This is a genomic window from Corynebacterium sp. KPL2830, from assembly GCF_040225635.1.
Classification (GTDB): Bacteria; Actinomycetota; Actinomycetes; order Mycobacteriales; family Mycobacteriaceae; genus Corynebacterium.
The window spans coordinates 57,672-113,738 of sequence record NZ_JBEHFR010000003.1; the positions used below are offsets into that span (position 1 = coordinate 57,672).

General features: G+C 60.3%; 57 protein-coding genes (2 of these 57 running past the window's edge). 42 read left to right on the forward strand and 15 right to left on the reverse strand.

Translation table 11 applies throughout. The features are described from left to right. The 3 genes from ileS to ABRP87_RS01900 all read left to right on the forward strand — a co-directional run. Positions 1–1,175, forward strand: the final stretch of a protein-coding gene (gene ileS / locus ABRP87_RS01890; RefSeq protein ID WP_349867381.1) for an isoleucine--tRNA ligase. It extends 1,990 nt beyond the left edge of the window; the window shows 1,175 of its 3,165 coding nt (coding positions 1,991–3,165); its start codon lies off the left edge, out of view; it ends in the stop codon at positions 1,173–1,175. Positions 1,176–1,343: 168 nt separating this feature from the next. After that, complete coding sequence (locus ABRP87_RS01895) at positions 1,344–2,954, forward strand: xylulokinase (protein ID WP_349867384.1); 1,611 nt, start codon at positions 1,344–1,346, stop codon at positions 2,952–2,954. Between the two features lie 22 nt (positions 2,955–2,976). After that, complete coding sequence (locus ABRP87_RS01900; protein WP_349867386.1) at positions 2,977–3,690, forward strand: L-ribulose-5-phosphate 4-epimerase; 714 nt, start codon at positions 2,977–2,979, stop codon at positions 3,688–3,690. Between the two features lie 16 nt (positions 3,691–3,706). On the opposite strand, the gene ABRP87_RS01905 is transcribed toward ABRP87_RS01900, so the two are convergent. Further along, on the reverse strand, positions 3,707–4,711 hold the full coding sequence (locus ABRP87_RS01905) for an alcohol dehydrogenase catalytic domain-containing protein (protein WP_349867388.1): 1,005 nt from the start codon (positions 4,709–4,711) through the stop codon (positions 3,707–3,709). 450 nt (positions 4,712–5,161) lie between these two features. Between ABRP87_RS01905 and ABRP87_RS01910 the strand changes: the two genes are divergently transcribed. The 3 genes from ABRP87_RS01910 (at position 5,162) to ABRP87_RS01920 (ending at position 8,116) form a co-directional block, all read left to right on the forward strand. After that, entirely contained in the window at positions 5,162–5,377 is a 216-nt protein-coding gene (locus tag ABRP87_RS01910; RefSeq protein WP_349867390.1) for a hypothetical protein, read from the forward strand. A 498-nt stretch (positions 5,378–5,875) separates the two neighbouring features. Further along, a complete protein-coding gene (locus ABRP87_RS01915) occupies positions 5,876–6,052 on the forward strand; it encodes a hypothetical protein (RefSeq protein WP_349867392.1) in 177 nt (58 codons plus the stop codon). A 699-nt stretch (positions 6,053–6,751) separates the two neighbouring features. Further along, complete coding sequence (locus tag ABRP87_RS01920) at positions 6,752–8,116, forward strand: hypothetical protein (protein ID WP_349867394.1); 1,365 nt, start codon at positions 6,752–6,754, stop codon at positions 8,114–8,116. 139 nt (positions 8,117–8,255) lie between these two features. Here the strand turns inward: ABRP87_RS01920 and ABRP87_RS01925 are convergent, their stop codons facing one another. Both ABRP87_RS01925 and ABRP87_RS01930 read right to left on the reverse strand, forming a co-directional pair. Next, on the reverse strand, positions 8,256–9,488 hold the full coding sequence (locus ABRP87_RS01925; RefSeq protein ID WP_349867396.1) for an MFS transporter: 1,233 nt from the start codon (positions 9,486–9,488) through the stop codon (positions 8,256–8,258). Beyond that, on the reverse strand, positions 9,485–10,129 hold the full coding sequence (locus ABRP87_RS01930) for a GntR family transcriptional regulator (RefSeq protein WP_349867398.1): 645 nt from the start codon (positions 10,127–10,129) through the stop codon (positions 9,485–9,487). The genes ABRP87_RS01925 and ABRP87_RS01930 overlap by 4 nt, the downstream gene beginning before the upstream one ends. Before the next feature lie 79 nt (positions 10,130–10,208). Between ABRP87_RS01930 and ABRP87_RS01935 the strand changes: the two genes are divergently transcribed. Beyond that, positions 10,209–11,594 carry a DNA polymerase IV gene (locus ABRP87_RS01935; protein ID WP_349867399.1) on the forward strand — a complete coding sequence of 462 codons (1,386 nt, stop codon included), beginning with the start codon at positions 10,209–10,211 and terminating at the stop codon, positions 11,592–11,594. On the opposite strand, the gene ABRP87_RS01940 is transcribed toward ABRP87_RS01935, so the two are convergent. Beyond that, complete coding sequence (locus tag ABRP87_RS01940) at positions 11,591–12,505, reverse strand: asparaginase (protein ID WP_349867400.1); 915 nt, start codon at positions 12,503–12,505, stop codon at positions 11,591–11,593. The two genes, ABRP87_RS01935 and ABRP87_RS01940, sit on opposite strands and share 4 nt — an antisense overlap. A gap of 107 nt (positions 12,506–12,612) precedes the next feature. On the opposite strand from ABRP87_RS01940, the gene ABRP87_RS01945 reads away from it, so the two are divergent. Next, on the forward strand, positions 12,613–13,248 hold the full coding sequence (locus ABRP87_RS01945; protein WP_349862724.1) for a WKL family lipoprotein: 636 nt from the start codon (positions 12,613–12,615) through the stop codon (positions 13,246–13,248). 6 nt (positions 13,249–13,254) lie between these two features. On the opposite strand, the gene ABRP87_RS01950 is transcribed toward ABRP87_RS01945, so the two are convergent. Further along, positions 13,255–14,199 carry a hypothetical protein gene (locus tag ABRP87_RS01950; RefSeq protein ID WP_349867401.1) on the reverse strand — a complete coding sequence of 315 codons (945 nt, stop codon included), beginning with the start codon at positions 14,197–14,199 and terminating at the stop codon, positions 13,255–13,257. A gap of 32 nt (positions 14,200–14,231) precedes the next feature. Here ABRP87_RS01950 and lspA point away from each other — a divergent pair, with 32 nt between their 5' ends. The 4 genes from lspA (at position 14,232) to ABRP87_RS01970 (ending at position 17,271) form a co-directional block, all read left to right on the forward strand. Then, positions 14,232–14,732 (forward strand): signal peptidase II, encoded by a 501-nt coding sequence (gene lspA / locus ABRP87_RS01955; protein ID WP_023023023.1) that lies wholly within the window; start codon positions 14,232–14,234, stop codon positions 14,730–14,732. Next, on the forward strand, positions 14,725–15,651 hold the full coding sequence (locus ABRP87_RS01960; RefSeq protein WP_349862730.1) for an RluA family pseudouridine synthase: 927 nt from the start codon (positions 14,725–14,727) through the stop codon (positions 15,649–15,651). Before lspA ends, ABRP87_RS01960 begins: the two co-directional genes overlap by 8 nt. After that, the gene (locus ABRP87_RS01965) at positions 15,648–16,187 is read left to right on the forward strand and encodes a hypothetical protein (RefSeq protein WP_349867402.1); all 540 of its coding nucleotides are present in this window, start codon (positions 15,648–15,650) and stop codon (positions 16,185–16,187) included. Before ABRP87_RS01960 ends, ABRP87_RS01965 begins: the two co-directional genes overlap by 4 nt. 61 nt (positions 16,188–16,248) lie before the next feature. Beyond that, positions 16,249–17,271 carry an HNH endonuclease signature motif containing protein gene (locus ABRP87_RS01970; protein WP_349867404.1) on the forward strand — a complete coding sequence of 341 codons (1,023 nt, stop codon included), beginning with the start codon at positions 16,249–16,251 and terminating at the stop codon, positions 17,269–17,271. Between the two features lie 306 nt (positions 17,272–17,577). Here ABRP87_RS01970 and rarD read toward each other — a convergent pair whose 3' ends face one another. Continuing rightward, positions 17,578–18,453: an EamA family transporter RarD gene (gene rarD / locus ABRP87_RS01975; protein ID WP_349867406.1), complete on the reverse strand. Its 876-nt coding sequence runs from the start codon at positions 18,451–18,453 to the stop codon at positions 17,578–17,580. Between the two features lie 45 nt (positions 18,454–18,498). Between rarD and dnaE the strand changes: the two genes are divergently transcribed. Beyond that, positions 18,499–22,071: a DNA polymerase III subunit alpha gene (dnaE, locus tag ABRP87_RS01980; RefSeq protein WP_284784508.1), complete on the forward strand. Its 3,573-nt coding sequence runs from the start codon at positions 18,499–18,501 to the stop codon at positions 22,069–22,071. Positions 22,072–22,348: 277 nt separating this feature from the next. Here dnaE and ABRP87_RS01985 read toward each other — a convergent pair whose 3' ends face one another. Next, on the reverse strand, positions 22,349–24,217 hold the full coding sequence (locus ABRP87_RS01985) for a choice-of-anchor I family protein (RefSeq protein WP_349867408.1): 1,869 nt from the start codon (positions 24,215–24,217) through the stop codon (positions 22,349–22,351). Between the two features lie 120 nt (positions 24,218–24,337). Between ABRP87_RS01985 and ilvA the strand changes: the two genes are divergently transcribed. Genes ilvA through ABRP87_RS02005 form a run of 4 tightly spaced genes read left to right on the forward strand, consistent with a single transcriptional unit; the run spans position 24,338 to position 26,875 of the window. Then, the gene (gene ilvA, locus ABRP87_RS01990) at positions 24,338–25,606 is read left to right on the forward strand and encodes a threonine ammonia-lyase IlvA (protein ID WP_023023009.1); all 1,269 of its coding nucleotides are present in this window, start codon (positions 24,338–24,340) and stop codon (positions 25,604–25,606) included. After that, positions 25,606–26,250, forward strand: a complete 645-nt coding sequence (locus ABRP87_RS01995) for a YigZ family protein (protein ID WP_349867410.1) — start codon at positions 25,606–25,608, stop codon at positions 26,248–26,250. The genes ilvA and ABRP87_RS01995 overlap by 1 nt, the downstream gene beginning before the upstream one ends. Then, positions 26,247–26,486, forward strand: a complete 240-nt coding sequence (locus ABRP87_RS02000) for a hypothetical protein (protein ID WP_349867411.1) — start codon at positions 26,247–26,249, stop codon at positions 26,484–26,486. The genes ABRP87_RS01995 and ABRP87_RS02000 overlap by 4 nt, the downstream gene beginning before the upstream one ends. After that, positions 26,486–26,875, forward strand: coding sequence for an RNA-binding S4 domain-containing protein (locus ABRP87_RS02005; protein ID WP_005283779.1), 390 nt, complete (start codon positions 26,486–26,488; stop codon positions 26,873–26,875). The genes ABRP87_RS02000 and ABRP87_RS02005 overlap by 1 nt, the downstream gene beginning before the upstream one ends. Here the strand turns inward: ABRP87_RS02005 and ABRP87_RS02010 are convergent. The 4 genes from ABRP87_RS02010 to ABRP87_RS02025 form a co-directional block, all read right to left on the reverse strand. Then, positions 26,872–27,870: a GTP pyrophosphokinase gene (locus ABRP87_RS02010; RefSeq protein ID WP_349867413.1), complete on the reverse strand. Its 999-nt coding sequence runs from the start codon at positions 27,868–27,870 to the stop codon at positions 26,872–26,874. The genes ABRP87_RS02005 and ABRP87_RS02010 overlap by 4 nt on opposite strands. Before the next feature lie 10 nt (positions 27,871–27,880). After that, a complete protein-coding gene (locus tag ABRP87_RS02015; protein WP_349862743.1) occupies positions 27,881–28,498 on the reverse strand; it encodes a hypothetical protein in 618 nt (205 codons plus the stop codon). A 72-nt stretch (positions 28,499–28,570) separates the two neighbouring features. Continuing rightward, positions 28,571–29,944: an exonuclease domain-containing protein gene (locus ABRP87_RS02020; protein WP_349867414.1), complete on the reverse strand. Its 1,374-nt coding sequence runs from the start codon at positions 29,942–29,944 to the stop codon at positions 28,571–28,573. 101 nt (positions 29,945–30,045) lie between these two features. Further along, positions 30,046–30,579, reverse strand: a complete 534-nt coding sequence (locus ABRP87_RS02025) for a TetR family transcriptional regulator (protein ID WP_349852696.1) — start codon at positions 30,577–30,579, stop codon at positions 30,046–30,048. Between the two features lie 161 nt (positions 30,580–30,740). Between ABRP87_RS02025 and ABRP87_RS02030 the strand changes: the two genes are divergently transcribed. Further along, positions 30,741–31,511, forward strand: coding sequence for a hypothetical protein (locus tag ABRP87_RS02030; protein WP_349867416.1), 771 nt, complete (start codon positions 30,741–30,743; stop codon positions 31,509–31,511). 118 nt (positions 31,512–31,629) lie between these two features. Further along, positions 31,630–32,049, forward strand: a complete 420-nt coding sequence (locus ABRP87_RS02035; protein WP_349852698.1) for a hypothetical protein — start codon at positions 31,630–31,632, stop codon at positions 32,047–32,049. Here ABRP87_RS02035 and ABRP87_RS02040 read toward each other — a convergent pair. After that, complete coding sequence (locus tag ABRP87_RS02040; protein WP_349852699.1) at positions 32,036–32,935, reverse strand: YbjN domain-containing protein; 900 nt, start codon at positions 32,933–32,935, stop codon at positions 32,036–32,038. The two genes, ABRP87_RS02035 and ABRP87_RS02040, sit on opposite strands and share 14 nt — an antisense overlap. A 138-nt stretch (positions 32,936–33,073) precedes the next feature. On the opposite strand from ABRP87_RS02040, the gene hisD reads away from it, so the two are divergent. From hisD to pyk, 14 genes are all read left to right on the forward strand, one after another. Further along, positions 33,074–34,384 (forward strand): histidinol dehydrogenase, encoded by a 1,311-nt coding sequence (gene hisD, locus ABRP87_RS02045; protein WP_349867417.1) that lies wholly within the window; start codon positions 33,074–33,076, stop codon positions 34,382–34,384. Next, a complete protein-coding gene (locus ABRP87_RS02050) occupies positions 34,385–35,497 on the forward strand; it encodes a histidinol-phosphate transaminase (protein ID WP_349867419.1) in 1,113 nt (370 codons plus the stop codon). Positions 35,498–35,500: 3 nt separating this feature from the next. Next, positions 35,501–36,103 carry an imidazoleglycerol-phosphate dehydratase HisB gene (gene hisB / locus ABRP87_RS02055; protein ID WP_349862756.1) on the forward strand — a complete coding sequence of 201 codons (603 nt, stop codon included), beginning with the start codon at positions 35,501–35,503 and terminating at the stop codon, positions 36,101–36,103. A 12-nt stretch (positions 36,104–36,115) separates the two neighbouring features. Then, a complete protein-coding gene (locus ABRP87_RS02060) occupies positions 36,116–36,274 on the forward strand; it encodes a CG2302 family histidine operon protein (RefSeq protein ID WP_496111633.1) in 159 nt (52 codons plus the stop codon). Further along, a complete protein-coding gene (locus tag ABRP87_RS02065; protein ID WP_349867421.1) occupies positions 36,271–37,521 on the forward strand; it encodes an MFS transporter in 1,251 nt (416 codons plus the stop codon). The genes ABRP87_RS02060 and ABRP87_RS02065 overlap by 4 nt, the downstream gene beginning before the upstream one ends. Positions 37,522–37,524: 3 nt before the next feature. Then, positions 37,525–38,157: an imidazole glycerol phosphate synthase subunit HisH gene (gene hisH / locus ABRP87_RS02070; protein WP_349867423.1), complete on the forward strand. Its 633-nt coding sequence runs from the start codon at positions 37,525–37,527 to the stop codon at positions 38,155–38,157. A gap of 13 nt (positions 38,158–38,170) precedes the next feature. After that, positions 38,171–38,959, forward strand: coding sequence for a bifunctional 1-(5-phosphoribosyl)-5-((5-phosphoribosylamino)methylideneamino)imidazole-4-carboxamide isomerase/phosphoribosylanthranilate isomerase PriA (priA, locus tag ABRP87_RS02075; protein WP_349867426.1), 789 nt, complete (start codon positions 38,171–38,173; stop codon positions 38,957–38,959). A 3-nt stretch (positions 38,960–38,962) separates the two neighbouring features. Continuing rightward, entirely contained in the window at positions 38,963–39,733 is a 771-nt protein-coding gene (locus tag ABRP87_RS02080) for an inositol monophosphatase family protein (RefSeq protein WP_349867428.1), read from the forward strand. Between the two features lie 36 nt (positions 39,734–39,769). Beyond that, the gene (gene hisF, locus ABRP87_RS02085; RefSeq protein WP_349867431.1) at positions 39,770–40,540 is read left to right on the forward strand and encodes an imidazole glycerol phosphate synthase subunit HisF; all 771 of its coding nucleotides are present in this window, start codon (positions 39,770–39,772) and stop codon (positions 40,538–40,540) included. Further along, positions 40,537–40,899, forward strand: a complete 363-nt coding sequence (hisI, locus tag ABRP87_RS02090) for a phosphoribosyl-AMP cyclohydrolase (RefSeq protein ID WP_023022973.1) — start codon at positions 40,537–40,539, stop codon at positions 40,897–40,899. The genes hisF and hisI overlap by 4 nt, the downstream gene beginning before the upstream one ends. After that, positions 40,899–41,534 (forward strand): TIGR02234 family membrane protein, encoded by a 636-nt coding sequence (locus ABRP87_RS02095; protein WP_349867432.1) that lies wholly within the window; start codon positions 40,899–40,901, stop codon positions 41,532–41,534. The genes hisI and ABRP87_RS02095 overlap by 1 nt, the downstream gene beginning before the upstream one ends. 86 nt (positions 41,535–41,620) lie before the next feature. Continuing rightward, positions 41,621–42,451, forward strand: a complete 831-nt coding sequence (locus tag ABRP87_RS02100; RefSeq protein WP_023022969.1) for an indole-3-glycerol phosphate synthase TrpC — start codon at positions 41,621–41,623, stop codon at positions 42,449–42,451. Between the two features lie 52 nt (positions 42,452–42,503). Then, entirely contained in the window at positions 42,504–43,487 is a 984-nt protein-coding gene (lgt, locus tag ABRP87_RS02105) for a prolipoprotein diacylglyceryl transferase (protein WP_023022967.1), read from the forward strand. A gap of 121 nt (positions 43,488–43,608) precedes the next feature. Next, positions 43,609–45,027, forward strand: a complete 1,419-nt coding sequence (gene pyk / locus ABRP87_RS02110; protein ID WP_198010487.1) for a pyruvate kinase — start codon at positions 43,609–43,611, stop codon at positions 45,025–45,027. Positions 45,028–45,107: 80 nt separating this feature from the next. Here the strand turns inward: pyk and ABRP87_RS02115 are convergent, their stop codons facing one another. After that, positions 45,108–46,310 (reverse strand): amidohydrolase, encoded by a 1,203-nt coding sequence (locus tag ABRP87_RS02115; RefSeq protein ID WP_349867434.1) that lies wholly within the window; start codon positions 46,308–46,310, stop codon positions 45,108–45,110. Positions 46,311–46,346: 36 nt separating this feature from the next. Between ABRP87_RS02115 and ABRP87_RS02120 the strand changes: the two genes are divergently transcribed. After that, a complete protein-coding gene (locus tag ABRP87_RS02120) occupies positions 46,347–46,745 on the forward strand; it encodes a hypothetical protein (RefSeq protein ID WP_239269987.1) in 399 nt (132 codons plus the stop codon). Here ABRP87_RS02120 and ABRP87_RS02125 read toward each other — a convergent pair. After that, positions 46,742–47,827, reverse strand: coding sequence for a glycerate kinase (locus ABRP87_RS02125; RefSeq protein ID WP_349862769.1), 1,086 nt, complete (start codon positions 47,825–47,827; stop codon positions 46,742–46,744). The two genes, ABRP87_RS02120 and ABRP87_RS02125, sit on opposite strands and share 4 nt — an antisense overlap. A 201-nt stretch (positions 47,828–48,028) precedes the next feature. Between ABRP87_RS02125 and gdhA the strand changes: the two genes are divergently transcribed. Beyond that, a complete protein-coding gene (gene gdhA, locus ABRP87_RS02130) occupies positions 48,029–49,375 on the forward strand; it encodes an NADP-specific glutamate dehydrogenase (RefSeq protein WP_023022958.1) in 1,347 nt (448 codons plus the stop codon). A gap of 314 nt (positions 49,376–49,689) precedes the next feature. Further along, a complete protein-coding gene (locus ABRP87_RS02135) occupies positions 49,690–50,457 on the forward strand; it encodes an SPFH domain-containing protein (RefSeq protein WP_349852713.1) in 768 nt (255 codons plus the stop codon). Between the two features lie 101 nt (positions 50,458–50,558). Here ABRP87_RS02135 and ABRP87_RS02140 read toward each other — a convergent pair whose 3' ends face one another. Beyond that, positions 50,559–51,176, reverse strand: coding sequence for a hypothetical protein (locus ABRP87_RS02140; RefSeq protein ID WP_349867436.1), 618 nt, complete (start codon positions 51,174–51,176; stop codon positions 50,559–50,561). A gap of 150 nt (positions 51,177–51,326) precedes the next feature. On the opposite strand from ABRP87_RS02140, the gene ABRP87_RS02145 reads away from it, so the two are divergent. The 6 genes in view from ABRP87_RS02145 to smc are tightly spaced (at most 57 nt apart) and all read left to right on the forward strand, a layout consistent with a single transcriptional unit that may run on beyond the window. After that, the gene (locus ABRP87_RS02145) at positions 51,327–51,875 is read left to right on the forward strand and encodes a YceD family protein (RefSeq protein ID WP_349867438.1); all 549 of its coding nucleotides are present in this window, start codon (positions 51,327–51,329) and stop codon (positions 51,873–51,875) included. Further along, positions 51,872–52,642 (forward strand): ribonuclease III, encoded by a 771-nt coding sequence (rnc, locus tag ABRP87_RS02150; protein WP_349867440.1) that lies wholly within the window; start codon positions 51,872–51,874, stop codon positions 52,640–52,642. Before ABRP87_RS02145 ends, rnc begins: the two co-directional genes overlap by 4 nt. Positions 52,643–52,645: 3 nt before the next feature. Next, positions 52,646–53,461, forward strand: coding sequence for a bifunctional DNA-formamidopyrimidine glycosylase/DNA-(apurinic or apyrimidinic site) lyase (gene mutM / locus ABRP87_RS02155; RefSeq protein WP_349867441.1), 816 nt, complete (start codon positions 52,646–52,648; stop codon positions 53,459–53,461). 53 nt (positions 53,462–53,514) lie between these two features. After that, the gene (locus ABRP87_RS02160; RefSeq protein ID WP_349867442.1) at positions 53,515–55,017 is read left to right on the forward strand and encodes an alanine/glycine:cation symporter family protein; all 1,503 of its coding nucleotides are present in this window, start codon (positions 53,515–53,517) and stop codon (positions 55,015–55,017) included. Between the two features lie 18 nt (positions 55,018–55,035). Further along, entirely contained in the window at positions 55,036–55,314 is a 279-nt protein-coding gene (locus ABRP87_RS02165) for an acylphosphatase (RefSeq protein ID WP_284609118.1), read from the forward strand. Positions 55,315–55,371: 57 nt separating this feature from the next. Then, positions 55,372–56,067, forward strand: the beginning of a protein-coding gene (gene smc, locus ABRP87_RS02170) for a chromosome segregation protein SMC (protein ID WP_349867444.1). It continues 2,835 nt past the right edge of the window; the window shows 696 of its 3,531 coding nt (coding positions 1–696); the start codon lies at positions 55,372–55,374; the stop codon falls past the right edge of the window.

The following is a 56,067-nucleotide window of genomic DNA, read 5'->3' on the forward strand; positions in this document are numbered from 1 at the left end:
ACCTTATCGTCACTGAGCAGGGTATCCGCGAGGGCGTGCGCCAGGCGCTGCTTCCCATCTGGAATGCGTATACCTTCCTGCAGCTCTACGCCGAGCAGGAAGCTAAGTTCGATACGAGCTCCACGCACGTGCTCGACCGCTACATCCTGGCCAAGACCCACGATCTTGTGGCCAACGTCGATGCCGCGCTGGCGGGGACCGATATTGCTACCGCCACCGAAGAGGTCCGCCTTTTCGCCGACGTGCTGACCAACTGGTACGTCCGCCGCTCCCGCGATCGCTTCTGGGGCGGCGAGGATGCCAACCCGGAGGCCTTCAATACCCTCTACACCGTGTTGGAGACCACCACGCGCGTGGTTGCCTCGCTGCTTCCGCACGTCGCCGAGGTCATCTACCGCGGCCTGACCGGTGAGCGCTCCGTCCACCTGGCGGACTTCCCGAAGGCCGAGGACTACCCCGCGGATGCGGACCTGGTGTCTGCCATGGACGCCACTCGCGCGGTGGCATCGGCTGCGTCCTCGGTGCGCAAGGCCAATAAGCTACGCAACCGCCTGCCGCTGCCAAAGCTCACCGTTGCCTTCGCGGGCTCGCAGAGCCTGGCGGACTTCGCGGACATCATCCGCGACGAGGTCAACGTCAAAGAGGTTGAGCTTACTGACGATGTCGATTCCGTCGGCACCTTCCAGGTGGTTTGCAACGCCAAGGTTGCCGGCCCGCGCTTGGGTAAGGATGTCCAGCGCGCCATCAAGAACCTCAAGGCGGGCAACTACGAGCGCCGCGGCGATGAGGTCGTGGTTGACTGGGACATCGTCTTGAGCCCTGAGGAATACACCGAGCGCTTGCAGGCGGCGAACCCGGACTCCACGGCCCGCATCGAGGGCCTGGATGGCCTCGTCGTCCTGGATACCGAGGTCACCGAAGAGCTCGAGGCCGAAGGCTGGGCCGCCGATGTTATCCGCGGCCTGCAGGATGCCCGCAAGAACTCCGGTTTCGACGTATCTGACCGTATCTCCGTGGTTCTTGCCGTGTCCGAAGAAAAGAAGGAGTGGGCGCAGCGTCACGCTGACACCATCGCTGGCGAGGTGCTGGCTACGGAGTTCTCCGTGGTCACCGAGCAGCTTGCCGATGCCCACGATATCCTCACCGGAGTCACCGCCACCGTAGCCAAGAACTAAGAGCACACAGGCTAAACGTTAAGCGGCCCGGCCGGATGCTATCTACAGCGTTCGACTGGGCCGCTGCTTTTATCAGGGCTACGCTGCATTTTCCTCTAAGCTCCGGAAGGATAGAAGGAATAAGCGAGTAGACTGGCGGCCGAATTCCCCGACGGGAGGAAGGTAGCCGTGACAGAGAGCGATTCTTTAACGCCCACAGAAATTGTCCGCAGCGGCCGAGGAGTACTCGGCATTGAAGTCGGCTCGACGCGTATTAAAGCGTGCCTCATCGACAGTTCCGGACGGGTCATCGCAACCGGTTCTCATCGCTGGGAAAGCGACTATGTAGATGACCACTGGAGCTACGCACTAGATGAGGTATGGGATGGTCTGCGTGCCGCCTACGCTGATCTGAACGCAGAGGTACTTGAGCTCACTGGGGAAAGGCTCACTCGGCTAGCAGCTATCGGCATATCTGGGATGATGCATGGCTATTTGGCTTTCAATAAGTCCAATGAACAGCTCGTGCCCTTCCGTACTTGGCGCGATACCTATACGGGCGAAGCCGCGAAGAAACTATCGGAACTCTTCGCCGTTAATATCCCAATGCGCTGGTCCGTCGCCCATTTCTATCAGGCATTGCTGGACGGCGAGCCACACGTTGGCGACGTTGATTTTCTGACAACCTTGTCCGGCTATATCCATTGGCAGTTAACGGGTAAGAAAGTTCTCGGCGTGGGGGATGCCTCTGGTATGTTTCCTATTGACCCTCAAACGACGTCCTACGATGAGGCGGCGCTCGCGAAATTCCGCGGAGAAATTGGGCGAGACTTCGCAGAGCTATTGCCCGAGTCCTTGTCTGCGGGCGCGGACGCGGGTGCCCTTGAGCACCCAGAACTTCTGGATCCCAGCGGAGCGCTGCAGGTCGGCGCGGTGGCATGCCCGCCTGAAGGCGATGCTGGAACGGGCATGGTGGCCACGAATACCGTCAGCATCAATACGGGCAACGTGAGCGTGGGTACCTCGATTTTTGCAATGCTTGTTCACCAAAAGCCCTTGAGTAAGTCCTATCCCGAAATTGACCCGGTGACCACGCCGACGGGTCTGCCAGTGTCGATGGTGCACTGTAATAACGGCGCGCAGGAAATTTCGGATTGGATCTCGCTGTTTAGCGATGTAGCAGTGGCGTTCGGCACCAAGAACATTGACCACATCGACGATGTATATACGGCCATTTTGACCGAGGCATTACGCGGTGAACCGGATGCCGGCGGGGTAGTGGTCTATCCCTACCGGGCCGGTGAACCGATTGCGGGTTTGATTGAAGGGCGCCCCATGGTGGCGCGGACACCCGATGCGAATTTCTCCCTTGCTAACCTGATGCGCGCCAACCTGTATAGCGTCTTTGCATCGCTGGCGCTGGGTATGCGCTTGCTGGAGCAGGAAGGTATTTCCGTGGATGTCGTCCAGGCTCATGGTGGGATTTTCCGCACGGTCGGCGTAGCGCAGCGCTTCTTGGCGGCCGCGTTGAAAACACCAGTGGCCGTGGCGCAGTCCGCTAGCGAAGGTGGTGCCTGGGGAATCGCGTTGTTGGCGAACTACATGGGCTCGGATAAAGACTTTGTGGATTACCTCAACGATGAGATCACCAGCAGCGATAATACTGGGCGCGTCCGTCAGCCCGATCCGCGCGATGTGACAGGCTTTGCTGCCTACCTCGAGCGCTTCATAGAGGGACTGCCTATGCAAGAAAGTGCAGTTTCAGCGTTGCCCACCTCCATATCTCAAGAAAAAGGCTAAGTCACCAGGGAAAGGCCCAAAAATGGTTCAGCATTTATCTGAGTATCGCTCAGAAATCCAACAAGCGGTGGCTAAGACCCGCCAGCGCGTCAGCGACCTTCACGCTGAACTGCCGCGGTGGGACCTTGTGTCGTGGACTGCGGGCAATGTCTCTGAACGCATTGTCGTCGATGCCTCCGGTACGCCGAGCACACAGGATCTTTTCGTCATCAAGCCCTCTGGCGTGCGCTACGAGGAGCTAAGCCCAGAATCGATGGTGCTCTGCGACTTAGAAGGTGTGCTTGTCGATGGCACCTATGCTCCCTCCTCGGATACCGCCGCACATGCCTATGTGTATAAACATATCCCGGAGGTCGGCGGAATCGTCCACACCCACTCGAGCTACGCCACAGCGTGGGCCGCCCGCGGGGAAGAGATCCCATGCGTACTTACGATGATGGCCGATGAATTCGGCGGGCCAGTGCCCGTTGGACCCCTTGCGATCATCGGCGATGACTCCATCGGCCGAGGCATCGTGGAGACCTTGCGGGAGTCCCGTTCACCTGCCGTGTTGATGCAAAATCATGGTCCCTTTACCGTCGGTGACGATGCTGAAAATGCCGTGAAAGCAGCCGTGATGGTTGAAGAAGTTGCGCGCACCGTCCACTTAGCCAAGGACCTCGGCGGCCCTAAGCCCATCCCGCAGGACATTATCGATAGTCTCAATGACCGCTATCAGAATGAATACGGGCAATAAGGTTTCCGGTTGATATTTATTTATCCGTAATGAATATCTTGATGTGCTCTGGGCTCTTCATAGCCTCGAGCGCTTCTTCGTAGCGGTCAACTGGGAAAGTACCGGTGACTAGGCCATCGAGCTTGTCATAAAGATGAGCCATCCGCTCGGCCGCAGCGGGGTACATATTAGCCAGGGACTGGGCACCGATGAGCGAGATTTCCTTTTCGAATAGGTCGAGCGGGCGGAAATCTATCGTGGCATCCGGAGAAGGCACACCCATCTGGATTAAGCGGCCGCGCTTGCCGAGGATACGGATGGCATCAGCAATAGCACCTGCATTGCCGGATGCATCCAAAGTGAGGTCATAGGAATCCCGATCCAAATCCGCAGCTGAGTCCGCTGCTTGGACGGCGCCCAGTTTCACAGCTTGTGCGCGCCGGGCAGGGTTGGGCTCAACAACAGAGACGCTTGCTGCGCCCTCATCCAATGCGACGACGAGCGCCACCAAGCCGATGGAACCGGCGCCGAAAATGACCATATCCTGATCTTTCCAATCAGGCGCGAGGTCTAATGCGTGTAAAACACAAGATAGCGGTTCGGTCAGCGGTGCAACATGGTGAGGAATTTCTGTGCAGAGATTGTAGACGAATTTGGCCGGCATGGCGATGAATTCCGCACAGGAACCATCCTGCATAATGCCGGCGGGTGAGATGTGCTCGCACAGATTCGTTGCGTTTTGCTTGCACCAAGTGCACTCGCCACACGTCACGTTGGGGTTAGCGCCAACGTAGTCACCGACGGAAAAATTGGTGACCTCTGCGCCGACCTCCGTGATGTAGCCCGCCATTTCGTGCCCAAGAATGAGTGGGTAGTTGCCGATGACATAGTCACCTCTTACTAAGTGCAGGTCAGTGCCACAGATACCGGTGCCCACCGGTTCGATGATTACCTCGTTGGCTTTTGCGTGGGGAACAGGGACGTCTTGGATTTCAATATCGCCGTGACCAGTGGTAACAACGGCGCGCATGGTATCGGTCATGGGGTATGGCTCCTCTCCGGCGCAGATCGGGGTACGCCGGTACCTGGAATTATCCAGTTGTAGGAGAAAGAACTTAGTTTCGAGGCGTGCTATCTACGCTGTTAAGCGTATCACTTGAACTTGAAGATTTAGGACAAATAAAACGTTTAAGATAGTGATAACTGCATCATAAAATGACTGGCTAAGCCTCACTTCCTCATAGTGAGCCAGGCGAGCGAAGTCTCATCATGCGTAATGCCCAAAAAGTGCGAGGAACATACACTGTAAAGGGTTTTATCATTCAAATGATTTATGTGTGACCTGATTTGCAGGTTGAAAACGCTAAGAGCACGATAAGTATCGTGCTCTATCGCTTTCTGTGGATTGTTCTTTCTCTCTATTGGCACTGATAGTGAAGACGCATTACTGCGCTTATAACCTGAAGTCCTCACTAACGCTTTAAAGGTTTGTATGAAACTCAATAAGCGTATTGTCGCTTCTGCAGCTCTGTCTGAATCTCTCATTGCTCCGGCCGTCGCTCTAGTCGCTGGAGCTGCTGACGGCGGAGCTACCTTTCAAAACTGTGAAACAGGCACTGTTGATCGATCCGAACTCAGGAATGCGGGCGGATTTGCAGTAGTTGAATACCTACAAAAGCACTGCGGCATGCCCCCAGGTGAGATCTAAAAGTTGAGCCCTCAAAGAGCTGAAGGAAGTAGCTTAAGGGCCAAATTATGACGAGTGTAACCCGACTTTCTCTGAGTTGGAATTTGAAGGTATCGAAAAACCAATCTCGCGCCTCCTTCTCCAATTCTTGGCGGATCTGGACACGCCAGATAAGCAGGTAGGCATCGTGCTGCAGGATAATGGGGGCCTTATTGCAGCCGCAAGGGTCTCCTGCGGAGGTTTCGGGTGATGTGAACGGCATCACGGCTGGTGACAAGAAGATCACCGGCAAAGTAGGCCTAAATCCAGGCCAGAAAGTTGAAAGCGCTGCAAATTTCTAGGTAAGGACCCAGTGAAGACTATTGTAGGACCGTTGCAAGGTGATGAGACGCAGGACATCCCATTTCAGATTGGCGTTTCAGAAGGCGTTAACTAAAGACCAGTGATGAGCTATTCGTCATCGCAGTGCCAAACTTTTCAGTCTTCAAGACTGGGAAAGGAAACGGCAAAGTCGTTGTTGTGAAGGCCACCGGTTGGGCCCAAGAACAAAATCCTGACAATGCCAAGGACTCTAATGCGCCTGAGGTGTCGCCGCAGCCTGAGTCCCCAAGACAGCTGACCGAAACTGAGGGTAATGAGCCTTCGGATGAGTCGTCTGAGGTTGAGCAGTCCGAGTCTGCGGGTAAGCCGACCTAGGAACCGAAGCCAGGAGACACTCCGGGCAACGGCACTGGCGACAAACTGACAAAGCCGTCGGTTACGAGCAACCATGGTGCTTCTGATGGCGTAGAAAGCGGCTCTAAATCTGGCAGGGTTTTTGGCGTAATTGATGGCCTTGGTGGCTTGGTTGCTCTGGTTGTAGGTGCTGCCCACTGAATGAACCAGAATCATGATGTTGCTCACTTGCTGCAGCCACTCCGTGACTTTTTGGCACCGCTCAACATCAAGTTCTACTCGCGCCCGGTAGTACGGAATTGTGCGGCAGAAATTTCCATTGCTTTTCGGTGTAGAGACGGAAACCGCAGCCCTCCTTTCGGAGGTACTCCGGTTCCTCTTGGTTAAGAGGGGTAGAGGAGTGGGCTTTGGTTGTTTTGCTTCAGTCTCGTGCTACCTCATGTATCCCGTGACCGCCTCCCTATTGAGCGGGGCTCGCTACTGGTAATCGTTTCGCTGCACTACAGGTGCAGCTATTAAGTGATCTCGCACACTCTTTGGCGGAGGTACTATTGGATAGAAAACCAATATGGTTTACTAATCCTGCGTTTAAAAACGTAAATAGCACGATAAAAGTCGTGCAATCCGACTGACTACGGGGTTCGCTTGTGCCTTCGAATTATTGAAAGCGCGACTTTGTAAATAGAACCCGTAGCTTGTAGTTCCCCTTGGAAGGTTCGTATGAAACTCAATAAGCGTGTTCTCGCTTCTGCAGCTATCTCTGCATCTCTCGTGGCTACCGCAGTTACCCCAGTTGCTTTGGCTACTGGTGAGCATCTTAACTGTGCACAGAACTTCCGAGCCGGCGTCGATTTTGATGCTGGCATCAATGCCAACGTTGCGGAGCATCTGCAGCGTAACTGCAAGTTGAGTGTGGGTCAGATCACTGAGCTAAGTGTTGACGAAATGACGCAGACAGCTAGGGAACTCTTGGGGAAAGACAACACGCCTCTTTATACTGAAGAAGAGTTGAAGCGTTTGTCACATTCTGAGGTTGTCAGGGAAGCGCGGATCAATGGCATTTCTTCCGACGATGATGGCAAGGGTCCTGCTGAAGGCGGACAGCAGTCAGAGGCTCCTCTAATGGTGAATGATGTCAAAGCAGGGGACAGGGAAATCACTGGCTCGGTGATTTTGCTCCCAGGTCAAAAGAAGACAGTTCAAGTTACTTTCCCAAACTTCAGGGCATTAACTACGGACCTACATCTTAAGGAAAACTCTGCTGAGGAGGGTGGAGCCTCTAATGGTAAAACTGTCACCTTTAAATTCGACGTTCCTGAAGGGATTAACCTAAAGGCAGGTGAAACACTACTCTTTAGTTCGCTATATGATTCCTTGGCTCCGGACGATAGTAAGAGCAAAGCCATGCCAGTAGTTGTAAAACCTGCGGATGTGGCCGAGGAGGAGGGCCCAGATTCTGGGGACTCTGAAGGCGAATTCCCGTTCGCTGTTTCCGCGGAAGTAAATGACATCAAGGCAGGAGATAAAAAGGTTACCGGTAAGGTTCGTTTGTACCCAGGCCAAGAGGTGGAAATTGAGGCTTATTTCCCCGGCGGAAGGATTCAGACAACCGTCGTGAAGCTGGAGAAAAAGTCTGCACAGAAGGGCCAAGTTCCTGAAGGTGAGTTTGTCCCGTTTGATATCGATGTACCTGCAGACGTCAAGTTAATGGCAGGTGACAAGGTATCCGTTTCTCCGATCCCTCATGTCACGGATCCGAAAACCGGTGAAAGCAACAGCGTGGAGCTCATCGTGAAGGCTGCTGATAAGGGCAGCGAGTCGCAACCCGACCAGACCCCTGGTAACGGTAATGGCAAGGGCAAAGAGGGAGGCAACGGTTCCACAAAGCCGGCACAGCCATCGGTTCCGGGTGCTGAAGGTACCCCTGGTGCTGGTGAAGGCAGCTCTAAGTTTGGCAAGGTCTTTGAAGTAATTCCTGGTTTGGGTGCTTTGGTTGAAGGTGTTGCCAAGTTCTTCAACAAGAACTCAGGCCTCGCTCGCCTCTTGCAACCACTGCGTAACTTCTTTTCACTGTTCAAGTTCTAATCTCGATTGAATTTGCGGATGTGCGGATTAGTGCGGGCTTGATGCGCGGACTAGGCTACCGGCAGTGACTGAACCGGAGCCCTCCATGAGGAGGTGCTCCGGTTTCTGTGTTGTCTGGCCAAATTTTGGGGGACTTGGCCTAGCGCACTGGGCCGGGCAGGTGGGCGCGCCAGCCGTGCATCACGTTGATGAGGCAGCACATGGCGAGTAGGGAGCCGATGAGGAATAGCGCCGTGAAGCCAATGTAGGGGGCTAGGGCGCTGAAGGCCATGGGAATGAAGAAGCCGGTATAGGACACGGAATAGAACACGGCGGTAAGGCCGGCGAGGTCATCTTTTCCGGCGATGCGCTGGACCTCGGAAAGGCCGGCGACAAGTGCTAGGCCGTAGCCAGCTCCCATGACGGCGGCGCTGGTGATACCGAGCGGGAGGGAAAGCGTGCGCGCGGCGATGGCGCCGAAGATGGTGCCGGCGGTAATGACGGCCATGGCAACGGCGGAGGCGCGGGCGGAGCGGTGGGTATCAATGACTTTGCCAAACATTTGGATGCCAACGCCGCAGCCCAGCGTAATGACGGTCATGAGGCCGGAAAAGGCGATGGGGGCATCGCCGGCGGAATCGGAGAGCAGCTGCGGCAAGAGGGCATAGGCCGCACCCGCGCAGCCGAATACCCAGGGGGCTACGGGAAGGACGATGCGGGAAAAACGGCGGTGCGCGGCAGAAGGAATGTGCAGCATGTGCAGCATATCGCGGATGCTTAAATCCAGGAACGTGTCTTTGACGGTCGCGCCGCGGGGTGGTCGGGTTTCGGGGGTTTTCAATAGCCAGACCGCGGTAATAACGGTCAGCAGGATGTGCAAGACATAGGCCAGGTGGGTGGGCCACGGTCCCCATTGCGCCAGCACCGAGGCCAGGGCGGCGCCGATGAGGAAGCCCACGGTAAGGCACATCGATGCCTTCCGGGGGCCCGCGGCGGGGTCACCGCCGGAGCGGGTGATGAGCTCGGAGATCCAGGTGGAGCCGACCGCCATGACGATGCCCAGCGCCAGGCCGCACAGCACGCGGCCGGCGGCGATGATGAGGGGTTCTTCGGGCGCGATGGATAGCAGAAAGGACCCAGCCAGGGAGAGCGGTGCGGCGGGCAGCATCGTGGGGCGGCGGCCGATATAGTCCGAGAGCGGTCCAGAGATGAGCAGCGCGGGCACGATGCCGATGACGTAAGCCGCTAGGAGGCCATTGACGGTGACCTGCGAGAAGTGGGATTGCTCGCGGTACATCACGAGCAGGGGAGTAAATTCATTGCCACCCCAGGCAACGGCCACCATGCTGCCTGCAACGGGTAACCAGTCGCGATTGGCGGGGTCTTGACTCATAGTTGATCCTTCGAATTTTTCAGGTGCGGGCGGAGTGCGGAAAGGTAGGCGGGCAGGTTGGCGGTGCGGAGGGCATCGGCAAGCGTGCGGTGCTGATCGACGAACGCGCGGGCCCGCGCCACATTGCGCCCGATGGCGGTGGCGGTAAAGCGCTGCTGGCGCTCGCGCAGCTGGTAGCCAACATTGGCCAGCAGGCTATTGCCGGCGCTATCCATGATGATTTGGTGGAATTGGGCATCTAGGCGCGTGTATTCGCGGAGATCCTCGGCATCCAGGGCGGCGTCTTGGGCCGCAATGTTTTCTTGCAGGCGCTTGGCGATGCCCCCACGTTCTGCCTCGCCTAGCTCGCAGATCTTTTCGGCACTGTGGGCATCGACAAGCAGGCGTGCCTCATAGACCTCGCGGATTTCTTGGGGACTAATCGGTACTACCAGCGCGCCGCGCTTGGGGTAAAGCTGCAAAAAGCCCTCGAGCTCTAGGCGCAGGAAAGCCTCGTGGGCCGGGGTGCGGCTGACTCCTACCTCGGCCGCGAGTGCGGCCTCTGACAGCATCTGCGAGGAATCGATGGTGCCGTCGATGATCCTTTCTTTGACTAATTCATAAACCCGCTCCGCGGCAGGCTGCATGCTTGTATCGCTCATGCATACATCTTGCATACAAGTTAGTTTAAACGTCAACCTATTCCCAATTCCGGGGTTGGCGTGGCTTAGACTGGAGGGCATGCAACGTTGGGTCTTACACATCGATATGGATGCGTTTTTCGCCTCCGTCGAGCAACTGACCCGACCGACTTTGCAAGGCCGGCCGGTGCTCGTCGGTGGGGTTGGCGGCCGCGGGGTCGTCGCCGGCGCGTCCTATGAGGCGCGCGAGTACGGCGCGCACTCGGCGATGCCGATGTATCGCGCCCAGCAATTGGTGGGCCTGCGCGCGGTGGTGGTCAGCCCGCGCCGGGCGGTGTATTCGGCGGCCTCGCGCCGGGTATTTGAGATCATTTCTCAGCACGTCGAGGTCATCGAGCAGCTATCCATCGATGAGGCCTTTATGGAGCCAGAGGCGTTGGTGGGTGCGACAGCTGACGAGGTGCAACAATGGGCGGACGGCCTGCGCGCGCTCATCCGCGAGGAAACGGGCCTGCCGTGTTCCATCGGCGCGGGATCCGGCAAGCAATTTGCCAAGATCGGCTCCGGTGAAGCCAAACCCGATGGCACCTATGTCATCCCAGCGGAAAAGCAGCTGGAGATGCTCCATCCGCTCGCGGTGGGGAAGCTGTGGGGCGTCGGGCCGGTTACGGAGGCCAAGCTCAAGGGCATCGGGGTGGAGACCATCGGCGCGCTGGCCGCCATGACCCAAAAGGAGGTGGAAATCTCCATCGGCAGCGTCGTCGGATTGCAGCTGTGGCAGCTGGCGCAAGGCATCGACGATAGGGAAGTAGCCCCGCGCGCGATTTCCAAGCAGATCTCCACGGAGCATACCTATCCCAAGGACTTGCTGACGGTACCGGATGTGGATGCGGCGATTACCCGCGCGGCAGAGGGCGCGCACCGCCGCCTGCTTAAAGATGGCCGCGGGGCGCGCACCGTGACGGTAAAGCTGCGGATGGCGGATTTTCATATCGAATCGCGCTCGACCACCCTGGCCTATGCCACCGATGACCTGGAGGTATTGACCGCCGCCGCTTTCAAGCTGGCCCGCTACCCGGATGAGCTGGGCCCCATCCGCTTGGTGGGGGTGAGTTATTCTGGGCTGGAAGCCGCGCGCCAAGACGTACTGTTTCCGGAGCTCGACCGCGAAATCGTGCGGCCCGTGCTGCCGGATAGCGACTATGAAACGGGTGTGAGCGATGACTCCCCGCCACCGGCGCCGACCACCGTGGTGGTCGAAGACGATGTGGAGGATCAGTGGCACGCCACCCAAGACGTCTACCACCCGGATTTTGGCCACGGGTGGATCCAGGGCACCGGGCACGGGGTGGTCAGCGTGCGTTTTGAAACCCGTTCGACCGGGCCTGGCCGCACTAAATCCTTCGCCGCTAGCGACCCAGAGTTGGTGCCGGCCGACCCGCTCGATTCTTTAGACTGGCAGGACTGGCTGGGCAACCAAGATTAGGTTGCGCGGTAGGACTTGGGATCAGGGTTTTGTCGGAATACCTCGGCAGGATTCGTACCTGTGGCCAGCGCTGCGGCCAAAAGAATACGCGCCTGGCTGGGCCTGAAGGCTCCCGCGTTGATCGCGCCCAGGCTATGCAGGCTCGCCCCTCCGCCATCGCCACCATAGGACAACGGGGTCGCGCCGTACGGGGTGCGAGTGGAAATGACGACGGGGAGGCCGTCGCGGAGGGCATCGGCAACCGCGCGGCCCATATCCCCACTCATATTGCCCGCGCCCATGGCCTCAATGACGAGGCCGGCGGCGGAAGTGCGGGCGGCATCGACAAGCGCGCGCCCCGCGCCGGGGTAGGCAGGGATGATTTCTACCGGGTGCGGTGCCAAGGGCTGCGCCTGAAGCCGCGGTGTGGCATCCGGTATCCGCAGCGACTCAAAAGCGCGCAGGTCGAAGGTGTGCTGCTTGCGGGCCCCGCGCGCCGGGATGGTCATGCCGCCAAAGCGGATGAAGACGCCGGCCTGCCCGCTGAGGGCGAGCTCGCGCGCGTCGCGGAGATTGCGCGGGCCGTCCGGGTGCGGGTGATCGTAGGAGCGCTGCGCGCCGGTGAGCACGATGGGCGTATCGCCGGCGCAAAAAATCTCTAGCGCCATCGCCGTCTCCTCCATCGAATCGGTGCCATGGGTGATGATGACGCCGTCAATGTCTGCGCGGGCGGTCTGCTCGTTGACCACCGCGATGAGCTCGTCGAGGTCAGCGAGCGTCATAGAAGAGGAATCGAGCTGGCGAAATTCCACCACTTCGGCGTCGATATCGGCCGCGAGCTGCGCGCCGGTGACGGTGGGAACCAGGGAACCATCTTGCACCGTGGTGCAGGCAATCGTGCCGCCTGTGGCGATGAGAGCGAGGTGAGTCATGCATTCCAGGATAAAAGCAGACGCGCCGAAGCGGCAGGCGCGGACCAGAAAAGGTGGGGCAAATGTAAACTGGTGGGAGTTTATTTCCCAGACGTGAGGAGTGAGAAGTGAAATTCCGCAAATTTGGTGCCGCGTGCCTCGCATTGAGCGCGGCGGCCGCCCTGTCCGCCTGCTCTTCTGATGACGAGCAAGAAGACATCACCAAGAACAGCGAATCCAGCGAATCCGCGTCCGCCGACGGCGACTCCGCGGCCCCCGCACTGCCAACCGCCGCCGATTTGAACGCCATCCTGGCAAAGGCCACGGATCCGGAGGCATCGCAAGAAGAGAAGACCGCCACCGTGGAAGGCGGAGAATCCGCCCCAGAGATCTTTGACACCATGGCGCACTCCAAGGAAGAATCCGGTGCGGAGTTCGCGGTCGTGGATCCGGTTTTGCCCGGCTATGACCCGCAGTCCGTGCTGACCACGGTGAATTTCACCACCGCCGATGGCCAGGAGCAGACCGCGGACCAGGTGGAATTTATTTATCAGGATGGCACCTGGAAGCTGTCGAAGACCTGGGCCTGCACGCTGATTCAAAACACGGTGCCGCCTGAGCAGGTGCCGGAGATGTGCGCCGATACCGGTGCGGGCGCGCTGCCAGGAGATGGAGGCGACGCTGCCCCCGCCCAAGGCGATGCCCCCGCGGCCGGCGCAGAGCAGGCGCCTGCCGAGGCCCCCGTAGAGGCCCCCGCCGAGTAAGTCCTGTTACTCGGAAAACGCCAGCTCCGTCAGGCTTGATTGCACGACGCGCAGGTCTGAATTGGCGGTGCCGTAGGTTACCTTCGTATCGAATGACACGTCACCGCCCACGGGGAGCGGTTTCGACAGATCTACCGTGACGCTTCCCGAGGAATTGGTGGAAGAATCCAGCACGTCGAGTTCCTTATCCTCTAACTCCGTGCCCTCGGCCTGACCTTCGAAGGATAATGCGCCCAGGGTGGGGCGCTGTTCCACCTCGACGGATAGCGTGACGCGGTCACCATCGATGGACTTGACCGTATAGCGGGTCGTCTGCAAGAGCGTGGATTCTCCGGTCACGCGCGAATCCACCGTCCACGTCGCCCCGGTGCCCACTTCTTCCTCTGGGAAGACGATGGGCAGCGCGGTCAGCTTCATGATTGCCTGCTCGACGGTGCCGCGCGCCTCATCGCTCGCGTCCTGCGGGGCGGCCAAGCGCAGGGAATTCATCTGGCCATTGTCTTGGCCGCGCCAGCCAAATTGGAACCCGGACGCAGAAGAGATATCGGTATCGCCGGAGTATTCCGGATCGCCTGCGGTGGCAAACGCGTTGCGCGAGGCCGGCAATTGATCCTCGACGTCCTCGGTGGCTTTATCCACGGAAGCCGAAAGCGGCAAGGTAGTGGTCTCCTTATCCACATCGGCGGCCTGGAAATCGGCGGCGGCGGATTTATTCAGCAAGTCCTGCGAAAATCCCTCCGTGGCGCGGTAGGTTACCTCCTGCGAGGAGTCGATGTCGTGATATTCCAGCAATTTCTTCTCACCGGTTCCGGCATCTTCGACGGTCAGGCGCGGGGCATCGATAGTCAGGCCGACGGGCTGTTCCACGGCTGGGCCGGGGGTCTCATAAGAACAGGCGCTTAGCGCTACGGCGACGGCGGAAAGGGCTGTAAAAACTTTGACTCGAAACACGCTTACCAAAATACCGGACGCTCCTGATTAGAATGATGTGGGTGAGCCAAAAACGAAGGAGTCAGACAGGTCTTATCGCCGCGGTGGTCATCGCCGTGGCGGTTGTGGATCAAGCCGTAAAACAACTCATGCTGACCGTCCTGACGGAGGGTGTGCCGCACTATGTCATCGGGGACTGGTTCAGGTTTACCCTGCTCTTTAACCCGGGCGCGGCGTTTTCCATCGGCGGCGAGGGATCGACCTGGCTGTTTACCACCATTCAATTGGCGTTCGTCCTAGGCGTGGCCATCGCCGCCCCGCGCATCCACAATACGGGCCAGGCGCTGGGGCTGGCGCTCATTGCCGGTGGGGCATTGGGCAATTTTGCAGACCGCATCTTCCGCGACCCGGGCTTCTGGTTCGGGCACGTCGTGGACTATATCTCGGTCGGCTCGTTCGCAGTCTTTAATATCGCAGATGCGGCCATTACCTGCGGTGTTGTCATCTTTATCGGCGCCATGCTGCTCGCGGAACGGAGGGCGGAAAATGAATAGGCAATTGCGCAGTTTTCCCATTCCAGAAGGCTTGGAGGGCATGCGTGCCGATGCCGCGCTGGCCAAGCTCCTTGGCCTCTCGCGCTCGGCCACTGCCCAGCTCTGCGCCGAAGGCGGGGTCACCGTAGATTCGCAGGAACTGGGTAAATCCGAGCGCCTTGCTTCCGGCCAGGTGGTCTCGGTGCTGCTCCCGGAGCCGGAAAAACCCCTGCTGCCGCGCGAGGAGTTGGTAGAAGGCATGGACGTTTTATATAGCGACGCCGATATCATCTGCGTGCACAAACCCGTGGGCGTCGCCGCACACCCGAGCGTGGGCTGGGATGGTCCGACGGTCATCGGCGGGCTGCGCGCGGCGGGGTATAACGTGGCCTCGCTGGGCCCCACCGAGCGCCAGGGCATCGTCCACCGCCTGGACGTGGGCACCTCCGGGGTTATGGTCGTGGCCTCCTCCGGGCGCGCCTATTCCGCACTCAAACATGCGTTTAAGTACCGGACCGTGAAGAAGACTTATCACGCGGTGGTCCAGGGCCTGCCCGATCCGATTGAAGGCACCATCGATGCGCCCATCGGCAGGCACCCGAAGTCGGGCTGGAAATTCGCCGTGCTTGACGATGGCAAGGCCGCGGTCACCCATTACCGCCTCATCGAGGCTTTTCGCGAGGCCAGCCTCATCGAGGTGCACCTGGAAACCGGCCGCACCCACCAAATCCGCGTCCACATGTCCGCCACCGGGCATCCCTGCGTTGGCGATCCCATGTACGGTTCGAACCCGCAGCTTTCTGCCCGCCTAGGGCTTGAGCGCCAGTGGCTGCATGCGGTGCAGCTGGGCTTTACCCACCCCGGCACCGGAAAGTGGTTCGAGGCCCGCGCGCCGTATCCCGATGACCTGCAACAGGCCCTGGAGCGCCTGCAGGGATGAAGAAGTTTTATCGGCGGCGCCGCCTAGCGGCCTTGGCGCTGGTGCTGGTGGCGATTGTGGTGGCCCTGGTGCTTTTTGGCACGCTGGGCACGCAGGCATCCACGCGGGTGCAAGGCGATCAGCTGGGCCCGGACGGGGAATCCCGCGCGGAGTATATCGAGCGCGTCAATTCCATGGACATCGAACCGGATGCCGCCACGTATGCGCTGGTCACCTTCGATACCGAGCTGCCCCCTGTCGCCGTGGCCGCCGCCCTGACTGATATTCCGCGCATGGACGCCATCCTTATGGGTTCGACCGCGCCCATCGCGGTACCGGAGCCCGTCGCCGGCGAGGATCGCGCCGCGGTGATTAACCGCACCTTCGATCGCATTGGCGCCTCCTACGGCCAGCGGCCCAGCGCGGTGAGCGCCGCCGTGGTGTGGGGCACGGGCACCCAGCTTGCCGATGTCGCCTCCCTCCCCGCCGTCGCCGCCGTCGAGCCCGCGCCTGCCGATGCCGCCTGGGGCAGCTTCGCCGTGCGCCCACCCAGCTAAATTTGCCATCCTGAACGCTTCGCCGCGCGGGGTGAGGGGGTGGCGGCTTAGCATCGGGGGCATGGAACACATTCGGGCATATATTGCGGCTTTAAACTCGGCGATGGATATCCTCGCCGAGGCCGCCGATATGCCCGCCTCCGAGCTGACGGCCGCCGGCATGCCGGATGCCGCCGCCGCGTCGATAGCCCACCTCTCCCAGATCTATTTCGGGCCGACCAGCTTTACGCGCCGCCAGCGCCGAGCGGTCGAGGGGGCGCGGCGCAATGGGCATTCGCTGCCGACGCTGGAGGTCATCGAAAAGCACGCCCGCCGCGCGCCCACCCAAGCCCGGGCCTGGGCCCTGCGCGCGGAGCTTGCCCAGGTATCGGCCGATACCCAGGCGATGGACAAGCTCGCCCGCAAGAAGGTGCGCGCGCTGCGCCCGCCGCGCGAACCCAAACCCGGGGTGCGGCTGCGCCGCCGCGCCGCCGGCAAACCGTGGACGCTGACGATTACGGGCAGCTCCAGCCTCGTCGCGGAGCTGCATAACCAAGCCGGCACGCTTGCCGATGTCGCCGCCCTCTTCCATTCCGGCGCCTCCACCTCCACCGTGCGCACCAATGTGGTAATCCCGCTGGATAAGCTAAGCGCCGTTGCGCAGGGCGATAAAGACGTGACGGTCACCATGACCAACGGCGCGCAGATAAGCGGCGCCGAGCTGGCCCAGCGCGCGATGGCGGAGGAAGGCTTTATCACCCTTATCCACCCCGTGGAGGGGCCGGTGAACCTGTACCGCATGCGGCGCGGGGCAACGTGGAAGCAATTTATGATGGCCGCCGCTGAAAACCCCGTCTGTCCGGCGCGCGGGTGCCACCGCCCAGCCGATGAGTGCCAGGTGCACCACATCTATAGTTGGGCCGGCGGCGGCTGGACCAATGCCAAGAACCTCACCGTAGCGTGCCCGCACCACAACGGACGCAATGACGACGACCGCGCGGCCCGCCCCCGCAATGGCCGGTTCGAGCGCGTGCACGGCGGCGTGCGGTGGATTAAACCCTGGCAGCCGCCACCGCCGGACCTTGTTGATACTGGCCCCAGTTAACCCACGGCTTTGGGCACAAGGCCCGCCCGTCGGCCTCGACTTTTACGCGCCGTTGTCCCGCGCTGCGCACTCTTGCGCACCCCTTTCCACGCCGGACATTCCTGGGTACCGTTTTCCTGCGCGCGCAACCATTTCGCATTCCCCCTCGCCGCGAACTCCTGTGCGCTGTTTTCCTGCGCCGCGCACTCCTGCGCAGCACCCTTCTCCCGTGCCGCGCACTCTTGCGTGCCGCTTACCCGTGCCGCGCACTCTTGCGTGCAGCGCTCTAACACCCTACTCACCGTGCCGGGGACTCCTGTCGGCCGCTTACTTGCGCCGCGCACTCTTGCGCGGCGCGCTTTGGCGAACGCGAATGAGATCCGCAATGTAGATGCTGACGGCCACGCCGATGATGCCGAAGCCAATCCACCGGTGCGTGGAGAAGTGCTCTTGGGTGACAAAGAGCGCCCACAGCATCTGCATGATGGGGGTGAGGTATTGGAGCATGCCGATCGTCGACAAGCGCAGCGTCCGCGCGCCTTGGGCAAAGCACAATAGTGGCAGCGCGGTGATTAGGCCGGCGCTGATTAACAGCAGCATGTGTGGCGTGCCTTCCGCGGCGAACGTGCCGTGGCCCGCCTGCTCGATCCACACGATATAGGCGATGGCGACGGGGGAGACCACCAAAGACTCCGCAGCGACCGAGACCGCCGCCGATACCCGCACCTGCTTCTTGATGAGCCCGTAGATGCCAAACGATGCCGCCAACAGCAGCGAGATATACGGCGCTTGGCCGGTAAAGAAGGTCAGATACAGCACGGCGACTGCGGCAACGGCGACGGCGGTCGCCTGCCACGGTCGCAGCTGCTCCTTTAAGAAGATCATGCCGAGCGCCACCGATACCAGGGGGTTGATGAAATAGCCTAAAGCGGCATCGGCCACGTGATCGGTATTAATCGCCAGCACATAAGTGCCCCAGTTGACCGTGATAAATACGCCTCCGGCGGCAAGCCAGCCCCACGTGCGCTTGTCCATGCGGACCAATTCGCGCCAGCCGCCGCTGAATATTAAAAAGGCCGTGACGATAACTGCGGTCCACAACACGCGGTGGGCGAGGATTTCTAGCGGCGTGGCCGGCAGCAGGAGCGGGAAGAACGCGGGGAAAAATCCCCACATGATGTATGCGGCAAGCGTGTAGATCATCACCGCATAATATCGACATCTTGACCGCCCCGCTAAGATGACCGCATGGCCAAAAACTCCTCCTTCGTCCACCTGCATAACCATACCGAGTTCTCCATGCTGGACGGCATGGCCAAGGTCGATATGTTGGCTGATGAGGTGGTCAAGCAAAATATGCCCGCCGTGGGCATGACAGACCACGGCAATATGTATGGATCCGACGCCTTTTATAAGCGCATGACCAGTGCCGGGGTCAAACCCATCATCGGCATCGAGGCCTACATGGCCCCGGAATCGCGCTTTAATAAAAAGCGCGTGCTGTGGGGCACCCCGGACCAAAAGCGCGACGATGTCTCCGCCTCGGGCGCGTACTTGCACCAGACGATGATCGCGGAAAACGCGACCGGGCTGCGCAACCTGTTCACCTTGTCCTCGCTGGCCTCCTACGAAGGCCAGCTGGGCAAGTGGCCGCGCATGGATGCAGAGCTCATCGCCGAGCATGCCGATGGCATCATCGCCACCACCGGCTGCCCATCCGGCGATGTGCAGACCCGCCTGCGCCTCGGCCAATTCAACGAGGCCCTCGAAGCTGCGGCCATGTGGCAAGACATCTATGGCAAGGACAACTTCTTTTTGGAGTTGATGGACCATGGGCTGGACATCGAAAAGCGCACGCGCGATGGGCTGCTCGAAATCGGCCGCAAGCTGGACCTGCCGCCGCTGGTGACCAATGACTGTCACTACGTGCTGGAATCCCAGGCGCCGGCGCACGAGGCCATGCTGTGCGTGCAGACCGGTAAGACGTTCATGGACCCGGACCGCTTCAAGTTCGGCGGTACCGGCTACTACATCAAGTCCGCCGCGCAGATGCGCGATACCTGGGATGACCTGATTCCGGATGGCTGCGATAACACCCTGTGGATTGCCGAGCGCGTGCAAGACTACAGCGAGGTCTGGGAGGAACACACCCACGACCGCATGCCCATTGCCGATGTCCCCGAGGGCCACACCCCCACCTCCTGGCTGACCCACGAGGTGATGGAGGGGCTGCAGCGGCGGTTCCCCGGGCGCGATGTGCCGGAGGAGTATATCGAGCGCGCCAAGTACGAGATTTCCGTGATTGAGATGAAGGGCTACCCGTCCTACTTTCTCATCGTGGCGGAGCTTATTAAGTATGCGCGTTCTGTAGGCATCCGCGTGGGGCCCGGCCGTGGTTCTGCGGCGGGCGCGCTCGTGGCCTATGCACTGACCATTACCAATATTGATCCGCTAGAACACGACCTGCTCTTCGAGCGCTTTTTGAACCCCGAGCGCCCATCCGCGCCCGATATCGATATCGACTTCGACGATCGCCGCCGCGGCGAGATGATTACCTATGCCGCCGAGCGCTGGGGCGAGGACAAGGTTGCCCAGGTCATTACCTTCGGCACGGTGAAAACCAAGCAGGCCATCAAGGACTCCGCCAAGGTGCACTTTGGCCAGCCCGGCTTCCAGATGGCCGACCGCATCAACGGCGCGCTGCCCCCGGCGATTATGGCGAAAGACATTCCGCTGCGGGGCATTACCGACCCCGACCACGAGCGCTATTCCGAGGCCGCCGAGGTCCGCCAGATGGTGGAAACCGACCCGGATGTGAAAAAGATTTATGACACCGCGCGCGGCTTGGAGGGTGTTGTTCGCCAGGCTGGTGTGCACGCCTGTGCTGTGATTATGGCCTCCGTGCGGTTGATGGATCACATCCCGATGTGGAAGCGGCCTGCCGATGGCGCGTATATCACCGGCTGGGATTACCCCGCCTGCGAGGCCATTGGCCTGCTGAAGATGGACTTTCTGGGCCTGCGAAACCTTACCGTTATTGGCGATGCCATCGAAAACATCAAGCGCAACCGCGGCGAAGAAGTGCAGCTCGAGCAGCTGCATGCCGATGACCCCAAGGTCTCCAAGGTCTATGACCTGCTCTCGCGCGGGGATACCTTGGGCGTGTTCCAGCTGGACTCCGGCGGCATGCAGGAGCTGCTCAAGCGCATGAAGCCTACCGGCTTCAAAGACATCGTGGCCTCCTTGGCCCTGTACCGCCCCGGCCCGATGGGCGTTAACGCCCACTGGGATTATGCCGACCGCAAGAACGGGCGCAAGGAAATTACCCCGATCCACCCTGAGCTCGAGGAGCCGCTAAAGGAAATCCTGGATGAGACGTATGGTCTTATCGTCTACCAGGAGCAGATCATGCGTATCTCGCAGAAGGTTGCGAACTACACCGCCGGCGAGGCGGACGGCTTCCGTAAGGCGATGGGTAAGAAAAAGCCCGAGGTCCTGGCCCAGCAATACGATAAATTCTGGGGCGGCATGCAAGAAAATGGCTACTCCAAATCCGCCATGGATGCCCTGTGGGGGACCATCGAGCCCTTCGCGTCGTACGCGTTTAACAAGTCCCACGCTGCGGGCTACGGGTTGGTTTCGTTCTGGACGGCCTACCTCAAGGCCTACTACGCGCCGGAATACATGGCGGCGCTATTGACCTCTGTGGGCGATAAGAAGGATAAGTCTGCCATTTACCTGTCGGACTGCCGCCACTTGGGCATTAACGTCTTGCCGCCTTCGGTCAATGAGTCCGAGGAGGACTTCCAGGCTGTGGGCGAGGATATTCGCTTCGGCATGGGTGCTATCCGCAACGTGGGCTCTGAAGTGGTTGAATCCATTATTGCCTCGCGCAAGGCAAAGGGGGCGTTTACCTCCTTTAGCGATTACCTCGACAAGATCGATTTGGCAGCGTGTTCCAAGCGCGTGACCGAGGCGCTGATTAAAGCCGGTGCCTTTGATGATTTCCAGCAGCCGCGCAAGGGGCTGATGCTTATTCACGAGGACGCCGTCGATGCCGTGCAGACCACCAAAAAGGCGGCGGATAAGGGGCAATTCGACCTCTTCGCCGGGTTCGGCGGCGGCGATGATGCCTCCTCTGAAGGTGCCTTTGCCATTGATGTTCCGGACGATTCGTGGGATCGCAAGCACGAGTTGGCACTCGAGCGAGAGATGCTGGGTCTCTACGTTTCTGGCCACCCACTCGATGGTTTCGAAGAGGCCTTAGCTGCGCAGACCAATACGCCGTTGACCAAGATCCTCAACGATGAGGTACACAATGGCCAAGAACTCATCATCGGCGGCATCATCTCCGGTGTGGACCGCCGCTTTTCTAAGCGCGATGGTTCCCCGTGGGCGATTGTCACGGTAGAAGACCACAACGGCGCGCAGGTAGAGATCTTGGTGTTCAATAAGGTCTATTCGCTGGCGGCGCCGCATATTGTGGAAGACAACATCATCTTGGCACGCGTAAACGTCAAGGTGCGCGATGAGCGCCGGTCGCTGTTTTGTTCCGATATTCGCGTTCCCGAGCTGGGCCCAGGCGGTGGCGCGAGCCTGCCGCTGCGCCTGACCATGCGCACGGACCAGTGCACGATGGAAAATATCGCCCGACTCAAGCAGGTCTTGGTTAAAAACCACGGTGAGTCCGATGTCTATCTTGAGCTTGTCGAGGGCGACCAATCCACCACCATGGTCCTCGGTGAGCACCTCCGCGTGGAACGATCGGGCAACCTCATGGGAGACCTGAAGGCCACGATGGGTGCAGGTATTTTGGGATAGAAACTCTCCTGCACCTTCTATGGACACTGTTACCGCCGCTCAGAGAAAGCAATTTCGCTGCACCTGCGGTAACGGTGGGCCAATTGTGAAGACCGCTCGCGTGCAGAGGAATAATCGCGTCTGTCTCAGAAGTTGGCGTGCCGTCCACGACTCGGATTTGTGAAATCGCACAAGCTCCCGCGCGATTACCGCTGGCAATGCAGTACAAGCGGAGCAAGTAGGCGGTGGCTGAAGAGCTGATTGCTCGCCCCAATCGCCACCGCTTTAATACCGAAATCTACGGAAGTAGCTGGCGGACCGGTTCTGGAAGCATCTTATAGAACTGATCGGCTACCTGCGGCATGAAGTGCAGAACACCACTCAACATGGCGCCGAGTGCAATGATGCCAGCGATGATTCCAACGCCCTTCGCGATGCTGCTGGAGCCGTCATCAGGCAGCCATGCCCCGAGGGCATCGTCAGGAGCCTCGCCGTCTTCATCCTGGGAGCCACCGACAAGATCGGCGACAGAAAAGATCGTAGTGGTCCCGGACACCTCGTTGCCGGCGATAAGGAGGGCATCGTCAGTAGGCGAGTCTTCCTTGCCAACGAACGCCAACCCCTCTGGGCCCAAGTCGCCGGCCAAGCTGGTGGCGGCAACATTGTCCTCGTCGTAGTCCACGGCGAAATCGCGGTTGTTGGTATAGGTGACGAACTCGGCATGAGCCGGGTCGGTGACGTCGTAGACGAAGATGCCGCCCACGCGCTCCATTCCGATGAAGGCATAGGTGCGATCGCCAACTGTTCCAATCGTCAGGGCTTCCGGTTCGGGGCCTTTATTATTGGAGCGATCGTCGAAGTCGGGGTCTTCATTATCGGCATTGAAGTTGAGGCCTTCGATGTCCTTGGTGATTTCCTCAAAGTCGGAACCGGAATCGAAGACGACGTTGCCCTCGGCATCGTAAATGCTAAAGGAACGGGACCCGAAGGAATACAGGCCATCGAAGCAGCCCTTTTCCTCATTCCACCCAGAGGCATTGCTCAACTTGAGGTTGCCGGCGTATTTCTTGTCCTCGATGCCTTCTGGCAGATCGACGGAATCACAGACCTGGCCTTCTTCAACGAGCTCTTTCAGTTTGACCTCATCGGTGTAGCCGCCCCAATCGCGGGCATCGCCCTCATTGGCGGTGGCGAAGTAGGTCTGGCCGTTGGTCTGAAAGGCACCGATCGAATCCGGCATGGATAGCCCATGCACAGGGATCGTGCGCAGCTTTGCCTCGCCGTCCTTATTGGAGGGATCGATGGGGACAACGGAGTGATCCGCGATATGGGCGGGCAGCACCTTTTCTACGGTGGCGGAGGCGATATCGACCACGCCGATGGCGTTATTTTCTTGCAAGGTGACATAGGCCTTGCCATCGGCGGAAGAAATATACTCCGGCTCGAAGTCGAGCGATGGCTTATTGTGGTGGTTTTCTGGGCCGAAGACGCGAATGGACGGGTCGAGTTCTGCATCTGGGGCGTCGAAGGCGCGGAAATCGGCGGTGCGAACATCCGCAGCGGAGGGGGCCTGGACGCCGTCTGGCAGGGAGATGACGGATACGGTGCCTTCTGGATCTTTTGCGTATTCGGTGCCGTCAGCAGTGAGCTCATCGGAGGGCTCGCCCTCATTCGCGGTCAATGCATAGGCACCGTTTTTGGTGATGTGCACGTTATCTGGCAGCGCGCCGAGCGGTACGCGGCCGAGCTCGTTGCCGGAGGAGGCATCGAAAATCAAGGCTTCACCGTTTTCGGTCTTGTCTGCCTGCTGCACGGCGGCGATGGCGAGGCCATCGGGGCGCACGGCCACGGAGTTGATTTCCTTATCGCCGCCGGCGGAAACCTCAGCAACCTTGGTGGGGTTGGCGGGATCGGAGGCATCCAGGATATCCACCTTGCCCGATTGCGCATTCACCGTGAGAATGCGCTGGGAGTCGGCGTGGTAGGCCACGATTTCCGCTGCTGATTTGCCCATCACCCCAGCCTCATAGAAGCCGATGGGGCTTAGTTTTACCGCAGCATCGTCGGCGGAGCGTTCTAAAACATTATCGACGATATGCGCGTTGGCGGCCGGGGCGCAGCTGAGCGCAAGGCAGGCAGCCACGCCGATGGAGGTGCGCTTAAACATAGAGAGTCCTTTCTTGTGGAGCACTCCATTGTCTCCAAACCACGTAACAGTGACGCTAAACCGGAATGAAATCTAGGTGAATCGGTCGAGCACTAGGTAGGGCGGGTAGACTCTGCAATCATGACTGAATCGACCATCCACGCATCCGATATCCAGCAGGCACAGGCACGCATCAGCTCCGAAATCGCGCCGACGCCGCTGCAGTATTGCCCCCGGCTTTCTGCGGAAACGGGCTGTGAGGTCTATTTAAAGCGCGAGGATCTCCAGGACGTGCGCTCGTATAAGATACGCGGCGCGCTCAATAGCATCTCCAGCTTGTCGCAGGAGGAGCGGGAGCGGGGCATCGTGACGGCATCGGCAGGCAACCATGCACAAGGCGTGGCCTATGCGTGCCGCACCATGGGGATTCCGGGCAAGATTTTCGTCCCGGAGCCCACGCCCATGCAAAAGCGCGACCGCATCCACGTGCACGGCGGAGACCAAGTGGAACTCGTAGTAGTGGGTGCCAACTTTGACGAGGCCGCGGCCGCCGCGCATGCCGATGCCTCCGAGCGCCACGCCACCTTCATCGAGCCCTTCGATGCTCGCGATACCATCATCGGCCAGGGCACCGTCGCCGCGGAGGTCTTGGCACAGCTTTCGGCAAAGGGCGCCTCGGTCGATACCATCGTCGTTCCCGTCGGCGGCGGCGGGCTGATTTCTGGCATCACCTCCTATATGGCGGATATGGCACCGCACGCGAAGGTGGTGGGTGTGGAGCCGGAAGGGGCGGCATCGCTAAGAGCAGCCTTCCGCAATGGCGGGCCGGTGGCGCTAGAGAGCGTGGATCCGTTTGTCGACGGCGCGGCGGTCAAGCGCCTGGGCTCGCTGCCGTATGAGATTTTGGAGGCCAACCAATCGCGCCTGCACTGGGACACGGTCTCTGAGGGGGCGGTGTGCACGGACCTGCTCAACCTGTACCAAAATGAGGGTATTATCGCCGAGCCCGCCGGTGCGCTGTCCGTGGCCGGGCTGCAGCGGGTGCCGCTAGAGCCGGGTTCGACGGTGGTCTGCGTGATTTCTGGGGGCAATAATGACGTGTTGCGCTACGCCGAAATCATGGAGCGCTCGCTGGTGCACCGCGGCCTGAAGCACTACTTCTTGGTCAATTTCCCGCAGGAACCGGGCCAGCTGCGCCACTTCCTGTCTGAAATCCTGGGCCCCAGCGATGACATCACGCTCTTCGAGTACCTCAAGCGCAATAACCGCGAAACCGGTGCCGCGCTGGTGGGCATTCAGCTCAGCCGCGCCGAAGACCTGGCAGGGCTGAAGGAGCGGATGGCCGAGTCCAAGATTTCGGTGCAGCACCTGCAGCCAAATACCCCCGAGTACGATTTCTTGGTGGCCTAATGCGCGATTCGTATCGGCGCCCCACCGGTCAGGTGGAGCACGAAATTGAGATCAAACGCTCGCGGTTTATCACCTTGATCGGCCGGGTGACGAATGAGGAAGAAGCACGGGCGTTTATCGATGCCGCCCGCCAGCGCTTTCCCGATGCCCGCCACCATTGCTCCGCCTATGTCTACCACGTCGACGATGCGAACCCCGTGGAGCGTTCCTCCGATGATGGCGAGCCTTCCGGGACGGCCGGAAAGCCCATGCTGGATGTGGTAAAGGGCTCTGGAATGCTTGATATTTGTGCGGTGGTCGTGCGCTACTTCGGCGGTATTAAGCTGGGCGCCGGCGGCCTCGTGCATGCCTACGGCGGGGCGGTTAGCGAGGCCATGGAGAAGGTCGAGGCGGCCACCCGGGCACGCCGGGAGCTTTATACGGTGGAATGCCCGCACACCACGGCCGGGCGCCTCGAAGCGGATTTGCGCGGGCGCGGCATCGATATCACCGACACCGAATACGGCGCAGCCGTGACTTTTACGGTCGCCGTGCGCCCGGGCGGGCTCGATGAGCTCCAGGCGATGCTCGCCGCGCTTTCCCAAGGCGAAATCAGCGCGCGCGAAGCAGGTTCTGCCTGGGTTGAGGTAGGATCTGGGTCATGACTATGCAGCAGCGACCGAATAACCCCATTGCGCAGCGCAAGCAGCAGGTGCGCAAGCACTCCCGCAACGCCGTTATTTCCGTTGCCGGTGGCCTCGGCGCAGGAGTTGTTTTAGGTGTGCTTTCTGCTAATTTGGCCGCTTGGATGGTTTTGGTCCTGATCATCGCCGTGGTAGGCGGCGGATATAACTGGTTGAAGATCCGCAAAATCGTCAACGAGAACCATAATAATTATTAATGCCTACCCCGCAGCCAAGCGGCCGCCCCGTCCGCATTGATGCTTGGGTATGGGCGGTGCGCATGTTCAAAACCCGCTCCGCCGCGGCCACTGCGGTGCGCGCCGGGCACGTGAAAATCAACGGTGAAGCGGTCAAACCGGCGCAACAAGTCGTGCCAGGCGATAGGGTGCGCGTGTGGCGCAACCACCATGAGCACGATTTGGAGGTGCTGGCTACCGTCGCCAAGCGCGTGGGCGCGCCGGTGGCGCGCACCTGCTATACCGATCACGCGCCTCCGCCACCGCCCAAGGAGTTCATGCCGTCCGTGCCGGTGCGGCCCCGCGGCGCGGGCCGGCCGACGAAGAAGGAGCGCCGCGATATGGAAAAATTCCGCGGCGGGTTCCGCTAAGAGTTAGCGCGCAACGCCTTAAGGCGCGCATTCAGGCGGCGCCGGCGGCCGGCGCGGTCGCCGGATTCAGCGGTGGCCTCGATGTGCTGCTTGCCAAACTTATTGAGCAGCAGATCATCGATAAGGCGCACTTGGCCGGGCCGAAAGCGGTAGCGCATGGTGTCGTGGACGTGGGCAATGGCGTCATCGTCAAGCAGCTGCTCGAGCTGGTCCAAGGACCGGATATCGTTTGCCTCCAAGATTTCCGCGAGGAAGCGGTAGTGCTCCGAGCGCGAAAGTGGGAAGCGGTTGCCCAAAATGATGGCCAGGACGCCAGGTAAGGTTTCCGGAGTGAGCTCCACGTCCGTATCTGCCTCCGTGCGCGGGGCCTTGAGCGCGGCGATTTCATCGAATTGCTGATCTGCTAGCTCGATCAGGCCGGCGGCCAGCGTAAACAGGCGGTCCACCTCAGGCGAGGGCGGCGTAGGTCCCTGCTTATAGCGGATATCGTGCTCGAATTCCGCCCACGCGTGCTGCAGCACGGTGCGGATTTGCACCTCAAAGGTCCAGCCCACGAAATCGGCGAGCTCTTCCATGGCCGCCGCGCTCTCGTCCGTCACTGTGAGCACCAGGTGGTGGGAACCGTAACCAAAACCGCCGGAAATGCGGGTCTCGGCCGCCTTATCTACAGAGCGCACGACCTTAAAGGACTCGCCGAGCACGTCTAGTGCATTGGGAATGATGGTGGAGTGGTACAAGGTGACGCGCACGCCCATGACATCGTGGATATCGTCCCACGGGGTGGGGTAGATGAAATCACCGCCCTCGCCCCGCTTCTTGGCCTTGCGCTTGAGTGAGGACCACGTTTTAACGCGGGTCGATACCCGGTCAAAGATGATGCCGGCGTCATTGAGCAGGTCCTCGATGGCGGTGCGAAAATCCTCCGCCGCCGTGGGGTGGCTGCGGGTCCAGGCATGGTACTGATTGCTCAGCCGCGACATCCTGCTTTCCGCCATGGTGCTCCTCTCATAATTCGCGGGGAAATCCGTTAGACCATACTAGCGGGCGCGAATGTAAAACGGTGCGATGGCGGGGAAGTTGTTCGACGGCGGTGCGGGCGAGGTCGCGGGCATACTCATCGGGCAGGTGAGCGAAGACAAAAACCGTCGCGGAATCCGGCACCAGGTAAGTTAAAGAATGCGAACGCATGAGGCGGCGCATGTGTTTATCCAACACGGTGAAGGTTTCTGGGTGGGCCAACCACGAAGAAATCGGGGCGCCGTGGGAGCGAACTTGTAGGCCGCCATAGGGCGCTGCGGCAGGCAGGGCGCAGCGGGCCGGGCGCGTCCAAAAGCGCAGGCCCTGCGAATCGAGCGCGGCGCGCTGCAGATTCAGTGAGGCACAATTCCACGCTTGGCGGGTTGAGACATCCAAGTCCGCGAGGCCGCGGTGGCTGAGCCTGCGAAAAGTGCGCTGCCCGGGAAAGACCAGCGCCATCGACAGGTTGGGTGAAAGCTGGATGGTAGCAAGGGAGTCGCAAAAGCCGTCATCGGAAAGCCGCTGGTGTTTAATCCACGACCGCGCGAAAAGCGCCGGCAGTAAATTAGTGGTGGTGGGGCGGGGTGCGTCGAGCGTAAGGGTCATGGCGATTTCTCCAAGGTAGTGCGTATCCGCCCCTATTGGACTGGAGAAATGGCCGGGTGGTTCCCTGCGGGTTTAAAAAGGCGGCTCGGCGTCGAGCTCCAGCTCAGAAAAGAGCTGGGCGCCGGACCACATGGTGATGTCCTGGCCCTTTTCTTGCAGCTCTTCGGCGCGCTTTTCTTTGGAGGTCTTCTTTGCCCATTCGCCGACGACGAGCAGCGTGGTCTTCTTGGTGACGTTTTTGCCCACTTGCCCGCCGCGCTTGGCGATTCCCTGCCACAGCAGCCCCTTATCGTACGGCTCGAAATCGCCGGTCAGGGTGACGTGCTGGCCGTAGAGCGCGCCCTTTGGATCGGCATCGGGATTGGGATCTGGGATGGTATCCGGGGTGGCCACGGCCTGCCACGGCGCCCGGCCGGAAGAGGCGGGCTTTTTGCTGGTTCCGGCGGACCGGGTGGAATCGCGGAAATCGGTACCGGCGCCCAGATCGTCGCCGGAGGTGGGCGCGGTATGCGCGCGCAGGACCGGCAGGATGGCCGAGGATTCGAGGCGGCCGAGGCTAAACTCCCGGCTGGTAAAGAGATCAGTGATGCTTCCGGTATGCCCGAAGCGTTGGGCCAGCCCGGTGATGATGGTGCCGGCGGCGCGGGCGTCCTCGGTGGCATCGTGGTGGGTAAAAGAGGCGCCGCCAAGGTGTTTCACCACGGTGGGAAGCTTGTGGTTGGCCACCGAAATAACACCTTGCTTTGAAGCGTCGCGGGACAAAGCGAGCGAGCAGGCCAGCGGGACGGTGGGGACATCGGCTCCGGCGGCCAGCAATCCGGAGCGCAGCGCGGAAGAATCGAATTGGACATTGTGCGCGACGATGACATCGCTGCCGATGAAATCAAAGAGCTCTGCGGCCGCTGTGGCAAAGGGCATGGCACCTTCGACATCGGCGGCGGTAATCCCATGGATGGAGATATTGATTTCGGCAAAGTGCTCCAAGCCTGGGGGAGGGGTGCACAGCCACGACTGGGCCGCGGTTTCTTGGCCATCGCGGTAACGCACAGCGCCGATCTGGCAGATGGACCCCCAATTATCATTGGCGGTTTCTACATCTACCGCGACGAAATCAAGCCCCGGGTTTTCTTCGCTAACGGTCGGGGTTGCAGCTGCTGCGGGTTCGGGTGCGGCTTCCGCCGGTGCGTCGCCCTTTTGTGCCGCCTCAATGGCGCGCGCCACGCGGTGGGGATCCTGGTGCGGGGCGAAGGCAATGCTGCCGGCGCTGCCCAGGGACAGCGAACCAAACCCGGTGGCGGTGGGTTCGTGGGCGCGCAGGTCATCGATGGCATCGAGCGCGATTTCTGCGGTGGCAGGCGCGCCCAAGCTGCGGGAGAGCAGGCTGCGGTGAAGCACGATTTTTTCCGCAGTGACATCGATGAATACGCCATGCGCGGGATACGACACGAAAATGGCCTTTCTTCTGAGGTGACAATCTAAGGAGGGCTGCTGCACAGAGATCGTACTCGCTTGTGCTTGTGGGAAATCCGCCGCGGGGGTGAAATGTTTTAGTCCGCCCCGCTGTGCTGCAAACCGGCATTAATAATCCGCACGCCATGCACCAAATCGGCGCGGTAGTCGGCCGCGGTGGTCCCACCGGTGGTTTCTAGCAGTTGGCGCTGGGATTGCTCGAGCAGCGTGGCGCCCAACACGAGGTGCACGGCAGAAAGGGCGGCGGCCTTGCGGGCAGTATCATCGAAATCGGGGCAGGTGGCGGAGCTAAACTGCGCGACGAGGTGATCCCAGGCCTGGGAATCCGGCTGGGAGAGGCCGGCAATGGCAACCTCCGCTCCATCGCGCCGGGCTAGGAGCAATTCGCGCAGGTGCAGGCTAATCTCTTCCAGCGTGGAACCGGCGACGGGGGCGATAATATCTTCGGCAAGAGCGGCAATGAGCGCCTGCTTATTGGCGATGTGCCAATACAGCGCCCCCGGAGCAACGCCGAGGGAGGAAGCGACGCGGCGCATGGTGACATCGGCAAGCCCATAAGTATTCAATAGGGTCGTGGCGGCCTCGATGATGCTCTCGCGATGTAGTTGCACAGTGGAAATTGTACGTGTTTCACCGCGGCAAGGAATAGCTCACAGGTACTTTTAAGACTGCAATAATGTCCCTTGCAAACTTGCATTGTTAGGATTGCGGGGACAAAAGAACCCGTCGTGAGGCGGCTTCGCATTCGAAAGAACGATTCAGGAGCTCTCCCTTGTCCTTTTTGACCCCTGCAAAGAAGTCCCTTTTCGCGGTCGCTATGGTTGCCCCGCTTGCCTTAGCTGCATGTAGCTCGGACGATGAGGACGATTCGACGAAGACCACGTCGTCTTCGTCTGCTTCCTCGTCCTCTGAGACCTCCGCGAAGGAATCGGCGAAAAAGTCTGAGGACAAAGACGCAGATAAGGATAAAAAGAAGGAAAAGGAAGAAAAGGACAAGAAAAAGGCTGCCGAGGAGCCTAAGGAGAAGGGCGACGAAGGCGGCAATGAGGGCACCAACGCGAACCCCATTGAGAATGAGGACGATCCCTTCGCCAACGCCCAGGACATCAAGCCCATTGAAGGTGGGCAAGAAGCAAGCGATGGCGATAAGCAGGCCATTGAGCAGTTGGTGCGCGGGCAGCATGAGATTGACAATGTTAAGGACTACTTTGGATACATGCCTGCCCACGCCTGCAAGGCCGTGCGCGAAGGTGAGTCCGGGGATTTCCAGCAGTACCTCAACTACGTCGATAGCCTGCCCAACCAGTCCTTTGCGGAATACGCAAACTCCATGCGCCAGCAAAGCCAGGGCAATGCCAAGATCAACGAGTTCGCCGACCAGCTAGAGGCCATCCCTACCTCCACCAAGCTGGAATCGATCAATGACGTTGTGGTCAATGGCGATGATGCCTCCGCTACCGTGAGCGTGTCGAACCCGGACGGTACCGATACCTCCACCGTTCGTTTCCGCCGCGAGGACGGTAACTGGACCTTCTGTAACTAAATTGTCTTTCCGCCAAGCTCGCTTGCCCCGCACTCTCGGTTTCGGTGCGGGGCTCCTCGCGTGTTCCCTGTTTGTTTTCGGCATCTGTGGCGCGCTCTGGGGGGTTATGCGCCCTACGATGACCGGCCATGCTGTCGACGGTGGCGGCTACGCCATTGAAGCCGCGGGCAACGCGCAATTCGTCGCATTTATGACCTTTGCACTCGTCACGGGTTTCTTGGGGCTGTGCCTCGGACTGGCCGCATTCGCGCAGCGTCGCGGGCGTGGTCTCACGATGCTGCTGTGGGTAGGGCTGTGCGCGCTTACCGGTGCCGCTTCCTTCTACGTCTTTGGTGGCATCACCGCAACGCACCCGCCGGACAGCCCCGGGGACGTCGTGGAGTTTGCGCCGAATTTTTCGCCCGCCGTGGCCTGGGCGGTAGCCCCATTTTTGGCCATGTTTTCCTATTGGTGCACCGCGTTTATTAGCTCCGACGCGGACTGGGAGACGGCTGGCAAAGAGGCCAGTGCGCAAAGGGAAGTAGCTACGCCCACTTAACCGGGGAGCTGCCACAGAATTCCCGCGCGATGTCATCGATTGCGTGCAGGATCGCATCGAGGCTGTGGCTTAAAACCCGCAGCAGCTGGCCTTGGTGAAGGCCCGCCCCGGTCAGGGTCGGCACATCGACGTGGATGTGGAGGCCCTCGTCGGTGGAGCGGCAGTAGGCGGTGGCGCTGTGGTTTGCCCGGTTCCAGTCATTGCAGATCAAAAACAAACGGGTGAATTCGTCCTCATCCGCATTCAGGTCCCACCGGCCTGTGATGATGAGGCTAGGCCCAGAGTCGAGGGTAAAGGTGCAGGCGATGGAGTTGACGAGGGCAAATAGGCAGATTTCACCATCGCTATGGAAGCGGTCGATGCCTATTTGCGGTAGAGCGGCCGCGAGGAGATCCAAGGTGAACGCGGGCGGTGTAGCGGTATCGTTTTGAGCCAGCATTAGATCTGGTTCTTGGGCCAGGGCCGGAAACTCGCGCGTTGCCACGCTGATGAGCACCTCTGCGCCGTTGAGTGCGGCGGGCACAAAAGCGGCCAATTGATCGTGCGTTGGTGCAGTTCCAGTGCTGAAGTGGCTCTGCCCACACAGCACCAGCGACCCGGCCTCGTCATAGTCCAGCACGGCGGTGGGGTAGAGGCAATCGGCATTCCAACTGGTGATAAATCGGGACAGCGCGGCGGCCTCGCCCAAGTCAACCGCGCCGCGCAGAGTGGTGTGCAGGTGGACAACCACATCGTCGGTCTGCGACACAAAGACCAGCGTGGACCCCGCCTGCCCATGGGAAATGACGAGTTCTCCAGTAGGTAGCGCCCAATAGGAAAAATCAAGCTCGCGGACGATGGCGCGCAGGTGCCGCTCAAGACTGGTGGATTCAAATTCGATCATCATGCACCGCACACTCGCCTTCGCTGGAAGTTGATTTTGAGTCTATCGCCCAAGAGGGTGTCCCCGCGGCGCTTTGGGCGATAGTATATTGATTTGTCTACAGATATAGCCCACGGTGATCAACCAGAAAGTGAGCCAGGAATGCTTCGAACCATCGATCTCCGCGGTCAACAGCTTCGCCCCGCCACGCTGCGCCGCGTTCTTCCGCGCGGCGGCACCGATGTCAATTCCGTCATGGGGACCGTCGTGCCGATGGTCAATAAGGTGCGCGACGAAGGCGTCCAGGCAGCGTTGGATTATGGGGAGCAATTCGATGGGGTGCGCCCACCGTCCCTGCGCGTCCCCCAGGCAGAACTGCAGCGGGCCGCCGACAAACTTGATCCCCAGGTGCGCGCGGCCATCGAGGCCTCCATTGAGCGGGTGCGCCGCGTGCATGCGGACCAAAAACCGGAGTCGCACACCACTCAGCTGGCCCCCGGCGCCACCGTGACCGAGGTATTCCGGCCCATCGAGCGCGTTGGCCTCTATGTTCCCGGCGGCAAGGCGGTCTACCCGTCTTCGGTCATCATGAATACCGTGCCCGCGCAAGAGGCCGGTGCCTCCAGCTTGGTGGTGGCCTCCCCGCCGCAAAAGGAACACGGTGGCTTGCCACACCCTACGGTCTTGGCCACGTGCCACATGCTGGGCGTGGAAGAAGTATGGGCCGTAGGCGGCGGCCAGGCGGTCGCGCTTTTGGCCTACGGCGATGCGGAAGAGGACGTAGAGCCCGTGGACATGATTACCGGTCCGGGCAATATCTTTGTCGCGGCGGCCAAAAGGGCGGTGCGCGGGGTAGTCGGTACCGATGCGGAGGCCGGCCCGACCGAAATCGCCATCTTGGCGGATGAGACCGCAAACCCCGTCTACGTTGCCTATGACCTCATCTCTCAGGCGGAGCATGATCCGATGGCGGCAAGCGTGTTAATCACGGCATCGGAAAGCGTGGCCCAGCAGGTGCAGCAAGAAGTCGAGCGCCGCTATACGGCAACGGAGAACTCCGTCCGCGCCGCTGAGGCCTTAACCGGCGAGCAATCCGGCATCGTGCTGGTGGATTCCGTGGACGCGGGCATCGCCGTGGCGAATGCATATGCCGCCGAGCACTTAGAAATCCACACCGCGCAGCCGCACGCGGTGGCAGAGCGCATCAACCACGCCGGCGCCATCTTCGTCGGGGCGTATTCCCCGGTGCCTTTGGGGGACTATTCGGCCGGTTCCAACCACGTGCTGCCTACCTCGGGTACGGCGCGGTTTTCCGCCGGGCTTTCCACCCACACCTTCCTCCGGCCGGTCAATCTCATCGATTATGACCGCGGCGCCCTGGAAGAAATCGCCCCCAACGTCATCGCCTTTGCTAATGCCGAGCGCCTTCCCGCCCACGGGGAGGCTATCCGCGCCCGATTCGAGGAGAAATAAATGGCCCAGCTACATGACCTACCGCTGCGCGAGGAATTGCGCGGCGAGACCGCCTATGGCGCCCCGCAGCTGCGGGTGGCCTACCAGCTCAATACCAACGAGAATCCTTTCCCGCCCTCGCCCGCGCTTGTCGATGCCCTCGTGGACGAGGTCCGCCGCTGCGCCAGCTCGCTCAACCGCTACCCAGAGCGCGATGCAGTCGAGCTGCGCACCGAGCTGGCCCGCTATGTTTCGCAGCAAACCGGCGTGGAAGTCACCTACGAGCAGGTCTGGGCAGCCAACGGTTCCAATGAGATCCTGCAGCAGCTTTTGCAGGCCTTCGGCGGGCCCGGGCGCAGCGTGCTGGGATTTACGCCGTCGTATTCCATGCACCCGATCCTTTCTGCCGGTACTCACACGCGTTTTATCGAGTGCCCGCGCGATGAGAACTTCGCCATCGATATGGACCGCGCCTTGGCAGCAGTGGCCGAGCACCAGCCCGACGTCATCTTTGTTACCACCCCGAATAACCCCACCGGTGGGGTAACCAGCCTGGAAGATATTGCCGCGCTTATCGATGCCGCCCCCGGCATCGTCATCGTGGACGAAGCCTACGCCGAGTTTTCTGACTCGCCGTCCGCGACGAGCCTGTTAGAAAAATACCCCACCAAGCTCGTGGTCTCGCGCACGATGTCGAAGGCCTTCGACTTTGCCGGCGGGCGCTTGGGCTACTTCGTGGCGGACCCGGCCTTCGTGGAGGCCATCATGCTGGTGCGCCTGCCGTATCACCTGTCCGTCTTATCCCAGGCAGCGGCCACTGTGGCCCTGCGCCACAGCGCAGTTACCCTCGCTACTGTGGCGACCATCGCTGCCGAACGCGACATGGTGGCAGGGCGCCTGCGCGAGATGGGCTATACCGTCATGCCGAGCGAATCGAATTTCCTTTTCTTTGGCAATTTTGCGGATCAACACCGCGTGTGGGAGCAGTTCTTGGATGAAGAGGTGCTCATCCGCGATGTAGGGATCGACGGGTATTTGCGCGTGACCATCGGCCTGCCAGAAGAAAATGCGGCCTTTCTGGCTGCGGCGGAAAAGCTAGCGACTACAGTAGGAGCGGATACTTCAAAGGAGTGATTTATGACAAACCGTGTGGGGCGTGCCCAAAGAGCAACATCGGAATCGGATATCACCGTTTCCATCGACCTTGACGGCACCGGGAAAAGCGACATTTCCACTGGGCTGCCGTTCTTTGACCATATGCTTACCGCATTTGCCACACACGGGCTCTTTGACCTGCAGGTCAAGGCTATCGGTGACGTGGAGGTTGATGCCCACCACACCGTGGAAGATACCGCCATCGTATTAGGCCAGGCCCTGCGGGAAGCAGTGGGGGATAAGGCCGGGATCCGCCGCTTCGGCTCCCAATTGCTGCCCATGGATGAAGCACTGGTAGAGGCGGTAGTGGACTTTTCGGGCCGCGCGTACTTTGTAATGAATGGCGAACCGGAACACCTGCAGTGGCAGGTCATCGGCGGGCACTATGCCACGGTGATTAACCGCCACTTCTTCGAATCCTTGGCCACGCACGCAGCTATTACCCTGCATGTCAACGTGCGCTACGGCCGCGATCCGCACCACGTGACCGAGGCTGAATACAAGGCGGTAGCCCGCGCGCTGCGCGCTGCCGTGGACCACGATCCGCGACAGACTGGAATCCCTTCGACGAAAGGAGCCCTGTAGCCCGTGCAGTTTATGATCCTCATCCTGTTTCTGGTGGCAGGCCTCTTGGTAGGAGGGGCCTGGTCCGCGTATCAGCAGGACTCGAAGTTTTTTACGGTCGTCGCCGCGCTTTTAGCCGTTATCACCGCGGCCGCGGCCATCGCCTGGATGGTTGGAGGCTTTAGTAAATGAGCGAATCCCAAGAGACCAATATTTGGAAGGTGCCCGGATATACGCCGACGATGGTAGCCATCGCCGCTGCCTTTGGCGCTTGGTCCATCCTGCTTCCTGTGGTGCCGCTTGCCGTCATTGATTCCGGCGGTTCCGCGACCTTGGCAGGTGGGGCCACCGGTATCTTCATGGCCTTTACGGTTGCCACGCAGATTATATCACCGTGGCTATTGCGCCGCTGGGGCTACCGGCGCGTAATGGCGCTGTCCGCTTTTACCCTGGGCGTACCGGCCTTTGGCCACCTGTTGGGTACCGACGCCTGGATCGTCTTGCTATTTTCCGCTATGCGCGGGGTGGGCTTCGGCGCCCTCACCGTGTCCGAATCCGCGCTCATTGCAGAGCTCTCGCCGGTGCGTCTGCTGGGTAAGGCCACCGGTATGATTGGTGTATTTACAGGCTTGGGGCAGATGATCTTCTTGCCGCTCGGCCTGTTCATGGCCGATTCGCTAGGATACGCCTCTACTTATATCACCGCCGGTCTGATCGGCTTCTTGGGTTTTGCTATGTGCCTGCGCATCCCCAAGATCAAGGTCACCTTGGCCGAGGATAACGATGAAGAAGTCAATATCATCCGCGTTCCTACCTGGAAGCTGGTGTTGGTCCCGGCTCTAGCCTTGACCACCTTCTCCATGAGCTACGGTGCAATTTCCTCTTTCTTGTCCCCCGCAATGCAGGAACTCGATGCCGCTAAGGGCGCCAGCCTGGCCGGTGTCATGTTGTCCATCGTCGGCGGCGCGGCGATGATCTTCCGTTACTTCGCCGGCGTGGTGGCAGACCGCACTGGCGCCCCAGGCAGCCTATACATTCCGACCCAGATCATGGCGATCATCGGTGTCGGGACGATTTCGCTCACCCTGTTTATGGAAGGCTCCATCTGGTGGCTGGTGCTCGGCGCCGTTCTTTTCGGTGGCGCCTTCGGTGTCGCACAAAACGAGGCCTTGCTATCCATGTTTGACCGGCTGCCCCGCGAGCGGGTCTCGGAGGCTTCGGCCATTTGGAATATTTTCTACGATAGCGGCACAGGCTTGGGCTCGACCCTGCTCGGCGCCATGGTGGCGGGCTATGGCTACGACGGCGCCTTTGGAGCGGGGGTTGCGATCCTTATCGCCGGGTTGCTGCTCACCACGGCGGACTTCATCCTGGGCCGGACTCGTATCAGCGAGACCAACGATATCCGCACCCGTTTGCGTCGAATGCGTAAGGTATAGCCCATGACAAAATCGGTGGTGTTATTGGACTACGGCGCGGGCAATATTCGCTCTGCCCAGCGTGCCCTCGAGCGCGTCGGGGCAGAGGTAACCGTCACGGCGGATCCTTATCAGGCCCTCGAGGCAGACGGGCTGCTGGTTCCCGGTGTAGGCGCGTTCGATGCCTGCATGACAGGGCTGAAGGCCGTGAATGGGCCGAGGGTCATCGGCCAGCGCTTAGCAGGGGAGCGGCCGGTCATGGGTATTTGTGTGGGAATGCAGGTGCTTTTCGATGCCGGCGTCGAGCACGGCATCCACTCCGAAGGCTGCGGCGAATGGCCGGGTACGGTCGAACGCCTGCAGTCCGATGTTTTGCCGCATATGGGCTGGAATACCGTCGAGATGCCGGATGACAGCGCGATGTTTGCCGGGCTTAATGCCGATGAGCGATTTTATTTCGTGCATTCCTACGGCGTGCGCCGCTGGGAATTAGAAACCGTCATTACTCGCCCGCCGCTGGTGAGCTGGTCCACGCACGCCGGTGATTCATTCGTGGCGGCAGTGGAAAATGGCGCGCTCTGGGCTACGCAATTCCACCCCGAAAAATCCGGGGATGCGGGCGCGCAACTACTGGAAAACTGGATGCACACGCTCTAGGTAGGATGAAACCATGACTTTTACGCTTTTGCCCGCAGTCGATGTCGCCGGCGGCAAGGCCGTGCGCCTAGATCAGGGAGAGGCCGGCACCGAAAAGGTCTACGGCGCCCCACGGGACGCCGCTCTCGAGTGGCAGCGCCAAGGCGCCCAGTGGCTGCACTTTGTTGATCTCGATGCTGCCTTTAACCGCGGCTCCAACCACGAGCAAATGGCGGGGATTACCCAAGAACTCGGTATCAATGTCGAGCTTACCGGCGGCATCCGCGATGATGCAGGGGTAGAGCGCGCACTGGCCACTGGCGCGAACCGCATCAATATTGGCACCGCCGCCTTAGAAAACCCAGAGTGGATAGAAAAGATCCTTGGGCAGTATGGCGAGAAAGTTGCCGTGGATTTGGCTGTGCGTTTAGAAGATGGCGAATGGCGCACGAAGGGCAATGGTTGGGTCTCCGATGGCGGGGATCTCTGGGAGGTACTCGAGCGCCTCGATGCCGCAGGATGTCAGCGCTTCGTGGTCACGGACGTGTCCAAGGACGGGACGCTGACTGGGCCCAATGTGGAATTACTGCGCGAGGTAGCTATGGCAACCGATGCCAAGGTGACCGCCTCCGGCGGCATTTCCTCCCTGGCAGATCTTAGCGATCTGGCTCGGTATGAAAATGAGGGCATCGATTCGGCGATCATCGGCAAGGCGCTATATGAGGGAAACTTCAGCCTGAATGAGGCACTAGCGGTAGTGGCAGAGGTAGAGCCGCTTCCCGCAGAGGTGCCCATCGATCCTTATGACCCCGAGGAAGAGTAAACGATGATGGATCCGCGCGAGTTGGTGGCCTTCGCGGAGGCGGCCGTTGACCAGGTCGAGCCCATCTTTCGATCCGGCATCGGGGCGCCACCGGCCCACTTTAAGAGCCGGGGCGATTTCGCCACAGAGGTGGACTTGGCCATCGAAAAGCAGCTGCGCGATATCTTGCAGCAGATGACCGGTATCCCAGTCTACGGGGAGGAATCCGGCGGTAGTATCCACGACACCGTGTGGGTCGTCGATCCAATTGATGGGACCGCAAACTATTCCGCGGGCAACCCGATGGCTGGCATCTTGGTGGCCCTGGTTCACGAAGGCCAGCCCATCGCGGCTGTCTCCGACTTTCCGCTCTTGAGCAGGCGTTTGGTTGCCAGCGACGGTTCGCCGCTGCGTTCTGCAGGCGGGCCGTCCGGCGGATTCGGTGGCGGGGAAGAGTCCCCAGAATTGGATGAAGCCCGTGGACACGTGGGTTGTTCCTCCTATCTTCCCACTGCGGCAATCCACGAATTGCGCGAAACCGGCTTGCGCCCGCGCATGACGGGCTCGGTGGGACTAGATAGTGCCTTCGTGGCCCAGGGAGTTTTTGACGGCGCCGTTAATTTCTCGCCGCACCCGTGGGATAACGCGGCGGGAGCGCTCCTTATTAAGGCCGCCGGGGGCATCGTCACGGATCCAGAGGGCAATCCATGGACCGTGAAGTCGGGGGGTATGGTCTCCGGTACCCCGCAGGTACACGAGACAATCCTGGAAATCCTATCTCACCACTCAACTTAATCCCACCCCACCGACCTGTGAAGGAGTAAGCCCCGCATGGCTGTAGCCGTACGCATAATCCCGTGCCTTGATGTGGATCAAGGCCGCGTAGTCAAGGGCGTGAATTTTGCTCACCTGCGCGATGCAGGAGACCCCGTGGAATTAGCCGCGCGCTATGAGGAATTGGGAGCGGACGAACTGACTTTTCTTGATGTCTCCGCCTCCAAACACGGCCGGTCCACCATGCTCGATGTGGTACGCCGCACCGCCGATCAAGTCTTTATCCCCCTCACCGTGGGCGGGGGAGTGCGCAGCGTTGACGATGTCCGCGAGCTCCTGCGTACTGGCGCGGATAAGGTATCGGTCAATACCGCCGCGATTGGCAATCCCAGCCTGCTGCGCGAATTGGCGGAAGTCTTCGGATCGCAGTGCATCGTCTTATCCGTGGACGCACGGCGCACCGACGCGGCGCACGCACCGTCGGGGTTTGAAGTTACGACACACGGCGGGACGACATCGGCCGGCATCGATGCAGTGGAATGGGCCCAGACCGGCGCCGAGCTGGGTGTGGGGGAGATCCTTTTAAACTCCATGGATGCAGATGGCACGAAGGCCGGATTCGACCTCGAACTTCTGCGCGCGGTGCGGGAAACGGTGAATATTCCCGTCATTGCCTCCGGCGGAGCGGGCGCAGCAGCGGACTTTCCACCCGCCGTTGAAGCAGGTGCCGATGCTGTCCTAGCAGCCAGCATTTTCCACTTTGGGGAGGTAGAAATTGGCGAGGTTAAAAAGGCCTTGGCAGATGCCGGAAACGAGGTGCGCCGATGAGCAATCCCGCAGATTATGAGCTAGACCCACAGATTGCTGCGCTACTCAAGCGCAATGAGCAAGGGCTCGTGCCAGCTATTGCCCAGGCCGATTCCGGCGAAGTGCTGATGCTTGCCTGGATGGATGACCATGCGCTTGCCCACACGCTGGCCACGCGCAAGGGAACCTACTTTTCGCGCTCGCGCGGCGAGTATTGGATTAAGGGTGAGACCTCAGGACATACGCAGGAGGTGCTCGGTGTGCGCCTTGATTGCGATGGCGATACCATCTTGCTGACCGTGCGGCAGCGCGGCGCCGCGTGCCACACCGGTGACCGGACATGCTTCGATGCGAAAGTTCTTTTAGGGGATGATTCCTAATGACGAGGCGACTTGGCCCGCTCCTTATTGCGGTGGGCACGGCGGTGCTGTGGTTTTCTTCCCGTAGCACTTGGGTAAAAGCGGTAAGCGAGGACGATAAGTCGGGCTCGGCAACCAATGAGATCGTGGGTTCCGCGTGGTCCCTAGAACTGATGGCATTGACGCTGATCCTCCTCGCCGGTGTACTCGCGGGGATTGCGCTTCGCCGAACGGGGCGGCGCATCGTGGCCATTGTGTGCGCCCTCGCCGCGGCAGGCGCCGCGTGGAGCCCTATTAGTCTGCTGACCAGCGGCGCTGATGCCGAGCGCGCGCAAAAAATATTGCAGGGTGCGTCCGCAAATGAAAACGCGGTGGATTCTGCCGCAATTTCTGATTGGGCTACCGTCATTTCCACGGAGGTCACTAAGCTGGGCCCCGTTGTCGCCATTATCGGGGCCGCGCTGGCATTTTTCGGCTCCGTACTCTTGGCCCAGAACCCGGGCAAGGACAAGGTCAAGGCGTCGAGCAAATACGAAACCCCTGCCGCCCGCCAAGAAAAGCTGGCGGAAGATTTGGAGACCTCATCCGATTCCGGCCGTGTGATGTGGGATGCGCTCGATAGCGATATCGACCCGACCGATGTAGGCCGTAAATAGCCCCGTTCGCGCAGCACAATTTCCGGAAACGCCCCGAATAGCGTTAATCTAAGTGTGATTTTAATCGCGCTTGGAGGGAGGTGCTCATGCCCACACCCATTGCCGTCGATCACCTGGTCGCTGGGGTGCTAGAGGATGTCGCCGCGCGTGAAGCACGCATTTCTTTCCAAGATATAAAGGCACGCTCACGGGATATGGAGCCTCCCCGCGATGCCCGCGCGGCCCTCTTAAAACCAGGGTGTTCAGTCATTACTGAGCTCAAGCGCGCCGTTCCTTATACCGGGGAAATTGCCCACGTGGGCTCGGCCGAGCAGATGGCCGAATGGGCGCGCACCTTTGAGGACTGCGGCGTGCATCTGATGGCCTGCCAGACGGATACGCGGCGCTTTAACGGATCGCTTGAGGATATGGCGGCTGCGCGCGCTGCCATCGATATCCCGATGATGGCGCGCGACCTTATCGTGGATCCGTACCAGATTCACGAAGCCCGCTGCTTTGGCGCCGATGCGATCCCGCTGCAGGTCGAGCTTTTAGAACAAGCCCGATTGGAAGCCCTCCTGGACCGCGCGGAATCGCTGGGGATGACTGCCATCGTGGAGGTGCGAACCTGCGGGGAGGTCAACCGCGCCATCAAGGCCGGCAGCAGCGTCATCGCGATCAATGCGTGGTCGCTTGCCTCGGATGAGATCAACCGAGAGGCCTTCAATGATATCGCCCCGGGGCTGCCGGAATCGCTTCTGCGCATCGCCGTGGGCGGGGTGAATAATGCCCGCAACCTTTTCCACTATGCCTCCCGCGGAGCGGATGCGGTACTGGTCGGCGAATCCGTCATGGCGGCCCAGGATCCCACCGCCTTGGCGCGCTCTCTCGTGGCTGCGGGCCAACACCCAGCGTGCCCCTCGCGTAAAAGTTCCTAGGAAAACTACCCCAAACTAGCTCACGGCCACTCTGATAAGGCACACTATCTACGTGCATACTCAGAATCTTGCAAATATTCCCTCTCCGCCGCAGGGCGTGGTGTGGCATCTTGGCTCCATTCCAATCCATGCGTATGCGCTGTGCATCATCGCCGGCATCCTCGTGGGCATGTGGATGACGCTGAGGCGATACACAGCCCGAGGCGGTAATCCCGATACCGTGTGGGATGCGACCATCGTCGTTATCCCCGCGGGCATCGTGGGCGGGCGGCTCTATCACGTCATCACGGATAACCAGAAGTACTTCTGTGATACCTGCAACCCAGTCGATGCCCTTAAGGTCACCAATGGTGGTCTCGGCATCTGGGGTGCGGTCGCCTTAAGCGCCGTAGCGCTGTGGGTAATGTTCCGGATCAAAAAGATCCCCTTGGCGCCGTTTGCGGACGCGGTGGCGCCTGGCCTCATCCTTGCCCAGGGCATCGGCCGGTTGGGAAACTGGTTTAATCAGGAGCTCTACGGTCGACCGACCGACGTTCCGTGGGCGCTGGATATTTACTACCGCGTCGATGAGGCAGGGGAGTACGCGCCGGTTTCCGGGCATTCTACCGGTGAGGTCATCGCTTCGGTGCATCCGACGTTTTTGTATGAGCTCATCTGGAACGTCCTGGTCTGCCTGTTCCTGTTGTGGGCGCACAAGGCATGGAAGTTGGGGCGCGGACGAGTATTCGCCCTCTACGTCGTGGGCTACACGCTGGGCCGCTTCTTTATCGAGGGCATGCGTTCAGACGAAGCCACCCATATCTTCGGTGTCCGCGTGAACCTCATTGTTTCTGCCGTTGTGTTTATTGCCGGCCTCATCGTCTTTTTCTTGCTGGACAGGCGGCGCAAGGGCCCCGAAACTCCAGAAGAAGTCGACCCGCGTTACTACCGCGAGCAGGCCGAAGGCGCTGCAGAAAATGGCGGCGAGGACGACGATAAACGCGTGGGAACCCCTCGTACCCAAGGCATCTCGGGCACTGCTAGCGGCCGCGAATGACCGGTTATGTGTGATCGTGTCCGATTGCCGTAGTTAAAGCGCCAAAAAATTGTGGCCTGTCGGCGCGCGAGGGAGTAGGTTGGGGGTTGTTCAATTTCCCCGATGGAATAGGCCAATAATGCTGGATAGAAGAACCAAAATTGTCTGTACTCTCGGCCCCGCTGTAGCCAGCGGGGACGGAATTTTGCGCCTTGTAGAAGACGGCATGAACGTCGCGCGCCTTAACATGTCGCACGGCGAGCATGCGGATCACGAAGCCAATTACAAGTGGGTCCGCGAAGCCACCGAAAAGACCGGCAGGAACGTAGGCATCCTGGCCGATCTCCAGGGCCCTAAGATCCGCCTCGGCCGCTTTAAGAACGGCAAAGAGCAGTGGGATAACGGTGAAATCGTCCGCATCACTGTAGACGATGTCGAAGGCACCCACGACCGCGTATCCACCACCTACAAAGGCTTGGCAGAAGACGCGAAGCCTGGCGATCGCTTGCTTATCGATGACGGCAAGGTCGCCGTCGTCTGCAAGGAAGTAGACGGCAACGACGTGGTGTGTGAGGTCACCGAGGGCGGCCCCGTATCCAATAACAAGGGCGTCTCCCTACCCGGCATGAGCATTTCTGTGCCGGCCCTGTCTGAGAAGGACATCGAAGACCTGCGCTTTGCCCTGCAGCTCGGCGTGGACTACATCGCGCTGTCCTTCGTGCGTTCGCCTGCCGATGTCGACAAGGTCCACGAGATTATGGACGAGGAAGGCCGCCGCGTGCCGGTCATCGCCAAGCTGGAAAAGCCCGAGGCCGTCGATGCCCTCGAGTCCATCATCTTGGCCTTCGACGCCGTGATGATTGCCCGCGGTGACTTGGGCGTTGAGGTTCCGCTGGAAGAGGTGCCACTATTCCAGAAGCGTGCTATCCAGATTTCCCGCGAGAACGCGAAGCCGGTCATCGTGGCCACCCAGATGCTGGATTCCATGATTGAGAACTCCCGCCCGACCCGCGCGGAGGCCTCCGACGTGGCCAACGCCGTGCTCGACGGCGCCGATGCGGTGATGCTCTCCGGCGAGACCTCCGTGGGTGCGGATCCGCACAACGTGGTGCGGACCATGTCGCGCATCGTCAAGCGTTCTGAGACCGATGGCCAGGTCCCGCCGCTGGCGCACGTCCCGCGCACCAAGCGCGGCGTGATGTCCTATTCCGCCCGCGATATTGCAGAGCGCCTGAATGCCAAGGCCATTGTTGCCTTTACCTCTTCCGGCGATACCGCAAAGCGCGTTGCTCGCCTGCACTCTGACCTGCCACTGCTGGTATTCACGCCGCATGAAGATGTGCGCTCCCAGCTGGCGCTGACTTGGGGTGCTGAGACCTTCTTGAGCCCCGACGTCAAGTCCACGGATGAGATGATGGAGGCTATCGATAAGTACCTGCTGGATTTGGACGAGTACGACGAGAATGACTTGGTCGTCGTCGTTGCAGGTACCCCTCCGGGAATCTCCGGCAATACCAACATGATTCAGTGCCACATTTTGGGAGAAACCATCAAGGACTAGCGCACTGAAAAATCCGCCGCGCCTCCACACTCCAGTGGAAAGGGGACGCGGCGGATTTTTTCTGTCAGCAGGAGCCGGAGTTAAGCGCCTAGGTACGCCAGCACCGCTGCATAGGCGGCCTGGGTGGAAGCCTTGACCGTGGGCTCGTAATCCGGCAGGAAGTTGGCCTGGTGATTGACCGGGGGATCGGCCAGCTCTGCTTCGGGGGTGCACCCTACGTGCCAAAAGACGTACGGCACGCCCCACGCCTGTGGCAGGTAACAAAAATCTTCGGAAGCGGTCGAGGGCGAGGCGGTAACGGATGCTTCCCCGAAGGTGGCCGCAAAGGACTCGTCGATGGGCGAATACGCGGCGGCGTCGTTATCGGTGACCTCGCCGTGCGCGTAGTACTCGAAGGTGGGGTCCTTCTCGCAGCCGGAGGCCACGCACTCGGCTTTTACCATGCGCTCTAAGGAGGCATAGACCTTCTCCGCCAGGGCTGGATCATAAAAGCGGGTATTGAGCACAAGCTCGGCGGAATCCGGGATGATGTTGTTTTTATCGCCAGAATGCAGCTCGCCCACGGAGATGACGAAGAACTCGTGCGGGGCTACCTCGCGGCCCACGATGGCCTGGAGCCGGGTGACGATCATCGCCGCAATATAGGTTGGGTCGATGGAATTATGCGGCATGGAGGCGTGGGCGGACTTGCCAAAGATGCGAATGCGCAGGGAGTCGCAGCCCGCCATGATGGGGCCGGCCGTATGGCGAACGGTGCCGGCACGACCGGGCATGACGTGTTGGCCTAAGCAAATATCGGGGCGTGGCACGCGCTCGGTGAGGTTATCGGCGATCATGTATTTCGCACCCATGGATGATTCCTCCGCTGGCTGGAACAGGGCGAGGAAGGTGCCGGACCAGGTATCGCGGGAGGCATCGAGAAGCGCACAGGCACCGAGTAGGGCCGTGGTGTGCATATCGTGCCCGCAGGCGTGCATGTAGTCATTGGTCGAGGAATACTCCACGCCGGTGGCCTCCTTGACCGGCAGGGCATCGAAATCGGCGCGCATGAGCGCGGTGGGGCCATCGCCGTTGCGGAAAATGGCGACCATGCCATGCCCGCCAATGTTTTCTTCTACCTCGCAATCAAACTCCGCTAACTTGGCGCGGATGCGCGCCGCGGTGCGTTCCTCCTCGTGGGAAAGCTCGGGGTGGCGGTGCAGATCTTCGTAAAAATCCCGCTGCCACGCCAGGTCAGTATCCGCAGAGTGGACCACGGAAGCGATGTTTGTGGAATAAGACATAGTTTTCATCCCTTTGGTTAGGGTAGGGTCAGCTATATGCCGACTATTCAATTCGATGTATTGGTTCCAGATGAGCAAGCGGACCGCGTGGAGGAAATTTTCACCACTGCCACCGATAAGCTGGTAGCGGGCGGATCGCTTACCTCCGCCGAGGTTACTCGCCCGGCAGATCCCCAGTTCCCTGAGGGCTTGGAGGAACAACTGCAGCAAAATTACCGCGATGAACATGAAGAGCGCGATTTAGAAGGAGCGCACGCCCACCGCTATAACATCGCGGTGGAGGGGGCGACCGGCTCCGTGAACCAGCTGGCTATGGTGCTGTCGCGTTTGCTCACGCCGCACGCCGTATTGCCCAAGGATCATGTGCTGCTGGAGGATGAGTTGGCGCATGAGCGCCCCGCCATCTTTCCGTGGACGGTCGAGATTCGCCCTTAGCCCAGCTGCTTGACGATGTCCCGGGCGGCCCTAGCCAGCTGCTCCGGCATCCCTCCTTCTTGATCTAGCTCCGCGGTGAAGTGCTCGGTGTCCTGATTGATGGCCCCGGCAATGATGCCAACCGGGGTAGAGGACTCCGCCGCCAGGTCCGCGACGGTGCCGACGACCTTGCCGGTTAAGGATTGCTCGTCAAACGCGCCTTCGCCGGTGATGACGAGGTCCGCCTGAGAAATGGCATCCGCGAGACCAAGGGCCTTCGCCACGTGGGCCCCGCCAGAAACGACGCGGGCGTGCTCATCGGTGCCCCATAGCGTGCGAGAAAGCCAGGTAAGGCCGATGGGGATGCCGCCTGCCGCACCGGTAAATTCAGTCTCTGGATCTGTGCCGGTGACCTTGCACAATTGGAGAAGTGCACCTGCAAGCAGGGCAACCTGCTCGCCCTCTGCGCCTTTTTGTGGCCCGTACATGGTGGCTGCCTGCATGGCCTTAGCCCGGGTATCGGCCAAGAGCGTGAAATCAACCATGCCCGCTTTGATGTTTAATTGCGCGGTATCGATGGAATCGAGCTGCACCAATGGGGCGCCGCCCTTGGGCAGGGCATAGCCGCGTGCATCGTGGGCGGCGGCGCCGAGGGCCGCAAGGATGCCCATGCCACCGTCGATGCTGGCCGTGCCGCCAAGGCAGAGCACGATGGAGGTGGCGCCGCGGGATTGGGCATCGGCAAGCAGCACGCCGGTGCCATAAGAATCCGCGTGGAGGGGATCGAGCGCGTCGCGGACCGCGGGCAGTCCGGTGGCGGCGGCAACGTCGATGAAGGCCGTGTGCCCAGCGAGGAAATACTGCGCTTCGGTCAAGCGCCCCACCGCATCCGTGGTGGGAAGGGTAATGGTCTGGGTTTCTTGCCCGCCCGCCGCGGCGGCCTGGGCCAGCACCTGTGCGGTGCCTTCGCCGCCATCGGCCATTGGCAAGGTGGTGACGGTGGCGGTGGGGCAGTGCTGGCGAATTCCGTTGGCGATTCCGGCTGCGGCTTCTGTGGCAGAAGCGGTACCTTTAAAAGAGTCAGGCGCGACGACAATATGCATGCCCGCGATTATAAAGCCCGCGACCCGCACCGCGGCTTTTTGCTAGGAATCCGAACGTCCTACAGAAAATATTTATCTTTATTGCCGCAGGTGAAAGCGGGTAATTGGGGGACTGAGAAATAATTGTACTTGCATTATCGGTAGATTGATAGGAAACTAGTTCCTGCTAGTCAAACTCCACGAGAATGGGATTTATACACTATGTCTGTTGATAGCCAGATTTCTGAGTACTACGACAAGCTACTCAAGCGCAACGCCGGTGAGCCGGAATTCCACCAGGCGGTGTCCGAGGTGCTGGATTCGCTCAAGATCGTCCTGGATAAGGACCCACACTACGCAGACTACGGTCTGGTTGAGCGCCTGTGTGAGCCAGAGCGCCAGCTCATCTTCCGCGTCCCATGGGTTGATGACAACGGCGAGGTGCAGGTCAACCGCGGCTTCCGTGTGCAGTTCAACTCCGCGCTCGGCCCGTACAAGGGCGGTCTGCGTTTCCACCCCTCGGTAAACCTGGGCATCATTAAGTTCTTGGGCTTTGAGCAGATCTTTAAGAACTCCCTGACCGGCCTGCCCATCGGTGGCGGCAAGGGTGGCTCCGACTTTGACCCGAAGGGCAAGTCTGAGCAGGAAGTTATGCGCTTCTGCCAGTCCTTTATGACCGAGCTGCACCGCCACATCGGCGAGTACCGCGACGTTCCTGCCGGCGATATCGGCGTTGGCGGCCGCGAAATCGGCTTCCTGTTCGGTCAGTTCCGCCGTCTGACCACCCAGCACGAGTCCGGCGTCCTGACCGGCAAGGGCCTGACCTGGGGCGGTTCCTTGGTACGTACCGAGGCCACCGGCTTCGGTGCCGTCTACATCACCGAAGAAATGATGAAGACCCACGGCGAGTCCTTCGACGGCGCCAAGGTCATCGTGTCAGGTTCCGGTAACGTTGCCATCTACGCCGCCGCAAAGGCACAGGAACTCGGCGCTACCGTCGTCGCAATGTCTGACTCCTCCGGCTACATCACCACCCCGAATGGCGTGGACGTTGACCTGCTTCGCGATGTCAAGGAAGTTCGCCGCGAGCGCATCTCCACCTACGCCAAGGAAGCTGGCAACGGTGTGGAGTTCCACGAGGGCGGCAATATCTGGGACGTCCAGGCTGATGTTGCACTGCCGTGTGCAACCCAGAACGAGCTCGACGGCGAGTCCGCCAAGAAGCTCGTCGAGGGCGGCGTCCGCTACGTTGCAGAGGGTGCCAATATGCCGTCCACCCCGGATGCGGTACACGTATTCCAGGACTCCAAGATCAACTTCGCACCCGGCAAGGCTGCCAACGCCGGTGGCGTGGCAACCTCTGCACTGGAGATGCAGCAGAACGCATCCCGCGACTCCTGGTCCTTCGAGTACACCGATGACCGCCTGCGCGGCATCATGAGCAACATCTTCAAGAACATCGACAACACGGCCAAGGAATACGACCGTGAAGGCGACTACGTGGCTGGCTCCAATATCGCCGGCTTCAAGAAGGTGGCTGACGCCATGCTGGCACAGGGCGTTATCTAAACTCCCTTAACCCACGGCTCCCCATTTCCCCGCACCCGCGGGGAGACGGGGAGCTTTTGCATTGCTGCGGCACGTGCTTTCGCCCTTTGGTGGCTCGGTGGCCAGCCCTAGAAGGATCGGGTTGGTCTTGAGTTAGAGCCACGCGGACAATGCGGCTGAATGCGCCAGTGCCGCAGGTATGTGGAGGGAAAATGGGTTAATCGCACACGGGAAGCGAATTGAACTCGGAGAGCTTTAGCCTTCGTTGCATTGGCCTGAGGATCCAGGGCGCGCCCTCCACACAATGCGGGGTGGCGCGTTGTAGAATTCCCAGCATGTACCGTGTCTTTGAATCCCTTGATGAATTAGTTCAGCATTTGGAGCAGGCTTCTGGCTTTCCCATGACCTCCAATTGCTTGGTTCCCCGCCATGAGATGCTGGCGCTTCTCGATGACCTGCGCAACGCGCTGCCCGTAGAAATCGACGATGCGCAGGATGTTTTAGACAAGCAAGACGAGATTATCCGCGGCGCCGAAGAGCGTGCGGATAACACCATTAATGAGGCGTCTGCGGAGGCCACCGACATGGTGAGCCAGGCGCGCCAAGAGGCCGATACCACGGTTGCGCAGGCAGAAGAACATGCGCAGCGGCTAGTGGCCGATGCCGAGGCACGCGCCCAGTCCACCGTTGAGCAAGCCCGCGCAGATGCAGACCGCACCATTGCTCAGGCCAACGAGGAATACGAACGCTCGGTGGCTGAGGGCCGCCAAGAACAAGAACGTTTGGTCTCTGAGTCTGAAGTCGTCCGCCGTGCCAACGAAGAAGCCAACCGGATCGTGGAGACCGCATACACCGAATCCAACCGGCTGCGCACGGAGTGCGATGACTTTGTAGATAGCAAGCTTAGCGAATTTGAAAGTTCCCTCAGCGGCCTCCTGCGCACCGTAAACTCCGATCGTTCCGCGCTGCGCGGTGGGGCCGGCGTGCGCTCTCGCGGCGGCGACTACCTGCCGTCCACGAACGCCGGTTCTTCCCGCGGTGGTGCTAGCGCCCCGCGCTATGGTGAGGGCGACGGCTACGAGCGCCGCTATACCGAGCGCTAACCGCTCTGGCGAAAAGGCACGACGCTTAAAAAGTCCTGCTGCACGGGTGATTTGCGAAAACCGCGTCGCCGTGCAGCAGGACTTATTGTGCCTGTGGGAAGCTAGACCGAGCTGCGCGAGTTGGAATAGCGCGGCGTGGGGGACGATGAGGGGGCATCGGCAAGCGCGGCGTCAGCAGTATTCGTAGCAGGGTGAGGGCGCTGGTTCTGGACCGCTACGAAGGCTACAATCCCCGCGCTGACCAGGCCGGGGAAGAGGAAGGTGACCAGGGATGTGGTGAAGTAGGAGGTGAGCGAGGTCATCGAGCCGCTCATAAAGTCTTGGGGGAAGAACATCGCGCTAAGACTAATAACCGCGCCTGCGGTAAGGAACATCGTGCCGACGCTAAGCAGCGCGCAGGCAAGGGCTTCGCGCGAAAGCCACGTGATGGCGGCGGCGCTGGCGGAAAAAACTAGGGCGCCGGTAAGTACTGTGAGGTCGAGTCCGGAAGGGATGACCAAAATCGCGCCGGCGATAAGCCCCGCGCACAAGCTGAGGATGAGGGCGGAGGAAAGGCGCAGGCCCCTGTCGCCGTAGATGCCGGAGTGGTCGGCCTTGGGCAGGCGATGGAGGACTGCCCCAGAGATGACCAAGAAGGTGGCGGGAAGGCAGCACAACACTCCGAATCTAGGAGCGATAGCGCTCAAATCTCCTGAGGCCGCGGCCAAGTGGTAAGTCATGCTTTCAGGCTAAGGCCGCCGCGGCCTGCAGGAAAGGGAAAACCGGCAAGCCATAGCGCTTTATGCCCAAACCTTCAGTTTCTTGCCAGAAAATGCGGTCGTGCCAGCAACTACGCGGAGTTTGCGAGGCAGGGTAGACTACCAACTGTTATGACATCTCCATTGAAGTTCGATGTGGGCGAATTACTAAACGCCCAAGGCACTGACGCAATGCCGGAACAACGCACCCAGACGGGCCCTGCACCGGAAAGGATCGGCGTGGAAATGATCGCCATCCCCAAAGGCGAAGATCTCACCGTTGCCGCGACCCTGACCCCGCTGGGTTCAGGCGTTCTGGTTGATGCGGATATCTCGGGCGTTCTCACGGGCGAGTGTGCGCGCTGCTTAAAAGAGCTCCACCCGCAGCTGGATTTGCACGTAACCCAGGTCTTTGCCGCCGATGAATCCTTTGTCAGCGGCGATGAAGCCGATTCTGATGATGCCGGTTCGGGCGATGAAATCCCAGAAATCGAAGACGATGAGCTGGATCTGCTCCAGGCGGTCATCGATGAAGCCGGCCTGAACCTCCCGTTCGCCCCCGTCTGCGAAGACGGCTGCGATATTCAGACCCCAGAGGGTGTGACCACCGGAATTTCTGGGGAAGAAGAGGAAGAGGAGAAGGTAGACCCGCGCTGGGCCGGTCTGGAGAAGTTCCTATGAGCCGCAAGAAGAAGCTAACCGGGCACGAGGCATGGGAGGCCGCCTTTGCGGCGGTGGACCACAGCTCGCTCTTGGAATCGCTCGGGGTTGGTCTGGAACCAGAAAACCTGCGCTTGGCGCTGACGCACCGCTCTTTTGCCAATGAAAATGGGCACCTGCCTAATAATGAGCGCCTCGAGTTCTTGGGCGATGCTGTCTTGGGCCTCTCGGTGGCCGCGAAGCTGTACGTGACGTATCCATCGCGCCCGGAATCCGATATCTCTAAGATGCGCGCGTCCATTGTCTCGCGCTATGGGCTTTCCGATATCGCGCGTGAAATCAACCTGGGCCCGCATATCTTATTGGGCAAGGGCGAACAGTCCACCGGTGGCCGCGATAAGGACTCCATCCTGGCAGATACCACCGAGGCGATTTTCGGCGCCATTTACCGCGAGCACGGCTTTGAAACCGCCCGCGATGTCATCCTGCGCCTCTTTGCGGAAAAGATCGATAATGCCTCCGTCAGCGGCCGCCACTTGGACTGGAAGACCACCTTGCAGGAGCTGTGCGCTGAGTTAAAGGCGCCCATGCCGGTCTATTCGGCTACCGCCACCGGCCCGGAACACGATCAAACCTTTAGCGCCGTTGCCACCGTCGCCGGGCTGACCGTGGGAAATGGGCAGGGCCACAATAAGAAATTAGCGGAGCAGCAGGCCGCGCAAGAAGCATGCCAAACCCTGCGCGAAACCCCATTGCTGGTGCAAGGGACCGCCCATAAAGAAGGCTAAATAATGCCAGAACTGCCCGAAGTGGAATCGGTGCGCCGCGGGGTGGAAACCTACGTCGTGGGTAAAGAAATTACATCGGTAGACATTGCGCACCCACGGGCGAACCGCGGCCAAGATGAACCGCTGGCGGGCCTTGTCGTGGGCAAGGAAATCGCCGCGGTGGCCCGCCGCGGTAAATTCATGTGGCTGGAATTCGTGGGGGAGGACCCGATGGATAGCCACCGCTACGTGCTTTTTATTCACTTGGGCATGTCGGGGCAGCTGCGTATCGGCCACACCGACTCCCCGCACCGCCGCATCACGGTAGTACTTAGCGATGCCACCGAGCTGCACTTCGTGGATCAGCGCACCTTTGGATACTGGCTGTATGCGCCCTGGTCCACGATCTCGCATATCGGTTTAGATCCCCTGGAACCCGATTTTGATATCGCCAGCGCTGCGCGCCGCCTGCGGAAGAAGAAAACCGCGGTAAAAACGGCGCTGTTGGATCAAACGCTGGTATCTGGCATTGGCAATATCTACGCCGATGAAGCGCTGTGGGCAGCGCGCATTTCACCGCGCAAGAAAGCTTCAGCCCTGCGGCAAAAAGACGCCGTGGCGCTATTGAGCGCGGCACAGACCGTGATGTCTGCCGCCCTCAAAGCGGGGGGAACGAGCTTTGATTCTTTGTACGTTAACGTCAACGGTGAATCCGGCTATTTTGCGCGCTCCCTTGCGGCCTATGGCCGCGCTGGCCAGCCATGTTCCCGCTGCGGCACGACCATTGCGCGCTCCGTCATCGGGGGCCGCTCGAGCCATTATTGCCCCCATTGCCAATAGGGCTTTACCTGTGAGGTTCACGTTGTGCACCTTCAGGCAGTAAATTAATCCGCATGGAATTTCTCGAAAATGTCGTCACGACATTTAACGATGGCGTGTGGACATACATCCTGCCCTGGCTGCTCATTGGAGCGGGCCTTCTATTCGGTGCGCGCACCGCAGTGGTGCAGATTCGCAAGGTGCCCGATATGCTCCGCGCCGTGGTCGAGCGCCCCAAAACCGACGACGAGGATGAGGGCGCAGGAAGCGGGGGAATCTCCGCATTTAAGGCATTTACCATCTCTGCTGCCTCGCGCGTGGGCACCGGCAACGTTGCCGGCGTCGCGGTGGCCATTTCGCTGGGCGGTCCTGGCGCCGTCTTCTGGATGTGGATCATCGCCCTCCTCGGCGGCGCTACCGCCTTTGTGGAATCCACCTTGGCGCAGCTGTGGAAGGTCCGCAATGGCGATACGTACCGCGGCGGTCCGGCCTACTACATGAAGCGCGGGCTGGGCTGGGGCCCGCTCGGCGTTCTTTTCTCTATCGCCATCGTCTTTACCTTCGGCTTGGTCTATAACTCCTTCCAGACCAACGCCATCGCAGAGGCCGTGGCCTTTTCCTTCGGCCGCGAAGACGATGCCACCTTTGGCTCCATCATTGGCATCATCATCGCGATTGCCGCGGGCCTCATCATTTTTGGCGGAGTAAAGCGCATTGCCAATATCACCCAGGTGGTCGTTCCGTTTATGGCCCTGGCGTACCTGCTCATCGGTGGCTTCGTGGTCATTACGAACTTTGACAAGGTCCCGGGCATGCTGGGCGATATCATCGGCCACGCGCTCGGCTTTAAGGAAATCGCCGGCGCGAGCATCGGCGCCGCGATGATGAAGGGCATCCAGCGCGGCCTGTTTTCCAATGAGGCCGGCGAGGGTTCTGCCCCTAACGCGGCGGCTACCGCCACCGTCTCCCACCCGGTCAAGCAGGGCCTGGTGCAGACCTTGGGCGTGTACTTCGACACCATCGTGGTCTGTACCATTACCGCCTTCCTGATCTTGCTTGGCCCGGAGGTTGCCTACGGCGAAGAGGCCGAGGGCGTTTCCCTTACCCAGGCGGCCTTGTCCGCCGAGGTTGGCCACTGGGGTATTCACTTCGTCAGCTTCATCTTGTTCTTCCTGGCCTTTTCTTCCATCTTGGGCAATTACTACTTGGCAGAGGCCAACCTGGAGTACCTCACCACCAATAAGACGGTGCTCAATACCTTCCGCCTCGTGGTGCTGTTCTTCGTCTGGTTCGGCGCAGTCGGATCCCTGCCATTGGTCTTCGCCCTGGCGGATACCGGTGCGGCGACGATGGTGATTCTGAATATCATCGCCATTGTTCCGCTATCCGGCGTGGCCATTCAATTGCTGAAGAACTTCAACGAGCAGCGCAGTAAGGGCATCGATCCGGTCTTCCACCGCGATATGCTTCCCGATGTCCCCGGCGTGGAGTGCTGGGACGGTTCTGACCCCGTGACCCGCCGCAGCGACGCGGACCGCAAAATCTTGCGCGATCGCGGCGAGGCCGATCGCTACTAATAAGGAAGGTGCAGTGACATGGAAAGAATGACTGCCTTTGTGCACGGCAACGTGCAAGGAGTGGGCTTTCGCTGGTGGACGCGGTCGCGCGCACTGGAATTAGGCCTTTCTGGGCATGCGACCAACCTGGCAGACGGCCGAGTGCAGGTTGTCGCTGAGGGCCCGCGCGCAGACTGTGAGAAGCTCCTAGAACTTTTGCAGGAGCAACCGAGCACCACCCGCCGCCCCGGCAGCGTCGATCTCGTGGTCGAGCAGTGGGCCGCTGCAAAGGGCGAAAGCGGCTTTGTCGAGCGCTAATAGCCAACCCAATGCTGGCTGCAACTCGTGTCTGAACGGCTTGCTACACTATCCCAAATGCACCTGAAATCGCTGACGCTCAAAGGCTTTAAGTCATTCGCGTCGGCGACGTCTCTCAAATTTGAGCCGGGCATCTGTGCTGTTGTCGGCCCGAATGGTTCCGGCAAATCCAACGTGGTCGATGCCCTTGCCTGGGTCATGGGAGAAGCTAGCGCGAAAACCCTGCGCGGCGGCAAGATGCAAGACGTCATCTTCGCCGGGGCAGGCGACCGCAAGCAATTGGGCAGGGCCGAGGTCACGCTCACCATCGATAATGCCGATGGTGCGCTACCCATCGAGTACTCCGAAGTATCCGTTACCCGCCGCATGTTCCGCGATGGCGCGAGCGAATACGAAATCAACGGGGCCAAGGCCCGGTTGATGGATATCCAGGAGCTGCTTTCTGATTCCGGCATCGGCCGGGAGATGCACATCATCGTGGGGCAGGGCAAGCTTTCTGAAATCCTGGAATCGCGCCCCGAGGATCGCCGCTCCTATATCGAGGAAGCCGCCGGCGTGCTGAAACATCGCCGCCGCAAAGAAAAGGCCCAGCGCAAGCTTACGGGCATGCAGGCCAATTTGGACCGCCTGCAGGATTTGACCGATGAGCTGGGAAAACAGCTAAAACCCCTGGCGCGGCAGGCAGAGGCCGCCCAGCGCGCGGCGACGGTGCAGGCGGATGTGCGCGATGCGCGCCTGCGCTTGGCCGGAGAC

Coding starts and splice junctions, on each gene's coding strand:
- ABRP87_RS01900 (WP_349867386.1), top strand. CDS start 2,977: ATGGTTCAGCATTTATCTGAGTATCGCTCAGAAATCCAACAAGCGGTG.
- ABRP87_RS01905 (WP_349867388.1), bottom strand. CDS start 4,711: ATGACCGATACCATGCGCGCCGTTGTTACCACTGGTCACGGCGATATT.
- ABRP87_RS01910 (WP_349867390.1), top strand. CDS start 5,162: ATGAAACTCAATAAGCGTATTGTCGCTTCTGCAGCTCTGTCTGAATCT.
- ABRP87_RS01920 (WP_349867394.1), top strand. CDS start 6,752: ATGAAACTCAATAAGCGTGTTCTCGCTTCTGCAGCTATCTCTGCATCT.
- ABRP87_RS01925 (WP_349867396.1), bottom strand. CDS start 9,488: ATGAGTCAAGACCCCGCCAATCGCGACTGGTTACCCGTTGCAGGCAGC.
- ABRP87_RS01930 (WP_349867398.1), bottom strand. CDS start 10,129: ATGAGCGATACAAGCATGCAGCCTGCCGCGGAGCGGGTTTATGAATTA.
- ABRP87_RS01935 (WP_349867399.1), top strand. CDS start 10,209: ATGCAACGTTGGGTCTTACACATCGATATGGATGCGTTTTTCGCCTCC.
- ABRP87_RS01940 (WP_349867400.1), bottom strand. CDS start 12,505: ATGACTCACCTCGCTCTCATCGCCACAGGCGGCACGATTGCCTGCACC.
- lspA (WP_023023023.1), top strand. CDS start 14,232: ATGATGTGGGTGAGCCAAAAACGAAGGAGTCAGACAGGTCTTATCGCC.
- ABRP87_RS01960 (WP_349862730.1), top strand. CDS start 14,725: ATGAATAGGCAATTGCGCAGTTTTCCCATTCCAGAAGGCTTGGAGGGC.
- ABRP87_RS01965 (WP_349867402.1), top strand. CDS start 15,648: ATGAAGAAGTTTTATCGGCGGCGCCGCCTAGCGGCCTTGGCGCTGGTG.
- ABRP87_RS01970 (WP_349867404.1), top strand. CDS start 16,249: ATGGAACACATTCGGGCATATATTGCGGCTTTAAACTCGGCGATGGAT.
- rarD (WP_349867406.1), bottom strand. CDS start 18,453: ATGATCTACACGCTTGCCGCATACATCATGTGGGGATTTTTCCCCGCG.
- dnaE (WP_284784508.1), top strand. CDS start 18,499: ATGGCCAAAAACTCCTCCTTCGTCCACCTGCATAACCATACCGAGTTC.
- ABRP87_RS01985 (WP_349867408.1), bottom strand. CDS start 24,217: ATGTTTAAGCGCACCTCCATCGGCGTGGCTGCCTGCCTTGCGCTCAGC.
- ilvA (WP_023023009.1), top strand. CDS start 24,338: ATGACTGAATCGACCATCCACGCATCCGATATCCAGCAGGCACAGGCA.
- ABRP87_RS01995 (WP_349867410.1), top strand. CDS start 25,606: ATGCGCGATTCGTATCGGCGCCCCACCGGTCAGGTGGAGCACGAAATT.
- ABRP87_RS02000 (WP_349867411.1), top strand. CDS start 26,247: ATGACTATGCAGCAGCGACCGAATAACCCCATTGCGCAGCGCAAGCAG.
- ABRP87_RS02005 (WP_005283779.1), top strand. CDS start 26,486: ATGCCTACCCCGCAGCCAAGCGGCCGCCCCGTCCGCATTGATGCTTGG.
- ABRP87_RS02010 (WP_349867413.1), bottom strand. CDS start 27,870: ATGGCGGAAAGCAGGATGTCGCGGCTGAGCAATCAGTACCATGCCTGG.
- ABRP87_RS02015 (WP_349862743.1), bottom strand. CDS start 28,498: ATGACCCTTACGCTCGACGCACCCCGCCCCACCACCACTAATTTACTG.
- ABRP87_RS02035 (WP_349852698.1), top strand. CDS start 31,630: ATGACCGGCCATGCTGTCGACGGTGGCGGCTACGCCATTGAAGCCGCG.
- ABRP87_RS02040 (WP_349852699.1), bottom strand. CDS start 32,935: ATGATGATCGAATTTGAATCCACCAGTCTTGAGCGGCACCTGCGCGCC.
- hisD (WP_349867417.1), top strand. CDS start 33,074: ATGCTTCGAACCATCGATCTCCGCGGTCAACAGCTTCGCCCCGCCACG.
- ABRP87_RS02050 (WP_349867419.1), top strand. CDS start 34,385: ATGGCCCAGCTACATGACCTACCGCTGCGCGAGGAATTGCGCGGCGAG.
- hisB (WP_349862756.1), top strand. CDS start 35,501: ATGACAAACCGTGTGGGGCGTGCCCAAAGAGCAACATCGGAATCGGAT.
- ABRP87_RS02060 (WP_496111633.1), top strand. CDS start 36,116: ATGATCCTCATCCTGTTTCTGGTGGCAGGCCTCTTGGTAGGAGGGGCC.
- ABRP87_RS02065 (WP_349867421.1), top strand. CDS start 36,271: ATGAGCGAATCCCAAGAGACCAATATTTGGAAGGTGCCCGGATATACG.
- hisH (WP_349867423.1), top strand. CDS start 37,525: ATGACAAAATCGGTGGTGTTATTGGACTACGGCGCGGGCAATATTCGC.
- priA (WP_349867426.1), top strand. CDS start 38,171: ATGACTTTTACGCTTTTGCCCGCAGTCGATGTCGCCGGCGGCAAGGCC.
- ABRP87_RS02080 (WP_349867428.1), top strand. CDS start 38,963: ATGATGGATCCGCGCGAGTTGGTGGCCTTCGCGGAGGCGGCCGTTGAC.
- hisF (WP_349867431.1), top strand. CDS start 39,770: ATGGCTGTAGCCGTACGCATAATCCCGTGCCTTGATGTGGATCAAGGC.
- hisI (WP_023022973.1), top strand. CDS start 40,537: ATGAGCAATCCCGCAGATTATGAGCTAGACCCACAGATTGCTGCGCTA.
- ABRP87_RS02095 (WP_349867432.1), top strand. CDS start 40,899: ATGACGAGGCGACTTGGCCCGCTCCTTATTGCGGTGGGCACGGCGGTG.
- ABRP87_RS02100 (WP_023022969.1), top strand. CDS start 41,621: ATGCCCACACCCATTGCCGTCGATCACCTGGTCGCTGGGGTGCTAGAG.
- ABRP87_RS02115 (WP_349867434.1), bottom strand. CDS start 46,310: ATGTCTTATTCCACAAACATCGCTTCCGTGGTCCACTCTGCGGATACT.
- ABRP87_RS02120 (WP_239269987.1), top strand. CDS start 46,347: ATGCCGACTATTCAATTCGATGTATTGGTTCCAGATGAGCAAGCGGAC.
- ABRP87_RS02125 (WP_349862769.1), bottom strand. CDS start 47,827: ATGCATATTGTCGTCGCGCCTGACTCTTTTAAAGGTACCGCTTCTGCC.
- gdhA (WP_023022958.1), top strand. CDS start 48,029: ATGTCTGTTGATAGCCAGATTTCTGAGTACTACGACAAGCTACTCAAG.
- ABRP87_RS02135 (WP_349852713.1), top strand. CDS start 49,690: ATGTACCGTGTCTTTGAATCCCTTGATGAATTAGTTCAGCATTTGGAG.
- ABRP87_RS02140 (WP_349867436.1), bottom strand. CDS start 51,176: ATGACTTACCACTTGGCCGCGGCCTCAGGAGATTTGAGCGCTATCGCT.
- ABRP87_RS02145 (WP_349867438.1), top strand. CDS start 51,327: ATGACATCTCCATTGAAGTTCGATGTGGGCGAATTACTAAACGCCCAA.
- rnc (WP_349867440.1), top strand. CDS start 51,872: ATGAGCCGCAAGAAGAAGCTAACCGGGCACGAGGCATGGGAGGCCGCC.
- mutM (WP_349867441.1), top strand. CDS start 52,646: ATGCCAGAACTGCCCGAAGTGGAATCGGTGCGCCGCGGGGTGGAAACC.
- ABRP87_RS02160 (WP_349867442.1), top strand. CDS start 53,515: ATGGAATTTCTCGAAAATGTCGTCACGACATTTAACGATGGCGTGTGG.
- ABRP87_RS02165 (WP_284609118.1), top strand. CDS start 55,036: ATGGAAAGAATGACTGCCTTTGTGCACGGCAACGTGCAAGGAGTGGGC.